Origin of the sequence: Niallia circulans NBRC 13626, assembly GCF_001591585.1 — a bacterium.
Classification (GTDB): domain Bacteria; phylum Bacillota; class Bacilli; order Bacillales; family Cytobacillaceae; genus Niallia; species Niallia circulans.
This window is the reverse complement of the sequence record NZ_BCVE01000006.1, coordinates 230,687-288,357: the sequence shown is the minus strand read 5'-3', so window position 1 is coordinate 288,357 and position 57,671 is coordinate 230,687. Positions and strand designations below refer to the sequence as shown.

The 57,671-nt window shown below is 35.1% G+C and carries 55 protein-coding genes and 1 pseudogene (1 of these 56 cut by a window edge); 50 read left to right on the top strand and 6 right to left on the bottom strand.

From position 1 onward, the window contains the following. A protein-coding gene (locus tag BCI01S_RS10565) for a M3 family oligoendopeptidase (RefSeq protein ID WP_047941330.1) crosses the window boundary here: on the top strand, positions 1–1,471 show its 3' portion. Its footprint begins 311 nt before the window's first position; the window shows 1,471 of its 1,782 coding nt (coding positions 312–1,782); the start codon falls outside the window, past its left edge; the stop codon is at positions 1,469–1,471. A 156-nt stretch (positions 1,472–1,627) separates the two neighbouring features. On the opposite strand, the gene pssA is transcribed toward BCI01S_RS10565, so the two are convergent. Next, complete coding sequence (gene pssA, locus BCI01S_RS10560) at positions 1,628–2,167, bottom strand: CDP-diacylglycerol--serine O-phosphatidyltransferase (RefSeq protein ID WP_047941329.1); 540 nt, start codon at positions 2,165–2,167, stop codon at positions 1,628–1,630. Positions 2,168–2,294: 127 nt separating this feature from the next. Between pssA and BCI01S_RS10555 the strand changes: the two genes are divergently transcribed. Beyond that, the gene (locus BCI01S_RS10555) at positions 2,295–3,083 is read left to right on the top strand and encodes a phosphatidylserine decarboxylase (protein ID WP_047941328.1); all 789 of its coding nucleotides are present in this window, start codon (positions 2,295–2,297) and stop codon (positions 3,081–3,083) included. Between the two features lie 81 nt (positions 3,084–3,164). Here the strand turns inward: BCI01S_RS10555 and BCI01S_RS10550 are convergent, their stop codons facing one another. Continuing rightward, positions 3,165–3,305, bottom strand: a complete 141-nt coding sequence (locus tag BCI01S_RS10550; protein ID WP_016202937.1) for a sporulation histidine kinase inhibitor Sda — start codon at positions 3,303–3,305, stop codon at positions 3,165–3,167. Between the two features lie 555 nt (positions 3,306–3,860). Here BCI01S_RS10550 and BCI01S_RS10545 point away from each other — a divergent pair. The 8 genes and pseudogenes from BCI01S_RS10545 to BCI01S_RS10510 form a co-directional block, all read left to right on the top strand. Beyond that, positions 3,861–4,400, top strand: a pseudogene (locus BCI01S_RS10545) (YqeG family HAD IIIA-type phosphatase); the annotation flags it as partial. Between the two features lie 3 nt (positions 4,401–4,403). Beyond that, positions 4,404–5,507: a ribosome biogenesis GTPase YqeH gene (gene yqeH / locus BCI01S_RS10540; protein ID WP_061798630.1), complete on the top strand. Its 1,104-nt coding sequence runs from the start codon at positions 4,404–4,406 to the stop codon at positions 5,505–5,507. 43 nt (positions 5,508–5,550) lie between these two features. Beyond that, positions 5,551–6,387 (top strand): shikimate dehydrogenase, encoded by an 837-nt coding sequence (gene aroE, locus BCI01S_RS10535; RefSeq protein ID WP_047941325.1) that lies wholly within the window; start codon positions 5,551–5,553, stop codon positions 6,385–6,387. After that, positions 6,381–6,674 carry a ribosome assembly RNA-binding protein YhbY gene (gene yhbY / locus BCI01S_RS10530; RefSeq protein WP_016202941.1) on the top strand — a complete coding sequence of 98 codons (294 nt, stop codon included), beginning with the start codon at positions 6,381–6,383 and terminating at the stop codon, positions 6,672–6,674. The genes aroE and yhbY overlap by 7 nt, the downstream gene beginning before the upstream one ends. A gap of 22 nt (positions 6,675–6,696) precedes the next feature. Beyond that, positions 6,697–7,266 (top strand): nicotinate-nucleotide adenylyltransferase, encoded by a 570-nt coding sequence (locus tag BCI01S_RS10525; protein ID WP_047941324.1) that lies wholly within the window; start codon positions 6,697–6,699, stop codon positions 7,264–7,266. Then, positions 7,256–7,825, top strand: coding sequence for a bis(5'-nucleosyl)-tetraphosphatase (symmetrical) YqeK (yqeK, locus tag BCI01S_RS10520; RefSeq protein WP_047941323.1), 570 nt, complete (start codon positions 7,256–7,258; stop codon positions 7,823–7,825). Before BCI01S_RS10525 ends, yqeK begins: the two co-directional genes overlap by 11 nt. Further along, positions 7,826–8,182 carry a ribosome silencing factor gene (rsfS, locus tag BCI01S_RS10515; protein ID WP_047941322.1) on the top strand — a complete coding sequence of 119 codons (357 nt, stop codon included), beginning with the start codon at positions 7,826–7,828 and terminating at the stop codon, positions 8,180–8,182. It begins immediately after the preceding gene. After that, entirely contained in the window at positions 8,179–8,925 is a 747-nt protein-coding gene (locus BCI01S_RS10510) for a class I SAM-dependent DNA methyltransferase (RefSeq protein WP_047941321.1), read from the top strand. The genes rsfS and BCI01S_RS10510 overlap by 4 nt, the downstream gene beginning before the upstream one ends. A 225-nt stretch (positions 8,926–9,150) precedes the next feature. Here the strand turns inward: BCI01S_RS10510 and comER are convergent, their stop codons facing one another. After that, positions 9,151–9,984, bottom strand: coding sequence for a late competence protein ComER (comER, locus tag BCI01S_RS10500; protein WP_047941319.1), 834 nt, complete (start codon positions 9,982–9,984; stop codon positions 9,151–9,153). 89 nt (positions 9,985–10,073) lie between these two features. Between comER and BCI01S_RS10495 the strand changes: the two genes are divergently transcribed. From BCI01S_RS10495 to holA, 4 genes are all read left to right on the top strand, one after another. Beyond that, entirely contained in the window at positions 10,074–10,709 is a 636-nt protein-coding gene (locus BCI01S_RS10495) for a helix-hairpin-helix domain-containing protein (RefSeq protein ID WP_047941318.1), read from the top strand. A 166-nt stretch (positions 10,710–10,875) separates the two neighbouring features. Continuing rightward, positions 10,876–11,454, top strand: a complete 579-nt coding sequence (locus BCI01S_RS10490; RefSeq protein ID WP_047941317.1) for a ComE operon protein 2 — start codon at positions 10,876–10,878, stop codon at positions 11,452–11,454. A gap of 48 nt (positions 11,455–11,502) precedes the next feature. Next, positions 11,503–13,833 carry a DNA internalization-related competence protein ComEC/Rec2 gene (locus tag BCI01S_RS10485; protein ID WP_061798627.1) on the top strand — a complete coding sequence of 777 codons (2,331 nt, stop codon included), beginning with the start codon at positions 11,503–11,505 and terminating at the stop codon, positions 13,831–13,833. 464 nt (positions 13,834–14,297) lie between these two features. Further along, positions 14,298–15,320, top strand: a complete 1,023-nt coding sequence (gene holA / locus BCI01S_RS10480; RefSeq protein ID WP_061798625.1) for a DNA polymerase III subunit delta — start codon at positions 14,298–14,300, stop codon at positions 15,318–15,320. 186 nt (positions 15,321–15,506) lie between these two features. Here the strand turns inward: holA and rpsT are convergent, their stop codons facing one another. Next, positions 15,507–15,773, bottom strand: a complete 267-nt coding sequence (gene rpsT, locus BCI01S_RS10475; protein ID WP_016202952.1) for a 30S ribosomal protein S20 — start codon at positions 15,771–15,773, stop codon at positions 15,507–15,509. Between the two features lie 208 nt (positions 15,774–15,981). Between rpsT and gpr the strand changes: the two genes are divergently transcribed. The 12 genes from gpr (at position 15,982) to deoC (ending at position 29,894) form a co-directional block, all read left to right on the top strand. Continuing rightward, on the top strand, positions 15,982–17,103 hold the full coding sequence (gene gpr, locus BCI01S_RS10470; protein ID WP_061798623.1) for a GPR endopeptidase: 1,122 nt from the start codon (positions 15,982–15,984) through the stop codon (positions 17,101–17,103). Positions 17,104–17,214: 111 nt separating this feature from the next. After that, positions 17,215–17,562 carry a DUF3679 domain-containing protein gene (locus BCI01S_RS10465; protein ID WP_047941314.1) on the top strand — a complete coding sequence of 116 codons (348 nt, stop codon included), beginning with the start codon at positions 17,215–17,217 and terminating at the stop codon, positions 17,560–17,562. A gap of 102 nt (positions 17,563–17,664) precedes the next feature. Then, positions 17,665–19,500 (top strand): translation elongation factor 4, encoded by a 1,836-nt coding sequence (lepA, locus tag BCI01S_RS10460; RefSeq protein ID WP_061798621.1) that lies wholly within the window; start codon positions 17,665–17,667, stop codon positions 19,498–19,500. 180 nt (positions 19,501–19,680) lie between these two features. Continuing rightward, positions 19,681–20,823, top strand: coding sequence for a radical SAM family heme chaperone HemW (gene hemW, locus BCI01S_RS10455; RefSeq protein WP_061798619.1), 1,143 nt, complete (start codon positions 19,681–19,683; stop codon positions 20,821–20,823). Between the two features lie 153 nt (positions 20,824–20,976). Further along, on the top strand, positions 20,977–22,005 hold the full coding sequence (gene hrcA / locus BCI01S_RS10450; protein ID WP_061798617.1) for a heat-inducible transcriptional repressor HrcA: 1,029 nt from the start codon (positions 20,977–20,979) through the stop codon (positions 22,003–22,005). A gap of 123 nt (positions 22,006–22,128) precedes the next feature. Next, a complete protein-coding gene (grpE, locus tag BCI01S_RS10445) occupies positions 22,129–22,731 on the top strand; it encodes a nucleotide exchange factor GrpE (RefSeq protein WP_172885240.1) in 603 nt (200 codons plus the stop codon). A 34-nt stretch (positions 22,732–22,765) separates the two neighbouring features. Further along, positions 22,766–24,595, top strand: coding sequence for a molecular chaperone DnaK (gene dnaK / locus BCI01S_RS10440; protein ID WP_047941310.1), 1,830 nt, complete (start codon positions 22,766–22,768; stop codon positions 24,593–24,595). 192 nt (positions 24,596–24,787) lie between these two features. After that, the gene (gene dnaJ / locus BCI01S_RS10435; protein WP_047941309.1) at positions 24,788–25,912 is read left to right on the top strand and encodes a molecular chaperone DnaJ; all 1,125 of its coding nucleotides are present in this window, start codon (positions 24,788–24,790) and stop codon (positions 25,910–25,912) included. Between the two features lie 20 nt (positions 25,913–25,932). Beyond that, complete coding sequence (gene prmA / locus BCI01S_RS10430) at positions 25,933–26,874, top strand: 50S ribosomal protein L11 methyltransferase (protein WP_047941308.1); 942 nt, start codon at positions 25,933–25,935, stop codon at positions 26,872–26,874. Between the two features lie 119 nt (positions 26,875–26,993). After that, positions 26,994–27,737 (top strand): 16S rRNA (uracil(1498)-N(3))-methyltransferase, encoded by a 744-nt coding sequence (locus BCI01S_RS10425; protein ID WP_047941307.1) that lies wholly within the window; start codon positions 26,994–26,996, stop codon positions 27,735–27,737. Between the two features lie 5 nt (positions 27,738–27,742). Further along, complete coding sequence (gene mtaB / locus BCI01S_RS10420) at positions 27,743–29,095, top strand: tRNA (N(6)-L-threonylcarbamoyladenosine(37)-C(2))-methylthiotransferase MtaB (RefSeq protein ID WP_061798615.1); 1,353 nt, start codon at positions 27,743–27,745, stop codon at positions 29,093–29,095. Between the two features lie 133 nt (positions 29,096–29,228). Next, positions 29,229–29,894, top strand: a complete 666-nt coding sequence (gene deoC / locus BCI01S_RS10415) for a deoxyribose-phosphate aldolase (protein WP_061798613.1) — start codon at positions 29,229–29,231, stop codon at positions 29,892–29,894. Between the two features lie 75 nt (positions 29,895–29,969). Here the strand turns inward: deoC and BCI01S_RS10410 are convergent, their stop codons facing one another. Next, positions 29,970–30,755, bottom strand: a complete 786-nt coding sequence (locus BCI01S_RS10410) for an AraC family transcriptional regulator (RefSeq protein WP_047941304.1) — start codon at positions 30,753–30,755, stop codon at positions 29,970–29,972. A 487-nt stretch (positions 30,756–31,242) separates the two neighbouring features. Here BCI01S_RS10410 and BCI01S_RS10405 point away from each other — a divergent pair, with 487 nt between their 5' ends. Next, positions 31,243–33,003, top strand: a complete 1,761-nt coding sequence (locus BCI01S_RS10405; RefSeq protein ID WP_061798611.1) for an ABC transporter ATP-binding protein — start codon at positions 31,243–31,245, stop codon at positions 33,001–33,003. Continuing rightward, entirely contained in the window at positions 32,993–34,774 is a 1,782-nt protein-coding gene (locus tag BCI01S_RS10400) for an ABC transporter ATP-binding protein (protein WP_061798609.1), read from the top strand. The genes BCI01S_RS10405 and BCI01S_RS10400 overlap by 11 nt, the downstream gene beginning before the upstream one ends. A 60-nt stretch (positions 34,775–34,834) precedes the next feature. Here BCI01S_RS10400 and BCI01S_RS10395 read toward each other — a convergent pair whose 3' ends face one another. Beyond that, positions 34,835–35,752, bottom strand: coding sequence for a Na/Pi symporter (locus BCI01S_RS10395; protein WP_047941301.1), 918 nt, complete (start codon positions 35,750–35,752; stop codon positions 34,835–34,837). A gap of 330 nt (positions 35,753–36,082) precedes the next feature. Between BCI01S_RS10395 and rpsU the strand changes: the two genes are divergently transcribed. The 22 genes from rpsU (at position 36,083) to rpoD (ending at position 57,608) form a co-directional block, all read left to right on the top strand. Then, a complete protein-coding gene (rpsU, locus tag BCI01S_RS10390; protein ID WP_003152957.1) occupies positions 36,083–36,256 on the top strand; it encodes a 30S ribosomal protein S21 in 174 nt (57 codons plus the stop codon). Positions 36,257–36,273: 17 nt separating this feature from the next. Further along, a complete protein-coding gene (locus BCI01S_RS10385) occupies positions 36,274–36,717 on the top strand; it encodes a GatB/YqeY domain-containing protein (RefSeq protein WP_047941300.1) in 444 nt (147 codons plus the stop codon). A gap of 294 nt (positions 36,718–37,011) precedes the next feature. Then, the gene (locus BCI01S_RS10380; RefSeq protein WP_061798607.1) at positions 37,012–38,352 is read left to right on the top strand and encodes an NfeD family protein; all 1,341 of its coding nucleotides are present in this window, start codon (positions 37,012–37,014) and stop codon (positions 38,350–38,352) included. Beyond that, positions 38,352–39,353: a flotillin-like protein FloA gene (floA, locus tag BCI01S_RS10375; RefSeq protein ID WP_047941299.1), complete on the top strand. Its 1,002-nt coding sequence runs from the start codon at positions 38,352–38,354 to the stop codon at positions 39,351–39,353. Before BCI01S_RS10380 ends, floA begins: the two co-directional genes overlap by 1 nt. Positions 39,354–39,378: 25 nt before the next feature. After that, positions 39,379–39,825 carry a YqfB family membrane protein gene (locus BCI01S_RS10370; protein ID WP_061798605.1) on the top strand — a complete coding sequence of 149 codons (447 nt, stop codon included), beginning with the start codon at positions 39,379–39,381 and terminating at the stop codon, positions 39,823–39,825. 230 nt (positions 39,826–40,055) lie between these two features. After that, positions 40,056–40,340 carry a sporulation protein YqfC gene (gene yqfC, locus BCI01S_RS10365; protein ID WP_016202973.1) on the top strand — a complete coding sequence of 95 codons (285 nt, stop codon included), beginning with the start codon at positions 40,056–40,058 and terminating at the stop codon, positions 40,338–40,340. A gap of 14 nt (positions 40,341–40,354) precedes the next feature. Further along, a complete protein-coding gene (yqfD, locus tag BCI01S_RS10360) occupies positions 40,355–41,548 on the top strand; it encodes a sporulation protein YqfD (RefSeq protein WP_061798603.1) in 1,194 nt (397 codons plus the stop codon). After that, a complete protein-coding gene (locus tag BCI01S_RS10355) occupies positions 41,545–42,510 on the top strand; it encodes a PhoH family protein (RefSeq protein WP_047941296.1) in 966 nt (321 codons plus the stop codon). Before yqfD ends, BCI01S_RS10355 begins: the two co-directional genes overlap by 4 nt. Before the next feature lie 322 nt (positions 42,511–42,832). After that, complete coding sequence (locus tag BCI01S_RS10345; protein WP_047941294.1) at positions 42,833–45,004, top strand: HD family phosphohydrolase; 2,172 nt, start codon at positions 42,833–42,835, stop codon at positions 45,002–45,004. Between the two features lie 12 nt (positions 45,005–45,016). After that, the gene (gene ybeY, locus BCI01S_RS10340) at positions 45,017–45,487 is read left to right on the top strand and encodes an rRNA maturation RNase YbeY (RefSeq protein WP_061798598.1); all 471 of its coding nucleotides are present in this window, start codon (positions 45,017–45,019) and stop codon (positions 45,485–45,487) included. Then, positions 45,465–45,860, top strand: a complete 396-nt coding sequence (locus BCI01S_RS10335; protein ID WP_047941292.1) for a diacylglycerol kinase family protein — start codon at positions 45,465–45,467, stop codon at positions 45,858–45,860. The genes ybeY and BCI01S_RS10335 overlap by 23 nt, the downstream gene beginning before the upstream one ends. A 415-nt stretch (positions 45,861–46,275) precedes the next feature. Next, positions 46,276–46,677 (top strand): cytidine deaminase, encoded by a 402-nt coding sequence (locus BCI01S_RS10330; protein WP_047941291.1) that lies wholly within the window; start codon positions 46,276–46,278, stop codon positions 46,675–46,677. Then, complete coding sequence (gene era / locus BCI01S_RS10325; protein ID WP_217279781.1) at positions 46,667–47,581, top strand: GTPase Era; 915 nt, start codon at positions 46,667–46,669, stop codon at positions 47,579–47,581. Before BCI01S_RS10330 ends, era begins: the two co-directional genes overlap by 11 nt. A 227-nt stretch (positions 47,582–47,808) precedes the next feature. Then, positions 47,809–47,952: a YqzL family protein gene (locus tag BCI01S_RS24735; RefSeq protein WP_082138270.1), complete on the top strand. Its 144-nt coding sequence runs from the start codon at positions 47,809–47,811 to the stop codon at positions 47,950–47,952. 34 nt (positions 47,953–47,986) lie between these two features. Further along, complete coding sequence (recO, locus tag BCI01S_RS10320; RefSeq protein ID WP_047941379.1) at positions 47,987–48,742, top strand: DNA repair protein RecO; 756 nt, start codon at positions 47,987–47,989, stop codon at positions 48,740–48,742. 378 nt (positions 48,743–49,120) lie between these two features. Beyond that, positions 49,121–50,011, top strand: a complete 891-nt coding sequence (glyQ, locus tag BCI01S_RS10310; RefSeq protein ID WP_047941289.1) for a glycine--tRNA ligase subunit alpha — start codon at positions 49,121–49,123, stop codon at positions 50,009–50,011. Next, complete coding sequence (glyS, locus tag BCI01S_RS10305) at positions 50,004–52,070, top strand: glycine--tRNA ligase subunit beta (protein ID WP_061798596.1); 2,067 nt, start codon at positions 50,004–50,006, stop codon at positions 52,068–52,070. Before glyQ ends, glyS begins: the two co-directional genes overlap by 8 nt. Before the next feature lie 207 nt (positions 52,071–52,277). Next, positions 52,278–52,928 (top strand): transcriptional regulator CcpN, encoded by a 651-nt coding sequence (gene ccpN, locus BCI01S_RS10300; protein WP_047941287.1) that lies wholly within the window; start codon positions 52,278–52,280, stop codon positions 52,926–52,928. Further along, positions 52,921–53,751 carry a pyruvate, water dikinase regulatory protein gene (locus tag BCI01S_RS10295; RefSeq protein ID WP_047941286.1) on the top strand — a complete coding sequence of 277 codons (831 nt, stop codon included), beginning with the start codon at positions 52,921–52,923 and terminating at the stop codon, positions 53,749–53,751. The genes ccpN and BCI01S_RS10295 overlap by 8 nt, the downstream gene beginning before the upstream one ends. 376 nt (positions 53,752–54,127) lie before the next feature. Continuing rightward, positions 54,128–54,589 carry a YaiI/YqxD family protein gene (locus BCI01S_RS10290; protein WP_082810046.1) on the top strand — a complete coding sequence of 154 codons (462 nt, stop codon included), beginning with the start codon at positions 54,128–54,130 and terminating at the stop codon, positions 54,587–54,589. A gap of 40 nt (positions 54,590–54,629) precedes the next feature. Next, a complete protein-coding gene (gene dnaG / locus BCI01S_RS10285; RefSeq protein ID WP_061798593.1) occupies positions 54,630–56,444 on the top strand; it encodes a DNA primase in 1,815 nt (604 codons plus the stop codon). A gap of 39 nt (positions 56,445–56,483) precedes the next feature. After that, a complete protein-coding gene (gene rpoD, locus BCI01S_RS10280; protein WP_047941284.1) occupies positions 56,484–57,608 on the top strand; it encodes an RNA polymerase sigma factor RpoD in 1,125 nt (374 codons plus the stop codon). Positions 57,609–57,671 lie beyond the last annotated feature (63 nt).

The window sequence follows — 57,671 nt, the reverse complement described above, 5'->3', positions numbered from 1 at the left end:
GTTTCAAAATGTGTTAACGGTTCTTGATGGGAAATTATCCTTATATAGTGATATGGAATGGGATTCCTTATTTAAAGGAAATAATCTAGAAGAACTTTATTTTGTGCTGTCAGAAAGAAGAGCGGCTGCTAAAGAAAAATTATCTGAAGAAGAAGAAACATTGATAAATAAATTAAGTGTTGATGGCTATTATGGCTGGGGCCAAATGTATGATACCGTCGTTGGGAAAATTCAGATTCCTTTTGATGAAGAAAATCTCTCCGTTGGACAAGCTGCCAATAAATTTTCAAATCCTGAACGCGCAGTTAGAAAAAAGGTGTTTAGAGAATGGGAAAAAGCATGGGACGCAAATGGGGAAATTCTTGCCAAAACATTAAACCATTTAGCTGGTTTCCGATTAAATGTTTATGGGATGAGAGGCTGGACTAATTTCTTAAAAGAACCGTTAGCGATTAATCGGATGCAAGAAGAAACATTGCAGGCAATGTGGAATGCAATTTCAAAGAAAAAACAGCCATTTGTACAATTTTTAAATAGAAAAGCTAAATTGTTAGGATTAGAAAAATTAAGCTGGTATGATCTGGATGCTCCTCTTGGTAAAATAGAAACAAAAATGTCTTACCAAGAAGGTGCCGAATTTATTATTAAACATTTCGAGCAATTTGGTACGGAAATGTCAGGATTCGCAAAGAAAGCGTTCGAAGAGAGATGGATTGAAGCAGAAGATAGAAAAGGGAAAAGGCCAGGGGGCTTTCACACCTATTTCCCTGAAAGTGCTCAGTCACGCATTTTTATGACGTATTCTGGTACGCCGTCAAATGTTTCAACTTTAGCCCATGAATTGGGCCACGGTTTTCATACATACGCTATGCGGGATATGCACACATTAAATAGAAATTATGCAATGAATGTGGCAGAAACAGCGTCTACATTTGCGGAAATGATAGTATCAGATGCAGCATTAAAGGCTGCATCATCAGAGGATGAAAAGCTGGTCTTATTAGAAGATAAAATTCAGCGATCTATAGCATTGTTAATGAATATTCATGCTCGTTTTCTTTTTGAAACAAGATTTTATGAAGAACGTCAAAATGGATTAATTTCAAAAGAGCAATTAAATATGTTAATGCTTAACGCACAAAAAGAAGCATATGGGGACGCTTTAGATGAATATCATCCTTCTTTCTGGGGCTCAAAATTGCATTTTTATATTACAGGTGTACCTTTTTATAATTTCCCTTATACATTTGGTTTTCTATTTTCACTTGGAATCTATGCAAAAGCATTGGATGAAGGAAAAGGCTATGAAGAGAAATACATTGCCCTATTAAGAGATACAGCAAGCATGACAGTAGAAGAATTGGCATTTAAGCACCTTCAAATTGATTTAACAAAAGAGGATTTCTGGAATAGTGCCATAGATCTTTGTATTAAGGATGTAGAAGAATTTTTAGCGTTAACGAATGAATGAAAGAGCTTTTAATCTGATTTTTCAAAGGATACAGTAAGGAATAGAATTACAGGCATTCGTTTAAAAGGAAAAATGTAGATAAAAGACCTCCTACATACCAAAAGCTGCTGGTGTGTAGGAGGTCTTAATTTTTTGATGAATAGCTTTAGTAAATGCTTAGATTTTTCTCCATTTGAAACTTCCAATCATCAGAATGGAAAGAATAAGCATAAGAAATAAATAAATATGGCTCGGTATAAAAGTGAAAAATAGACAGCTAAAGGTTAAAATACAGCCAGCTGCAGTTATCGGCAGGCCTGTAAAAAAACCATGACTTTCCGTAATGTTAAATCGAGCTAATCGAAAAGCGCCACACACAATATAAAGGACTGTAAAGAAAGATCCTGGTGCTCCCAACTCAAATAAAATACCTTGGTACACTAATAATGCCGGTGCTACCCCAAATGAAATGATATCACTCATAGAATCAAGCTGTTTGCCAAGCTCTGATTCGATATTGAATTTTCTGGCAGTCATTCCATCCAGTCTATCTGCTAATGCAGCGATAAAAATAAGCAGTAGACTTAATTGGAGATGTCCCTTTAAACTATAGATAATTGCAAAAGCACCTAATGAAATATTTGTTAAAGTTAACACATTAGCGAGTTGAGTTTTAATTTTCTTGATGGTTTGTTCTAAAACTCCATGTAAAAACATTAGATTCACTCCTAGTATGAAATGAATTGCATTTCATACAACTATTTTTTTATATAATCATATATAATTCTAATTAGTATATGATTATTCGTAAAGAAAAATTTTTATTTATTGGAGGATTGCTTCATTGAAAGAAACAATTTATCGATTTTGTATTGAACTGACAAATGGAAGATGGAGTTCCTATTTGATTAAGAAATTTGCTTATTCTAGATGGAGCCGATATATAATTCCTTCCTTTGCAAAAGTTTATAAAATAAATATAGAGGAAATGGACAAACAACTAAAGGAATACGGATCCTTGCATGAATTTTTTATTAGAAAATTAAAAGCTAACTGCCGAAATATTCATGCTGATCATGGAGAAATAATTAGTCCTGTTGATGCTGTGATTGAGGATATTGGAGAAGTAAGAGAAGATTGCTCTATTTTAGTTAAAGGAAAAACGTATTCTATTCATGAAATGCTTGGGGATGAAAAAACAGTGGATAAGTATATTGGTGGAACTTATTTAATATTTTATTTAAGCCCAAGTCATTATCATCGTATTCATTGTCCTGCCACAGGTACCGTAACAAATCGTTGGACACTTGGAAATAAATCGTATCCTGTTAATAAATATGGTTTAAAGTGGGGCAAATCTACCCTCTCCAAAAATTATCGTTCTATAACGGAATTAAAGACAGAGGAAGGAAACGGGATTTGTATTGTGAAGGTTGGTGCCATGTTTATTAACTCTATCGTCCTAAATCATAAGAAAGACCGCGTAGTTCAAGGAGAGGAAATTGCCTATTTTTCATTTGGCTCAACTGTTGTGTTGCTATTTGAAAAAAATACATTTAAACAGAAAGGCTTTCATTCCATTCCATATCCGGTTAAAATAGGAGAGGTTATTGGAGAGCTTCGCAAAGCGTAATGATACAAATTTAATAGTTTAAAAGAAAAACAGCCTTTTTAAGGCTGTTTTCAAATGGAATGTATAATTATTACTATTGGTTTAAGAGGAGACTTTTATCTTGTTGCTTAAAGAACGTCGGTGAATCTCTGTTTCGATGAGACGAATAAATTCAGGGCTTAAATTTAATTCCCTTGCTTTATGATAGGACTCAATCAATAATTCATCTGACAGTTTTCGCATGCCAGAAACACCTCCATTCGAATATAATGAGAAGATTTTCATAGAAAACATATATAAATGTAGTTGTTTTCAGTGTTGAAATAAGGTTTTAAAAAAATTTGCTGATTAAAAAGTGCATACAAGATGGATCAATCGACAATGTTTATCAGAAAACGAGCTTGTCTATGTAAAAAATTTGCTATGTAGAAAACACTTTTAATCTTCTTTTTTAGTAAATTAATCTTGGAAGTTTTTTGGATATTATATTGTATCCTTACTTTAACAAAAATAAACATAGAGAACAACTGTTCGTTTATCCACAGCGCTCAGTGGATAACCTGTGATTATTTTGTTGAGAACTATGTGGACTATATGTAAATCAATGGGTATTATGTGTATAATGTTATCCACATATGTTGAAAAATGCGTATTTTGTCGAAAATTATTTTGCTATTATTAAAAAAAGCAAGAATATGGTATCTTCTTTAAGAAGAAAAACGGTATAATATTATTTTCTTCTATCGCAAAAATGGTTACCATAACAATAGGAAGACATACTGGTTAAACTATAGAAATGAAAGAGTTAAGAGGTGTTTTTTAGTGTTAAATCAATTTTTGCCAAATCAGTTTGTTAAAAATATATTTGAAATTTCCCCAGATGATTTAAAGAAAAAAGGAATAAAAGGCATCATAACAGACTTAGATAATACGTTAGTAGAATGGGATCGCCCGCTTGCGACTCCACAAATAATTGAATGGTTTGCAGAAATGAAGAGAAATGACATTAAAGTCACAATTGTTTCCAATAATAAAGAAGCAAGAGTAAAGTCATTTTCTGACCCGTTGCATATTCCTTTTATTTTTGCTGCTAGAAAGCCGCTTGGCCGTGCTTTTAAAAAAGCTATCATGCAAATGAATATAAAAAAAGAAGAAGCAGTTGTAATTGGGGACCAATTATTAACAGATGTTCTAGGTGGGAATCGTAGTGGGTTTCATACCATTTTAGTCGTGCCTGTTGCGCAAACAGATGGGTTTATGACCAGAATTAATCGTAGAATCGAAAGAAGAATTTTAAATTGGTTTCGTAGAAACGGAAAATTAACTTGGGAGGATTAATACGTGACAGAAAGAATACATTGTATCGGCTGTGGAGTAGTTATTCAGACAGAGAACAAGAATGAATTAGGCTATGCACCTTCTTCTTCATTAGAAAAAGATGAGGTTATTTGTCAAAGATGTTTCCGTTTAAAGCATTATAACGAAGTACAAGATGTTTCTTTAACAGATGATGATTTTTTAAAGATTCTAAATGAAATAGGGAAAAGTGACAGCTTAATTGTAAAAATAGTAGATATTTTTGATTTCAATGGAAGCTGGCTACCTGGCCTTCATCGTTTTACTGGGAACAATAAAGTTATACTAATAGGAAATAAAGTAGATCTTTTACCAAAATCAGTGAAACATCAGAAGGTTATCAATTGGATGAAAAAAGAAGCGAAGGATTTAGGATTAAGACCAGAGGATGTATACCTTGTCAGTGCAGAAAAAGGAAAGAATATTAAAGAAGTACTGGATGCTATTGAATATCATCGCAACGGAAAAGATGTTTATGTAGTGGGCTGCACAAACGTAGGAAAATCTACTTTTATTAACCGAATTCTAAAAGATGTATCTGGAGAAGAAAATGTAATTACTACATCACATTTTCCTGGTACAACGCTAGACATTATTGAAATTCCATTGTCGGATGGTAAATATCTAGTGGATACCCCTGGAATTATTAATCACCATCAAATGGCTCATTTTGTAGATAAAAAGGATTTAAAAATTATTACGCCAAAAAAAGAAATAAAATCAAGAATTTTTCAATTAAACGATCAACAAACGTTATTCTTTGGCGGCCTGGCTCGATTTGATTTTGTAAAAGGCGAGCGCAGTAGCTTTGTATGCTATTTCTCTAATGAAATAACAATCCATCGGACGAAGTTGGAAAAAGCAGACGAGCTGTATAAAAAACATGCGGGTGAATTATTGACACCTCCTAAAAGAGAGCATTTGGATGCTTTTCCTGAGTTGGTAAGGCATGATTTTTCTATAAAAGAACCAAAAACAGATATTGTGTTTTCCGGATTAGGCTGGATAACGATGAATGAACCGAATATTCAAGTTTCTGTTTATGTGCCTAAAGGGGTACATGCCTTGTTGCGTAAATCATTAATATAATCTGTTTTGCAATAAAGCAAGGGGAAAAGGAGAGCGGCTATTTATGAAGAACTATGCAGTAATTGGTGATCCAATTCAACATTCGATGTCACCTGTTATGCATAATGACCTTTTTCATTTCTATGGTTTCGATGCTGAAATGAAAAAAATGCATATTAAAACAGAGATGCTCGAAATGGGACTAAAAAGTTTGAGGGATAGTAATATAGATGGCTTTAATGTGACCGTCCCCCATAAACAAGCAATCATTCCCTTTTTGGACGAACTAGACCCATTGAGTGAAGCAATTGGCGCTGTTAATACGGTGGTTTGTAAAAATGGAAAGTGGGTTGGGTATAATACGGATGGAGATGGGTATTTAAGAAGTCTATTAGACCAGCTTACCGACTTGAAGCAGAAAAAAACATTGATTATTGGTAGTGGTGGTGCCGCAAGAGCGATCTATTTTTCATTAGCTAATTATGGAGTACACCAAATAGATATTTGTAATCGTACGCTTTCAAATGCAGAAAGGCTGAAAGAAGCCTGTCCTTTTCCAGTCGTAACTAATATACTGGAAGTTGCTTCAGTGGAAAAAAATCTTGAGGAATATGAACTTATCATCCAAACAACTTCCATTGGAATGTCACCAAAGATAGATGCTTCGCCTATTCAAGTAAGCAATTTGAAGAAGGGCACATTCGTTAGTGATATTATCTATAATCCATTAGAAACAAAAATATTAAAAGATGCAAAAGCCAAGGGCGCTATAACCCAAAATGGGATTGATATGTTTGTATATCAAGGAGCTTTAGCATTTGAGAAATGGCAAGGAATTTTCCCAGATACAGCTAGAATGAGACAAAATGTTTTAACACAATTAGGAGGATCATCATGTTAAGAGGTAAACAAAAAAGGTTTTTACGAGCAAAGGCACACCATTTAAGCCCTATATTCCAAGTAGGAAAAGGTGGCGTTAATGACAATATGATTAAACAAATAAGTGAAGCTTTAGAGGTAAGAGAGCTATTAAAGATAAGTATTTTGCAAAACTGTGATGAAGATAAAGATACGGTAGCAAGTGAGTTAGTAAACGGAACAAAAAGTGAGCTAGTTCAAATTATAGGAAATACAATTGTATTATATAAAGAATCAAAAGAAAATAAAACGATAAATTTACCATCATAAGTCGGTAGAAGAGGCGATTTTTTTGAAAAAAGTTGGAATATTAGGAGGGACGTTTGATCCTCCTCATATAGGGCATCTAATTATAGCAAATGAAGTACTGCACGCAAAAAAATTAGATGAAATATGGTTTATGCCAAATCAAGAACCTCCACATAAAATAAAAACAGGGACAGTAACAAATACTCAACGAGTAGAAATGTTACAATTATCGATAGAATCTACTTCCTCTTTTCGCATCGAAACGATGGAATTAGACAGAGAGGGAAAATCGTATACGTATGATACAATGAAGCTTTTAAATGAGGCTTACCCAAACAATGATTTTTATTTTATAATTGGAGCCGATATGGTAGAATATTTGCCAAAATGGTATAAAATTCAAGAACTTATGGAAATCGTACAATTCATAAGTGTAAACCGCCCAAAATATCAACTAGAAACGGAATACCCAGTGCAGTATGTAAAGGTTCCTGATATAAATATTTCTTCGAGCTTAATTCGTGAAAGAGTTAAGGAAGGGGAAACCATTTCCTTTTTAGTCAGAGATGAAGTAAAGAGATATATTGAGGAGAATCGTCTATATGAATCGTGAAGAAGCATTACAAATAGTAAAAGAACAAATAACGGAAAAGCGTTATATTCATACAATCGGTGTAATGGAAACAGCAATTAAGTTAGCGAATAAGTATGGTGGAGATGCTAAAAAGGCTGAAATAGCAGCGATTTTTCACGATTACGCAAAATTCCGCCCAAAGGAGGAAATGAAAAAGATTATCATACAGCAAAATATGGATCCTAATCTTTTGTTATTTCATTTTGAACTTTGGCATGCTCCAGTCGGTGCCTTTTTAGTTGAGAAAGAAGTCGGAATAAAAGATAGAGAAATATTAGATGCTATTAGATACCATACATCAGGAAGACCTGAAATGAGTATGCTAGAAAAAATAGTCTATTTAGCCGATTATATTGAACCTGGCCGAGCTTTTCCAGGAGTAGATGAAGTAAGAGAATTGGCCGAAGTGAGTTTGGAGAGAGCCTTTTTGCAAGCGGTGAAAAACACGATTATGTTTCTTATTCGGAATAATCGAGCTGTATTTCCTTTAAGCTTTGAAACATATAACAGTTATTGTATAAAAATGGAGGTTGATTGAATGGATGAACGTACTTTATTATGGACTGCTGTAAAGGCAGCTGATGACAAAAGAGCAGAGAATATTGTTGCCCTAAATATGAAAGGTATATCTCTTGTTGCTGATTATTTCGTAATCTGTCATGGTAATTCTGACAAGCAAGTACAGGCTATTGCGAATGAAATTAAAGAAAAGTCTGGTGAACTTGGAGTTACGGTTAAACGTTTTGAAGGTTATAATGAGGCAAAATGGATTTTAGTTGATTTAGGAGATATTATTGTCCATGTCTTTCACCGGGATGAAAGAACCTATTACAATTTAGAACGTCTTTGGGGAGATGCACCAGTGGAAAATGTGGAAAGTGTGATCAGTCAATGAGTTATGAGCAGTTTGCCTATCTTTATGATCGATTAATGAATGATGTACCTTATGAAAAGTGGATACAGCTTATCAAAAAGGCAGCAGATGATTATAAAGTTAATGGAGCAAACCTTTTAGACCTAGCCTGTGGAACAGGAGAGTTATCGATTAGGCTGGCCCAGACTGGTTATAATGTAACTGGGGTTGATTTATCGGAGGATATGCTGAGTGTTGCTCAAGCGAAGACGATGGAAGCAGGAGAATCAGTATTTTATATAGAACAAGATATGTCTCAGCTAGAGGGCTTACCTGTTTTCGATCTTATTTGTATTTGCTGTGATTCCATCAATTATTTAAGAACGGAAGAAGAAGTCATAAACACTTTTAAAAGTGTTTATGCCCATTTAGATGAAAAAGGCTTATTTATATTTGATGTACATTCCTTATATAAAATGAATCAATTATTTATCAATCAAACCTATACAGTCAATGATGAGGATTTAAGCCTTATATGGCAATGCTATGAAGGAGAATATCCTAATAGCGTCGAACATGATTTAAGTTTCTTTGAATTGGATGAAGCCTCAGGTTTGTATCGTCGTTATGATGAACTCCATTTTCAACGAACTTATTCTGTTGAACAGTATTCGAAATGGCTCGAACAAACAGGGTTTACTTTATTGAAAGTTACAGCAGATTTTTCTCAAGATACACTAGATGAAAAGGCAGAGAGAATTTTCTTTTATTGTAAGAAAAAATGAGATGTTTCCTCATTGTGAAGCAGGTTAGTATTTTGCAAGTAAATGCTTGGAAACATCCTTCCTACATATTGTCTTTTTATGGCGATAACGTAAAAAAGGGAAATGGTCCTTGGGTGGATCATTTCCCTTTTTCCTATTCTGATAGCAGCCTTTTGAAATTTCTTTTGAAAAAATTGAAATGGGAGAAGGAATTCGAATGGATAGAGTCGAAAGTAAGGAGGAGCATTATATATTTTTATGTCCTGTGACAAGATTTTTAAGGGATTGTTTATCATCCTCATATTTTGCCTGTGTTGCTTGAAATAATTGATTAAAAGTATCTCCTAATTGACGTTCCAAAACATTTATTCCTTCGCCTGTAATCCCGCCCTTTACACATACCTTTTCCTGTAATGTAGGTAAAGTGTAATAGCCCTTCTTTAATAATTCTCCTAAGCCAATAAGCATTTCACTAGCTAATTTTGTTGCCGTTTCTGTATCAATTTCTGTTTCATCCACTGCGCCTTCTATAAATCTTTGGGTAAGATAGCTGAAAAAAGCTGGTCCGCAACTTACTATATCAGAGGCAGCCCTCGTAATGTCATCTTCAATTTCTAATGGTGTCGAAAATTTTTCATACAAACTTTCTAAGTGTTTTTTCCACTCTTCCGTACAATTGCTTCCAAAGGAAAACAAAGAAACGCCTGCCAATGCTCTATTTGTAATGCTTGGGATAATGCGAGCAACAGAGCACCTAAATAAAGAATCAAGCTGGTCAGGGCTTATTGGACTAGTAATCGAAATAACGCATTTTTCTTCTGTTAAAACGGGAGAAATAGTATGGGCTACCTCATACATATCATGTGGCTTTACACATAAAAAGATAAGCTCTGCTTTTTTTGCTATTTCCATGTCACTATCGCATATATTTATGGTAGGATACTCTTCCTTAATTTCTAAAGCTTTGTTTCTTGTTCGATTGAAAATAAATAAGTCTTCGGGGGAAACAGCTTTTCCGTCAATCATTGATTCTATTAGTATTTTCCCCATATTTCCTGTACCAATCATTCCAATTTTCAATCTTCCATCCCCCCCTTATATTGAGCGTTTTCTCATATAACGATATGTCGCAGCATTTCAAAATATACCTGAAAGGATGATTAGTTATCATGGACTGGCTTCGTAAAAATAAGAAAATGATTTTCTTTTGTATAGGTGGTATCGTACTTTTATTGCTATATCGGTTTTACCCTATTTTTATCTCGAGTAATGAAGAAGAACAAATTCCCCAAGAAAACTTGTTTGCTGAAAGAAACATAGAGGAGAAGCCAGAAGAAGCATCGGAGGAAGACCCTCCTGTTACGGTAATGCTGGTAGATGTAAAAGGTGCGGTTAAGAATCCAGGTGTGTATGAAGCGAATGACGGAGAACGAGTGAATGATATGATTGAAAAGGCAGGCGGAATTTTGAAAGATGGTGAAAAAAACGCAGTGAATTTTGCAATGAAAGTGACAGATGAAATGATTATCTATGTTCCTTATATAGGAGAAGAAGGGGAAGCAGCTAATGGGAATGCAGTTGGTAACGAGACTGCCGTCCCTTCGAATGAAGGAACAGTAAATATTAATAAAGCAAGTGAAACAGAATTGCTTGAGTTACCAGGAGTGGGTCCATCTAAAGCAGCTGCCATTGTGGAGTATCGTGAACAGAATGGAGGGTTTTCTACAAAAGAGGATTTAAAAAACATAAGTGGAATTGGAGAGAAAACATATGAAAAATTAGAATCCTTTATTTCGATAAAATAAATCTCTTGTAGATTAGGGATACATATTCAAAGCAATATATTGATTTAAGCGCCATGAGCAGCCTTTTCGTAATTGACTGGTGACATAGTTCTCGATAAACTTAATGAGGAATGAAAAGTATTAGTGTTTTTCTCAATTCGGTTTATTTATGGGAGTGAAAGTGAAAGTGGAAAGAATTTCATGGAATGAGTATTTTATGGCACAAAGCGAATTACTGGCTTTAAGAAGTACATGTACAAGATTGGCAGTAGGGGCAACGATAGTTCGAGATAAACGGATAATTGCCGGGGGGTACAATGGCAGTATAGCTGGTGGTGTTCATTGTATAGATGAAGGCTGCTATGTAATTGACAACCATTGTGTGAGAACAATCCATGCGGAAATGAATGCTATCTTACAATGTGCTAAATTTGGCGTTCCAACTGCTGGGGCGGATATATATGTTACTCATTTTCCTTGTCTTCAATGCTGTAAGGCAATTGTACAAGCAGGTATTAAAACAGTTTATTACGAATTGGATTATAAAAATCATCCATATGCGCTAGAGTTGTTTGAACAGGCTAATATTGAAACAGTACAGGTGGAAAGAAAAGAGCTTGAGAACAAAGAGGAGAAAAAGGCATTGGTAGAAGCGCTTGTAAAACAATTAAAAGAAAATAATGCAGATTCTGTAGAGATAGAGGCTTTGGAAAAAAGAGCGGCAGAATTATTCTCCATTATACCAACCACAAAGACGTCTATTTAATAAAACCTCTCTACTGCCGGTCTACAGCTGTCTCGTGAGGAGCGATTTATGATTCAAACAAAGTTATTGTACTTCGCAGTATCAGCTTTATTCGGCTTATTATGTGCCTATACACAACAGTTAATGGTCTATATCCTCTATTTTCTATTTATAGGATGGCTACTTCTAATGAAGAAAGGAAGTTGGAAATTAGCTGCTTTTCTGCTGTGTATATTTTTTTTGTTCGTTGTTCGAGGAAGTTATGATTATCATGGGAATAGCTCGAAAATAAAGGAGGATACTTCCTCTTTTTTCGTTACTTTTATAGAACCAGCTGAGATAGATGGAGATAGGTGGCGGGTAGTAGGTAGGGAAAAACGAACAGAGGAAAAACTGCTGCTTTCCTATAAAATAGAAACGAAAGCAGAAAAAGCTTTTTTAAAAACGAAGAGGGTGATAGGAAAGACGTGCGCTATTAGGGGATCTTTATCACTTCCCTCTTCTCAGCGAAATGAAAATGGCTTTAATTATCAGCAATACCTGGAAAATACTTCGATTTATTGGCTAGTATCAGTGGAAAATTTGGATTTAAGCAGCTGTGTGACAGAAAGAAATATTATTCTATCATTAAAGCAGCTAAGAGAAAAAGGGACCATTTGGATTGAAAATCATTTTTCAGAAACAACTATTCCAATTGCAGAAGCTTTAATTTTTGGTGATCGTAGTATGATGAAGGAAGATTTGCAAAATGCGTTTCAACGTATAGGTATTATTCATCTATTAGCTATTTCTGGTTCCCATGTCGTCGTTTTAATAGGTATCGTTTATTTTTTACTAATACGAGTTGGTTTAACGAGAGAAAGGGCTAGTACTATTCTTCTGCTGCTTTTACCAATATATGCAGTTTTAACCGGGCTCAGCCCATCCGTAATTAGAGCTGTATTTACTGCTTTTATCCTCTTAGCCATTAATAAATTTTATACTTCCTCTCCTTTGCCGATGATCGATATAATTAGTATAGTATTTACCGTATATTTATTGATTCAACCAAGAATGTTATTTAACGTTGGATTTTTATTATCTTTTATGGTCTGTTTTTTTCTCATTGTATCATCCTCGCTTATTAAAGAATATCATTCCTCAACCATTAAAATGTATTTCTTCCTGACATTTATTTCTGAATATGCTGTTATCCCTGTTATTCTATACTACTTTTTTGAAATTCCGACCTTATCCTTACTGGCAAATCTTATTTTTATCCCTTTTTATACGGTTATTATTTTGCCGTACTTACTTGTTCTCTATGTCCTATCCTTTATATTTCCACCATTTATTTCTTTTTTTTCTTTCCCATTAGATTTTATCATCCTGTTATCTGATAAGCTGGTGTTGAAATTATCGAGTTTTCCATTTAGTACCATTATATTGGGAAGGCCATCCTTATTTTTTTTATGCGCTTATAGTCTCAGCCTGCCCATATTCTTTTATTTATACGAGAATTTGGCGAAGCCCTTAAGAAGGTGGTTATATTGTCTTCCACTTTTGCTTATGAGTGTTCAATTTATAAACAATGTCTATCCGTCAAAAGGAGAAATCACTTTTATTGATGTTGGGCAAGGGGACAGCATTCTTATTCAGCTGCCATTTAATAAAGGAACTTATTTAATAGACACCGGTGGTACTGTCAATTTCCCGAAAGAAGACTGGCAAAAAAGGAAAAACCCATATGAAGTGGGAGCCAAGACAGTTGTCCCCTTTTTAAAAAGTAAAGGGATTCGTACAATTGATAAATTAATTTTAACCCATGGTGATTTAGACCATATAGGCGGAAGTACTGCTATTATCGAACAATTACATGTAAAAGAAATAATGTATCCCAATGTGAAAGGAGATTGGTCTATAGAAGAAGAACACTTATTAAAATTAGTGGAAAAGAAACAAATCCCCATTCGTTTTATACAAGCAGGACAGAAGTGGAGTACAGGGAAGGAGTCTTTTATGGTTTTGGCACCAATAGAGAAGGAGAATTTAACAAAAAATAATAGCTCGATTGTCCTTTTTGCTAAGATCGCTGGCATTACATGGCTATTTACCGGAGATTTAGAAAAAGAAGGAGAACTAGCACTTATGAACAAATATCCGGATTTAAGAGAAATAGACGTTTTAAAGGTGGGACATCATGGTAGTAAAACTTCTTCAACAAGTGAATTTATGGAGCGGCTTAAACCGAAAATTGCTGTTATATCAGTGGGGATAAATAATAGGTATCATCATCCCAGTCTGGATGTGCTCACTATTTTAGAGGATTATCAGGTGAAAGTATTCAGAACAGATGAAAATGGGGGGATTTCTTTTTATTTTTCGGAAAAAGGTGGCACATTTGAATTGCGAATTCCATAGAATATAGCAATAGTGAATGGCTATAATAATGGAAAAATGTCATCTAAATACCTATCCGATTGGAATAAAAAATACTTACCTATATGGACATGAATCGTACTGATTTTCCTTTGTTGTCAAGAGTTGACACAAATAGAATCTAGCCATTGGAGTACACTATTAATATAATTGCACCGTTACACATTAAGTATCCTAGGCCTTAATGTGTAACGTTCATTATAGATTGAAGGAAGGTCCTTAAGATAATCATTTCATTGCTGCTAGTAAATCTTCCTAGAGCTTATACCAAAGCTTTAGGAAAGAATTTCGTTAACAAGAGAGATGATGTCGAAAGGATCTTCTTTCTGTATGTAAATTTTCGAAATGAAGGACAACTGTTAGGAATTTCGTATATAATAATTGATTAGGGATTGTTTTGTTGGAAAATAAGGAGCAATGGTTTTTTTAGGGAATGGGGAGAAGAAATGATCGAAGAATTATGGAAAAAAATAAAAAATAGAGATTTTTCTTTTGTCTATCTATTATATGGGCTTGAGTCTTTTCTAATAAATGAAACAAAATATTTATTATTGCAATCATTATTAAACGAAGAAGATGAGGATTTTAATTTATCTACATATGATTTGGAGGAAACACCAATAGAAGTCGTGATAGAGGATGCGGAAACAATCCCCTTTTTTGGCGAAAGAAAGGTTGTTGTATTAAATAATCCTTTTTTCTTAACTGCTGAAAAATCTAAGTCCAAAGTGGAACATAATGTAAAAAAACTAGAGGAATATTTAAAAGAACCATCTCCGTTTACAATTATGATTTTTATAGGAAGTTACGAAAAATTAGATGAGAGAAAGAAGATAACCAAACAACTAAAAACAGCTGCATCTATTTTAGAAGCGAAAAAATTAAATGAACAAGAACTAAAGAAATGGTTAAAACAACGTGCCGCATATAATCATGTAGAGATAAATGAAGATGGACTTGACACTATTTTAAGTCTCGCTGGAACTAATTTGTCTCTTTTGACAACTGAAATTGATAAGATGGCTTTATACGTCCAAGATTCAAAGTTAATTACGAAAGAGATTGTGGAAGAATTAGTTGCCAAATCGCTTGAGCAAAATATTTTTTCCCTTGTCGATAAAGTGATCTCTAAAAAAATAGATGAAGCCTTGCGGATATATTATGATTTATTAAAACAAAATGAAGAACCATTAAAGATTCTTTCTATCATTACGAATCAATTTCGTTTAATTTATCAAGTAAAAGGACTTGCGCAAAAAGGATATGGACAACAGCAAATTGCTAGTGTTTTAAAAGTTCATCCATTCCGAGTTAAATTGGCAGCAGGACAAGCTAATCGATTTACAGAAGAGGAATTAACAAAGTGTATCCGTCTATTTGCAGAAGGTGATTATCAATTAAAAACGGGAGCAATGCCTAAAAGCATGGTCATAGAAATGATTCTCTTTCAAATAGGACGTGGAGTATAAAGGCGATCTAAAACAATCTAAATGAGGTCGGACTGCCTCTGCGTTCCTATAGGTGTCTTGAGTGTGGTGACGATAAACTTTTTAACCTGAACAATTGTATGGAATTGTTCAGGTTTTTCTCTGTATAATTCTGCCCAAGCTTTATAAATAAAAAAAGACTATCAGGAAGATAGTCTTTTTTACTCATTATGCGTTTAAAGCATTTTTTCTTTTAGCTAAACGAGATTTTTTACGAGCAGCAGCATTTTTATGAATAAGACCTTTAGCAGCAGCTTTGTCTAACTTACTAGCAGCTTCTACAAAACTTTCATTTGCAGCAGTTGTATCATTAAGAGCAATAGCAGCTTCAGTCTTTTTAACAGCAGTACGCATTGCAGATTTAACTGTAGTGTTTTGAGCGTTACGAGCTTCACTAGTTTTCACACGTTTAATAGCAGATTTAATATTTGGCATTTACGTTCACCTCCTAAAACGAAGCATCAAGTTCATTATTTAAACTCGATATATACATTCCTAAAAAACTTAAAGAACAAGTGATATTTTATCAAACGAGGACTAATAATGCAATACCTCCAGTCAAATTGCACAATATGAATTTTTTTTGAGAGAAAGGCAATGCTAGTAATAATAAAATGATTCTTTGGATTGGAAGGGGATAACAATGGAGGAAAAACTTGATTTAAGCATGTATTCAGTACGAACAGATTTGGCAATTGAAGCAAAAGATTTAGCTTTACATAATCAAGGACTTGTTCAAAATGAACAAGATAAGTCACATCTAGATGGGGTAATCATCAAGGAGAAAGAAGAGAATGGTATTAAGATGTCCTATGTGGAGGTCACCGAAAAGGGAGAAGAACTAATCGGGAAAAAACAAGGAAAATATTTAACGATAGAAGTGTTAGGTATTAGACAGCAAGATACGAAATTGCAAGAAAAAGTAGAGCAAGTATTTGCAAAAGAGTTTTCTCAATTTTTAAAGCAGAGCGATATAAAAGAGGATGCATCTTGTTTATTAGTTGGTCTAGGGAACTGGAATGTTACACCTGACGCATTGGGGCCACAGGTTTGTGAGAATATACTTGTAACGAGACATTTATATGAATTACAGCCAGAAAGTGTAGAAGAGGGCTATCGACCGGTATCAAGCTTAGCCCCAGGTGTAATGGGATTAACAGGAATTGAAACAAGTGACATTATAAAAGGGGTTGTCGAGAAAACAAATCCTGATTTTGTAATTGTTATTGATGCTCTTGCATCCCGTTCCATTGATCGTGTGAATTCGACGATTCAAGTTTCCGATACAGGTATCCATCCTGGTTCTGGTGTAGGAAATAAACGGAAGGAACTAAGTAAAGAAACGTTAGGAAGACCAGTGATTGCTATCGGTGTTCCAACTGTCGTAGATGCAGTGTCTATTACAAGTGACACAATTGATTATATATTAAAGCATTTTGGTAAGGAGTTAAAAGAAGGAAATAAACCATCGAGAGCATTGGCTCCAGCTGGGTTGACCTTTGGTGAAAAAAGAAAATTAACGGATGAAGATTTACCAGAAGAGCAGCATCGTAAGACATTTCTAGGTATTGTTGGAACATTGCCTGAAGAAGAAAAGAGAAAGTTAATCTATGAAGTGTTATCACCAATTGGTCATAACTTAATGGTCACACCTAAAGAGGTCGATGTTTTTATAGAAGATATGGCGAATTTGCTTGCAAATGGTTTAAATGCCGCACTTCATTCAGCGATAAATCAAGAGAATGTAGGGTATAATACCCACTAAATTTACTAAAAGGGTTCTACCATTCCTAGTTACTTCATATATTTTCAATAGAGTTACTAGGGATGGTAGATTTGGAAAATACAAACTTGATACTAAAGGAGATTGATCAAGTTGAAACTATATACATTAAGTGCTGTCGGAATTGTTTTGTTGATGTTTATTTGTGTATTATTTGGTATGCAGCAAGCAAATAGTGGAATTCACAAAATGAAAGGATATGAAGATGAGGGATTCCAAAGTGCTGTAGCTATAAATAAAGAGGATGGAAATTTAGAAGCGTCTGTCCTTGGACAAAATATCACTAGTCACGATCTGGATGAAAAGAAACAGCAATTAGAGGAAATGAAAGCTTTTAATTTATTGTCTAGCATCGGAAAAGGAGTAGCAGATACGATATCTTCTGTAGCAGAAAAAGGAGTCAATCTTGTTGCAGATATAATGGAAGAAAAAGAAAAATAAAAGACTGTTTAGTAAATCATTTTACTTTTCGTTGAATCTTATTCTTCACACTGCTATAATCAAAAATAGTGTACATGCGCGATTATTGTAGGAGTGAACTAAATGAACAGAGAAGAGATGTTAAAGAGACAATCAAAAATTAGAAATTTTTCTATTATTGCACATATAGATCATGGGAAATCAACTCTCGCTGATAGAATATTAGAAAAAACAAATGCACTTACAGCACGTGAGATGAAAGATCAGCTTTTAGATTCAATGGATTTAGAAAGAGAACGCGGAATTACGATTAAACTAAATTCCGTCCAATTAAAATATCAAGCAAAAGATGGCGAAATTTATACACTACATCTCATTGACACACCGGGACATGTGGATTTTACATATGAAGTATCTCGAAGCTTGGCTGCTTGTGAAGGAGCTGTATTAGTAGTGGATGCCGCTCAAGGAATTGAAGCACAAACATTGGCTAATGTTTATTTAGCGATTGATAATGATTTGGAAATTGTTCCGGTTATTAATAAAATTGACCTCCCAAGTGCTGATCCTGAAAGGGTTAGAAATGAAATTGAAGATGTTATAGGATTAGATGCTTCTGAAGCTGTGCTGGCTTCTGCGAAGGCTGGTATTGGGATAGAAGATATACTAGAACAAGTCGTAGAAAAGGTTCCTGCACCACAAGGGGATCCAGAAGCACCATTAAAGGCACTTATTTTTGATAGTTTATATGATGCTTATCGTGGCGTTGTCACTTATATACGTGTAGTGGATGGAACAGTTAAACCTGGTGATAAAATCAAAATGATGGCAACAGGAAAAGAATTTGAGGTTATTGAAGTAGGTGTATTTACACCAAAAGCAGTTAATACTGATCATTTATCTGTTGGAGACGTAGGTTTTTTAACTGCAGCAATTAAAAATGTTGGCGATACGCGAGTAGGTGATACCATCACTAATGCGAAGAACGGTGCAACAGAAGCGCTGCCTGGCTATCGTAAGCTAAATCCAATGGTTTATTGTGGTTTATATCCAATAGATAGTGCGAAATTTAATGATTTGCGTGAAGCATTGGAAAAATTAGAGCTTAATGATTCTGCATTACAATTTGAACCAGAGACATCTCAAGCATTAGGATTTGGTTTTCGTTGTGGTTTCCTTGGTTTGCTTCATATGGAAATTATTCAAGAGCGTATCGAGCGCGAATTTAAAATTGACCTAATTACTACTGCTCCAAGTGTTATTTATGATGTTATTTTGACAGATGGAACAGAAATAAAAGTAGATAATCCATCAGCAATGCCAGATCCTCAAAAAATCGACAGAATTGAAGAACCATATGTAAAAGCAACGATGATGGCACCAAATGAATATGTTGGAGCAATTATGGAATTATGCCAGCAGAAGAGAGGTGTCTTCATCGATATGCAATATATGGATGAGACTCGCGTTAAAATTACGTATGAAATTCCTTTATCGGAGATTGTTTATGATTTCTTTGACCAATTAAAATCAAATACAAGGGGATATGCGTCATTTGATTATGAACTTATTGGCTATAAAACATCGACGTTGGTGAAAATGGATATTCTGTTAAATGCAGAACAAGTAGATGCACTTAGCTTCATCGTTCATAAGGATTTTGCTTATGAAAGAGGAAAAGTTATTGTAGAGAAATTAAAAGAGCTTATTCCGCGTCAGCAATTTGAAGTGCCAATCCAAGCTGCGATAGGGCAAAAGATTGTTGCTCGTTCTACCATTAAGGCGATGCGCAAGAATGTATTGGCTAAATGTTATGGTGGGGATATTTCTCGTAAACGTAAATTGCTAGAGAAGCAAAAAGAAGGGAAAAAACGAATGAAACAAGTTGGTTCGGTTGAAGTGCCCCAAGAAGCGTTTATGGCTGTATTACGTATGGATGACAATAATACGAAAAAGTAAAATGACAATAAAAGCATTGCATGGACATTATGCAAGAAACTTGCTAATCGCAACATGGACTGCTATAAGTAAAGGGGTAGGTGCCAGGTAGGTATCGACCTCTTTTCTTATTTTAATTGAAACAAATAGGAAAAAACTTGTTAGTTAAGATAGTTTAATTAATTTAAAGGTTGTGAAAAATTGATACAAGCAGCATATATCCATATTCCATTTTGTGAACATATTTGTCACTATTGTGATTTTAATAAAGTATTTTTAAAAGGACAGCCAGTTGATGAATACTTAGACTCTCTAGAGAAAGAAATGAAGCTAACCATTGAAAAATATGGACAACAAGAACTGTCAACGATTTTTGTCGGAGGAGGTACACCAACAAGCTTATCTGCATCCCAATTAGAAAGACTTTGTGGAATGGTGAATAAAGAACTTAAGCTTCGCCCGCAGCAAGAATATACGTTTGAAGCCAATCCTGGTGATTTAACAGAAGATAAATTAAAAGCTTTGTATGAAGGAGGCGTGAACCGCCTTAGCTTTGGAGTACAATCTTTTAATAATGAGCTACTAAAGAGAATTGGCAGAACGCATAAAGCGGAAGATGTGTTTTCATCCATTGAAGCAGCTAAAAAAATTGGTTTTAATAATATCAGTGTTGACTTAATTTATAGTTTACCAGGTCAAACGTTAGAAGATTTTCAAGAAACATTAAAAACAGCATTTACATTAGATATTCAGCATTATTCAGGGTATTCTCTAATTATAGAGCCTAAAACGGTCTTTTATAACTTAATGAGAAAAGGGAAACTACCTACACCCGGAGAAGATGTGGAAGCAGGTATGTACAGCGTCTTAATGGAAGAGATGGCAAGACATGGTTTTCAGCAATATGAAATTAGTAATTTTGCGAAGCCTGGATTCGAAAGTCGGCATAATCTTACATACTGGAATAATGAAGAGTACTTTGGGTTTGGCGCTGGATCCCATGGTTATGTACATGGGAATCGCTATTCTAATTATGGACCTTTAAAGAAATACATGCAGCCTTTAGAACAAGGTGAGTTTCCGATCATGCATGAACATAAGGTAACCGCTATAGAACAAATGGAAGAGGAATTATTCCTTGGCTTAAGGGAAAATAAAGGAGTAAGTTTATCTTCATTTGAACAAAAATATAATAAAAATGTATTAGAGCTATTTGACAAGGAAATAAACGAACTAATAAGCAGAGAGCTTATTGAAATGGAAAGTGATTATTTAAAATTAACACATAAAGGCAGATTTTTAGGGAATGAAGTGTTTCAATCCTTTATTGGAGTTCTTGAATAATCATAATCTTGGTTTGTCAGGAAGTAGTATCCGAGAAGGGAAAAATTTCTTATAGAAATAAGGTTCAAATTATTGACACAGCCCCTTTGTTTTTGCTACTTTATATATAGATTTAGCACTCGTTAATAAAGAGTGCTAACAGAGGTGATTAATGTGTTAACTGATCGTCAATTATTAATATTACAGGTGATTATTGATGATTTTATTTCAACAGCACAACCAGTAGGCTCAAGGAGCTTATCAAAGAAAGAAAACATTACATTTAGCTCCGCCACCATTCGCAATGAGATGGCAGATTTAGAGGAATCTGGTTTTATCGAAAAAACCCACTCTTCTTCTGGGCGCGTTCCTTCAGAGAAGGGTTATCGTTTTTATGTTGATCATCTTTTATCGCCACAGAAATTAAAGCGTTCAGAAATATTGAGAATTAACTCACTGTTTGCAGAAAAAATATACGAATTAGAAAATATTGTGCAAAAATCTGCTAAAATATTGTCTGATTTAACAAATTATACTACTATTGTCCTTGGGCCTGCCGTTAAAGAAAATAAATTGAAGAAAATTCAAATTGTTCCTTTAAACAACCATACGGCCATTGCTATTATTGTGACAGACTCAGGACATGTGGAAAACAGAATGTTTCACTTGCCAGATTCTATTCACGCAGGGGAAATAGAAAAACTAGTAAATATCTTAAATGACCGGTTAACGGGTGTGTCGATTGATAAGCTTCATAATAAAATCTATAAGGAAGTTGCTACCTTATTGAAACAGCATATTAGCAATTATGAGTATTTTATCAACTCTCTTTCCGAAACCGTGAAAATCGATACCCATGAAAAGTTATTTTTTGGTGGCAAGACAAATATTTTGAGACAGCCTGAATTTCATGATATTACGAAAATAAGAAATTTGTTGAATATGATTGAAAAAGAGGATGGAATACCTGAGCTCATTCGTAATAACTCATCCGATATTAGTATTAAAATCGGAAGAGAAAATAATAATACAGCAATGGAAAATTGCAGCATTATTTCTGCTTCTTATCGGATTGGGAATGAGCAAATTGGATCGATTGCCATTCTTGGCCCAACAAGAATGGAATATTCACGAGTTGTGAGCTTATTAAATATATTATCGAATGACCTGACAAAAGTACTCACTAATTTGTATCAAAAGTAACTTATGTGGAATAGTTAAAAGTGTGTAATGAAGGACTAAAGTTAGTAAATTTAAGATTGGTGAATTTCTATTTGCCAATCTGCACCGTTTTATGTAATTAATCCTTTAAGGGAGGTGAACAAGTTGGCAGAAGAAAAAGCAACGAACAATGCAGAGATGGAACAACAAGCAGCACAAAAAGACGTTAAAGTCGAAGAAACAGTTGAAGAAGTTTTCGAAGAGGTAGAAGCGTCTCCTTCCAATGAGGAAAATGTAGCTGAAGAATTAAAGGCTGCTAATGAAAAAATTGCAGAGCTAGAAGCTAAATTAGAAGAAGAATCTAATCGCTATCTTCGCCTGCAGGCTGATTTTGATAATTCACGCCGCAGATCAAGGCTCGATATGGAAGCGGCTCAAACATACAGAGCGCAAAGTCTTGTCATGGACTTATTACCAAGCATCGATAATTTGGAAAGAGCATTAAAAATTGAGGCAGTAGATGAACAAACACAAAGTTTATACACAGGTGTTGAAATGGTTTATCGCGGAATCCTTGAAGCTCTCAAAAAAGAAGGTGTAGAGGCTATCGAAGCAGTTGGAAAAGAATTTGATCCACATCTTCATCAAGCAGTAATGCAAGAAGAAGTAGAAGGAACGGATTCAAACATTGTGGTGGATGAGTTCCAAAAAGGGTATAAGCTTAAAGACAGAGTCATTAGACCTGCAATGGTGAAAGTAAGCCAATAAGCGTTACATATTAAAAAATAGGAGGGAAATTTCCATGAGTAAAATTATTGGAATTGATTTAGGTACAACAAACTCTTGTGTTGCTGTACTTGAAGGTGGAGAACCAAAAGTTATCCCAAATCCAGAAGGTAATAGAACATCTCCATCTGTAGTAGCATTCAAAAATGGAGAACGCCAAGTAGGGGAAGTTGCAAAACGTCAATCTATTACAAACCCAAACACTATTATGTCTATTAAACGTCATATGGGTACGGATTATAAAGTAGAAGTAGAAGGCAAAAACTACTCTCCACAAGAAGTTTCTGCGATTATTCTTCAATACCTAAAAGGTTATGCAGAAGAATACTTAGGAGAAAAAGTAACGAAAGCAGTTATAACAGTGCCTGCATACTTTAATGATGCAGAACGCCAAGCTACGAAAGATGCTGGTAAAATTGCTGGTTTAGAAGTTGAACGTATTATTAACGAACCAACAGCTGCAGCATTAGCATATGGTTTAGATAAAACAGACGAAGATCAAACTATCTTAGTATATGACCTAGGTGGAGGTACTTTTGACGTATCTATCCTTGAACTAGGAGACGGCGTATTTGAAGTAAAATCTACTGCTGGTGATAACCGTCTTGGTGGAGATGATTTTGACCAAGTAATTATCGATTATTTAGTAGACCAATTTAAAAAAGAAAATGGCATCGATTTAAGCAAAGATAAAATGGCTCTACAACGTTTAAAAGATGCTGCAGAGAAGGCTAAAAAAGATCTTTCTGGTGTAGCTTCTACACAAATTTCTTTACCATTTATCACAGCTGGAGAAGCTGGACCACTTCACTTAGAAGTAACTTTATCTCGTGCTAAATTCGAAGAAATTTCTGCTTCATTAGTAGAACGTACAATGGGACCAACTCGTCAAGCACTTAAAGATGCTGGTCTAAATGCATCTGAAATTGACAAAGTTATCCTTGTAGGTGGATCAACTCGTATCCCTGCTGTTCAAGAAGCAATTAAAAAAGAAATCGGTAAAGAGCCGCATAGAGGAGTAAATCCTGATGAAGTTGTTGCAATGGGTGCAGCTATCCAAGGTGGCGTTATTACTGGTGATGTAAAAGACGTTGTGCTTTTAGACGTAACACCACTATCATTAGGAATTGAAACAATGGGTGGAGTATTTACAAAGTTAATCGAACGTAATACAACCATCCCTACTTCTAAATCACAAGTATTCTCAACTGCTGCTGATAACCAAACAGCTGTAGATATTCATGTGCTTCAAGGGGAACGTCCAATGGCTGCGGATAACAAAACATTAGGCCGCTTCCAATTAGCTGATATTCCACCAGCACCACGTGGAATTCCGCAAATCGAAGTTTCATTTGATATCGATAAAAATGGTATCGTAAATGTTCGTGCGAAGGATCTTGGTACAAATAAAGAACAAACAATTACAATTAAATCTTCTACAGGCTTATCAGATGAAGAAATCGATAAAATGGTAAGAGAAGCAGAAGAAAATGCTGAAGCTGATAAAAAGCGTAAAGAAGAAGTGGAACTAAGAAATGAAGCAGATCAATTAGTTTTCACTACTGAAAAAACATTAAAAGACTTAGAAGGTAAAGTGGACGAAAGTGAAGTTGCAAAAGCAAATGAAGCAAAAGATGCTTTAAAAGCGGCTATCGAGAAAAACGAATTAGAAGAAATTCGTGCGAAAAAAGACGCTCTTCAAGAAATCGTTCAAGCTCTTTCTATGAAATTATATGAAGAAGCAGCACAAGCAGCACAAGCGGCTCAAGGTGCAGACGGCGGTGCATCCGATAAAGATGACAACGTAGTAGATGCAGAGTTTGAAGAAGTAAAAGACGATAAATAAAAGAAATAAAACCAATAAAATCAATTACGTTTAGCGAAAGTCAAAGTCAGGTTATCTTGACTTTGACTTTTCTTTTCAATCAGAAGTTTTTTAGCGATAATTAGGAAAGATAGCAATAAACTATTGTACTTTAGAAAAGCAAAATGATACAATAGCATCTATGTGAAAAGAATCGGGGAGTGGTAATCAATTATGGATAAACGGGATTACTATGAAGTCCTTGGAGTCAGTAAAGGGGCTTCTAAGGATGAAATAAAAAAAGCGTATCGTAAGCTTTCAAAAAAGTATCATCCAGATATCAATAAAGAAGCTGATGCGAATGAAAAGTTTAAAGAAGTGAAAGAGGCCTATGAAGTACTGAGTGACGATCAAAAAAGAGCGCACTATGATCAGTTTGGCCATACAGATCCTAATCAAGGCTTCGGCGGTGGCGGAGACTTCGGTGGTTTCGGTGGTTTTGAAGATATTTTCAGCACTTTCTTTGGTGGTGGAGGATCAAGAAGAAGAGATCCGAATGCTCCGCGTCAAGGGGCTGATTTACAATATACGATGACACTATCATTTGAAGAAGCAGCATTTGGGAAAGAAACGGAAATTGAAATACCAAGAGAAGAAAATTGTGAAACATGTAATGGCACGGGAGCAAAACCAGGGACTAAGCCAGTTACATGTAAGCATTGTAGTGGTACTGGACAATTGAATGTGGAGCAAAATACACCATTTGGTCGTATTGTGAATAGAAGAACATGTAATTACTGTAATGGAACTGGTAAAGAGATTAAGCATAAATGTTCAACTTGTGGCGGAACTGGAAAAGTAAAAAAACGTCGTAAAATTAGTGTTAAAATTCCAGCAGGTATCGATGATGGTCAACAATTAAGAGTCTCTGGGCAAGGAGAACCTGGTATAAACGGCGGGCCAGCAGGTGATTTATATGTTGTGTTCCACATAAGAAGACATGACTTCTTCGAGCGTGATGGAGAAGATGTATACTGTGAAATGCCGATTACTTTTGTTCAGGCTGCACTAGGTGATGAAGTGGAAGTACCTACTATTCATGGCAAAGTGAAATTGAAAGTACCTGCGGGAACACAGACTGGAACAAAATTCCGCCTTAAAGGCAAAGGGATTCCAAATGTACGTGGATATGGCCAAGGTGACCAGCATGTAATCATTCGTTTAATTACACCTACAAAATTATCTGATAAACAAAAACAACTATTACAGGAATTTGCTGAAGTATCTGGAGATACTCCTCGTGGAGAAGAAGAGGACAGTTTTTTCTCTAAGGTAAAAAAAGCATTTAAAGGTGAATAATCAAAAAGGAGTTGGTAGAAATGAAATGGTCAGAAATCACAATTCATACGACAAATGAAGCGATTGAACCTATTTCAAATATTTTGCATGAAGCAGGTGCTAGTGGGGTAGTTATTGAAGATCCCTTTGAATTAATTAAAGAAAGAGAAGACCAATTCGGCGAAATCTACCAACTAAATCCTGATGATTATCCAGAAGAAGGCGTTCTAGTTAAAGCGTATTTACCAATCAATAGTTTTCTTGGTGAAACAGTAGAGGCAATTAAAGAAAATATCAATAATTTAGTACTGTTTAATATTGATATTGGATTAAATAAAGTTTCCATTATGGAAGTAAATGAAGAAGAATGGGCAACAGCTTGGAAGAAATACTATCATCCTGTTAAAATATCTGAGAAATTTACGATTGTACCTACCTGGGAGGATTATACACCAGTCCATACGGATGAATTAATCATCGAATTGGATCCAGGGATGGCTTTCGGAACAGGAACACATCCGACAACTGTATTATGTATACAGGCTTTGGAAAGAATAGTAAAAAAAGACGATGTGGTTATCGATGTTGGTACAGGATCTGGTGTGCTAAGTATTGCAGCAGCCATGCTGGGAGCTAAATCTGTGCTTGCTTTAGATCTGGATGAAGTGGCTGTCCGTTCTGCTAAATTAAATATTAAATTAAACAAAGTTCATGAGAAAACATCTGTCCGTCAAAATAATCTTTTAAGTGGTATAGAGGAACAGGCAGAGGTAATTGTTGCAAATATTTTGGCAGAGGTAATTGTTCGTTTTACAGATGATGTTTATCGTTTACTTCAAAAAGATGGTTTCTTTATTGCTTCTGGCATCATTCTTCAGAAAAAAGAAGAAGTAAAGGATGCTATTATCGCATCAGGCCTAGAAATAATAGAAACAGTACAAATGGAAGATTGGGTAAGCATTACCGCTCAGAAAAAGAGTTAATAGAAGAAAAACTTTCACAGCAACAAGCTAAAAGAGTAAGCGTATATTCAAAAGGAAAAAAGGAAGTTTCGTCTTACGATTCTTCCTTCTCTATTGCTTAAAAGAAAGTAGGAATTCGATTGCAGCGTTATTTTGCTAAAAACGAAGAGGATACATTTTTTATTCAAGAGGACGATTATCATCATATTGTACGTGTGATGCGAATGGATATTGACGATGAAATATATTGTGTCAACAGTCTTCAGCAGGCAGCACGGTGCAGAATAGAAAAAATTTCCGAAAACGAAGTCATTGCAAAAGTGGTACAATGGTTAGAAGGAGAAATAGAATTACCTATTTCGGTTTCTATTGTGAGCGGACTGCCAAAAGGGGATAAGCTGGAATGGATTATCCAAAAAGGAACAGAATTAGGCGCTTTTAAGTTTATCCCTTTCATCGCAGCTCGCTCTGTCGTTAAATGGGATGAGAAAAAGGGTGGAAAAAAACTAGTTCGCTGGAATAAAATTGCAAAAGAAGCAGCAGAACAATCCCACCGAACCATGATACCAGAAGTAAGTTCTCCAATTAGTATAAAAGAGTTGATAAAACTTTCAGAAGGTTATAATGTAAAATTAATAGCCTATGAAGAAGAGGCAAGAGAAGGCGAATCGTCTGTGTTAACGAAAAGCTTGGAATCGATGACAAAAGGACAATCTATCCTTGCGGTATTCGGCCCAGAAGGTGGCCTGACTGAATCAGAAGTAGCATTATTAAAAGAGCATGGTTTTGTGACATGCGGACTTGGTCCAAGAATATTAAGAACAGAGACTGCACCATTATACCTATTGTCTGCTGTATCTTATCATTTTGAATTGATGGAGTGATAAAAATGCCAACAGTTGCTTTTCATACTTTAGGATGTAAAGTAAACCATTATGAAACCGAAGCGATCTGGCAGTTGTTTAAACAACAAGGCTATGAACGTGTAGAATATGAAAATATATCTGATGTATATGTTATTAATACATGTACCGTTACAAATACAGGAGATAAAAAGAGCCGCCAAGTAATTCGTCGTGCAGTTCGTAAAAATCCAGATGCAGTTATTTGTGTTACAGGGTGTTATGCCCAAACTTCTCCAGCAGAAATTATGGCTATTCCTGGAGTTGATATTGTAGTTGGTACACAGGATCGCGTGAAAATGCTAGAGTATATTACGCAGTATAAAGAAGAAAGACAACCAATAAATGCTGTTGGAAACATTATGAAAAATCGTGTGTACGAAGAAATGGATGTCCCTGCTTTTACGGATAGAACAAGAGCTTCCTTAAAAATCCAAGAAGGATGCAATAATTTTTGTACATTCTGTATTATTCCATGGGCACGGGGATTGATGCGCTCAAGAGATCCGCAAGAGGTTATTAAGCAAGCACAGCAATTAGTGAATGCTGGTTATAAAGAAATTGTATTAACAGGAATTCACACAGGTGGATATGGCTCAGATATGAAGGATTATAACTTAGCTAATTTACTGCGTGATTTAGAATCCCAGGTAAAGGGTCTAAAGCGCCTTCGTATTTCTTCTATCGAAGCAAGCCAAATAACAGATGAAGTGATTGAAGTCTTAGATAAATCAAAAATAATTGTAAATCATCTTCACATCCCGATTCAATCTGGATCGGATACTGTTTTAAAAAGAATGAGAAGAAAATATACAATGGAATTCTTTGCCGAAAGAATTACAAGATTAAAAGAAGCCTTGCCAGGATTGGCCATTACCTCTGATGTAATCGTTGGTTTCCCAGGAGAGACAGAAGAAGAGTTTATGGAAACTTATGATTTTATTAAAGAACATAAATTCTCTGAATTGCATGTGTTCCCATATTCAAAACGGACAGGAACACCTGCTGCGCGAATGGATAACCAAATTGAGGAAGATGTAAAGAACGAACGAGTACATCGTTTAATTTCGCTTTCTGATCAATTAGCAAAGGAATATGCGTCTAACTATGAAGGCGAGGTAGTAGAAGTTATTCCAGAGGAAGTCTACAAAGAAGATGGCAATGGAAAGCTTTATGTTGGATATACAGACAATTATTTAAAAGTAGTTTTCCCAGCAACAGAAGAAATGGTTGGGAAAATTGTGAAAGTCAAACTAACGAAAGCAGGCTACCCTGTAAATGAAGGACAATTTGTCCGTGTTTTAGAGGAAGTAGAAGATCAAGCTGCGATTGTTTCTTAAGTTTAGCCAGCTACAATTGTTTCCTTTTTGTTTTATAAAATTAATTTTAATAACTTTAATATGGAAGCTCTTTGTTCGTTCAAAGAGCTTGGCATATATTTTTAATTAGTACATATATCAAAGGAGAATCTTAATGAACATTGCTAAAATGATTGATCACACTTTATTAAAAGCTGATGCGACGAAAGAACAAATTGTGACTCTTTGTGAAGAAGCTAAGCAATACACATTTGCTTCTGTCTGCGTAAATCCAACATGGGTCAAAGCTGCAAGTGAATTGCTTAATGGAACAGAGGTAAAGGTATGTACAGTGATCGGTTTCCCTTTAGGAGCATCTACTTCAGCAACAAAAGCATTTGAAACAGAAGATGCCATTAAAAATGGGGCAACAGAAGTAGATATGGTTATTAATATTGGTGCTTTAAAGGATAAAAATTATGATTTAGTTAAAGAAGATATTAAAGCGGTAGTGGATGCGGCAAAAGGTAAAGCATTATCGAAAGTAATTATTGAAACTAGTCTCCTAACAAATGAGGAAAAAGAAATTGCTTGTAAATTAGCAGTAGAAGCAGGAGCTGACTATGTAAAAACATCAACAGGTTTCTCAACAGGCGGAGCAACTGTTGAGGACATTACATTAATGAGAAAAACGGTTGGACCAGATATAGGTGTGAAAGCTTCTGGAGGTGTACGCAGCAGTGAAGACACGGAGAAAATGATTGCTGCTGGAGCTACTAGAATCGGAGCAAGTTCTGGAGTTGCAATCGTGAATGGTTTGACAAGCAATAGTGATTATTAATATATCCTTTAAAAAAACCTTAGAAAACAAATAGGTGTTTTCTAAGGTTTTTTTGTCAATTTATCGCTGCGTTTATTAATAACTTTCCATATAAATTTTTCGATAATTACTCGGGGTAGTGTTCATGATTTTTTCGAAGTTTCGATTAAAGCTGCGAATGTTTCGATAGCCAACCATATCGGCAATTTCGGTAATTTTACTATCCGTTGTTTTTAATAATTGAGAGGCTAACGTTACACGATGCCCATTTACAAAATCAACAAATGGTATATGCAGTATTTTTGTGAAAAATCTTGATAGGTAGGAATAATCGTATCCAAATTTTTGTGATAAATCTTTTAAGGAAAGTTCCTCGGTAAAATGATTTTGGATATAGTTGAGTAAATCATGTAATAAATAATCATCTCTCCGCGTTTCCTCTTTGAAAGAAGTTTGATTTAGCAATTCCGCACAAATTAAGTACAGAACCCCTTTTTTGGCAAACAGCGAACTATTATTGTTGAAGAATATCTCCTTTATCATCTCTCTTGTGGCAGCCTGTAACTGGAATATTGGATGAATTAAGTCTTTGTTTTTACTAAGCTGATAAAATTGATTAACCAATTCTGGAGAAAAGACATAAATCCAGGAGTGATTTTTCTGATTACTTTGTAAACTATGTATTTGATTCGAAAGAATGAGAGCGTTTTCTCCTTCGTGAAGAGTATAAGATTTATCTTGTATGGTAAGCTCCAGTGTGCCTTCATCAACCATCACCAGTTCCAAGCTGCGATGAAAATGAGGAAGGTTGGTAGGATTGAATGCTGATATACGATCAAAATCTCCATTTTGTCCAAAATAATTTGATTGATAGTATAACATTCAATGTACTCCTTTCAAGTCAAATTTTGTCCATAATTATACAATTTAAGTACTAGTTACGTCAAACCTTCGTGACTAAAATTAATCTGTGATAAGAAAAGGTTTTCTCTTTTCTTATTATAGTATGTTGCATAACAATATAAAATGGTAACCGTTCACATTTATTGCGTTCATTCATGGCTAAAAAGGAGGATTAAGATTAAGTCATTTGCAGCCTGGTTGTAATAATTGGAGAACAATGCCAAGGATGGGAGAGAAAGTGAAAATGAATATAAACCTTGTATACACGCCCTTACATGTTTTAAGAGATATTATTGATTTTACTTAGTGAAAAAATTTTACCAAGCCAGTTAAAGGTAAATATCCATCATTAAGGAGGAATAAAAATCTCCTCCTCTGAAAGTTTATTTAAAAGTATATTTAGCTATCTTTTGAAATATTATTTTGGAAGTAAACAAATTAAAAAAAGAAAGAGTGTAGATTCCTATTGAATAATTACCAATGGATTTGGAGTTACGTAAAGAAGAATAAGAAAAAAGTAATTGTTGCATCCTTGATTTTATTAGCAAATTCTTTCTTTGTAGTGATTATTCCTATTTTAAGCGGAAGATTGATTGATGAAGTCATTGAGAATAATCAAGTCCAACTCTTAGTACCCATTTTACTAGCGATGATAGGAGCGACACTGATCAGAACCGTTACTCGATACATCTACCAAATGTTATACGAACATGTTGGTCAAGATGCACAGTTTGATATAAGACAAGATATGTATAAAAAGCTTCAAGAGCTTGATTTTGACTTTTTTAATCATAATAGAGTAGGAGATATTATGGCGAGAATGACAGGTGATATGGACGCTATACGCCATTTCGTTTCATGGGTCTGCTATAATATCGCTGAATGTGTTATCTGGTTTGTCGTTGCCATTATCGTAATGATGAACATTGATTGGAAATTAACGTTAGCATTACTCGCTGTTACACCGTTTATCTTTATTTTTACACAAAAAATGTCCAAAGCAGCTCATCCAGTATTTCTAGAAATCCGTGAAAGTTTTTCCAGACTGAATTCCATGGTGGAAGAAAATATTAGCGGCAACCGAGTAGTTAAGGCATTTTCCCGGGAAGAGTATGAAATCGAAAAGTTTAATCATTTTAATGATGATTATCGAAAACGTAACCTTATTTCTGCTAATGTTTCTAAAAAATATTTACCATGGCTGGACGGATTTGCCGGAGTATTAGCTGTTATTACTTTATTATTAGGTGGCTTATTTGTGATTCAGGGGAATATGTCCATAGGTGACTTGGTTGCATTTAACGGGTTTATGTGGCTCTTAAATATGCCAATGCGCATGAGTGGATGGTTGATAAATGATGTACAGCGATTTAATGCATCTTGTGTAAAAATTAGAAATTTATTAATAACGGAACCACAAATTATGGTAGAAGACAAAAAGAAAGGCAAGAAAATTGCTGGATATGTAACGTTTAAAGATGTCTCTTTTGCGTTTTCCGATGACCCTGAAACCCCTATCTTAAAAAATGTATCCTTTACCGTCCGACCGGGGCAAACTGTTGGGATTTTAGGGGAAACTGGATCTGGTAAATCAACGCTTGTTAATTTAATTGCAAGATTCTATGATCCAACAGAAGGAGAAGTATTAATTGATCAAATAAATGCAAAAGTATGGCCAGTGAGGAAGCTTCGCGATCAAATTTCGATGGTTATGCAAGACATTTTTTTATTTTCAAATACTATTGAGGAAAATATCTCCTTTGGAAAACCATATTTAAACATGGAGCAAATTCAACGCGTGGCAGCAATTGCCGACGCCCATAACTTTATCGTTAAAATGCCGGAGGGATACGATACAATCGTAGGAGAGCGCGGAGTGGGATTATCTGGTGGTCAAAAGCAAAGGATCTCCTTAGCAAGAGCATTAGCGAAGGATCCATCTATCTTGATATTGGATGATACAACATCAGCTGTAGATATGGAAACAGAAAGTAAAATCCAAAAGGAATTAAATCAGTTGACACAAGATAAAACAACCTTCATAATTGCACACCGTATTTCATCTGTAAGGGATGCAGACTTTATTTTAGTTCTTGATAAAGGGGAAGTGAAAGAACAAGGGACGCATACAGAACTTGTTGCGAAAAAAGGGATGTATTACGATGTGTATAGAAGACAATTAGGATTAGTAGAGCAGGAAGAAGGAGGAGCAGCCATTGGCCCGTAATAAATTTAATGTCGACGAAGAATTAGAGACCGAATTTAACTGGAGTCACTATAAACGAATCGGTGCTTATATTAAACCTTATAAGAAGGCATTGTTTATTACATTGCTAATCATCTTAACAGCCAACGTGGCAGGAATGCTCGGTCCGTTTTTTACAAAAATAGCAATTGATGAAATTATCCCAGATAAAAATATTCCATTATTAATCGGGATTAGTATTTTATTTGTTCTTTCTCTATTTGTAATTGGTATATGTATGCGGTATCGCATTCAATGGATTACTCAGATTGGTCAAAATATTCTAAAGGATATGCGTTTAGATATTTTTCAGCACTTACAGAAGCTGCCCTTTTCCTATTTTGATAATCGCCCTCATGGGAAAATCTTAATCAGAGTTGTTAATTATATTAATACATTAAGTGATCTATTAAGTAATGGGCTGATAAACCTGATCTCTGATATCATCAGTGTAATTATAACGTTAATGTTTATGTTTGCCATCAACGCAAAACTAACATTATATAGTTTAGCACTTCTGCCGATTTTAGGAGTATTAGTATGGGTAATCAAAAATATGCAGAGAAAAGCGTATCAAGTGTTAAGCAATAAACAATCTAATATGAATGCCTATATTCATGAAAGTATTGCCGGCATAAAAATTACGCAATCCTTTGCAAGGGAAGAAGAGAATTTTGAAATTTTTGATGAAGTAAGCAATGAAACCCGAACATCTTGGCTTAAGGCAGTTTCAATCCAGTTTCTTCTATGGCCAGGTGTTCAAAATATCTCTGTTTTAACAACAAGTTTAATTTACTTCGTAGGAATACGGCAAATTGGGGTAGATGTTAGTACAGGTACACTTGTAGCGTTTATTGGCTATGTCAATAATTTCTGGAACCCAGTTATTAATATGGGGAACTTCTATAATGCGCTTATCACTGCTTCTGCTTATTTGGAACGTATTTTTGAAACTCTGGATGTTGAACCAGATATTAAGGATCAGCCAAAAGCAATCCCAATGCCAACGATTAAAGGGAATGTCACCTTTGAACGAGTTACCTTCCGTTATGAAGAAGGGAAAAACATACTTAGTGATGTCAGTTTTCATATTAATGCAGGTCAGAGTATCGCTTTAGTCGGCCCCACAGGTGCAGGTAAATCTACTATTATAAATTTGTTAAGTAGGTTTTATGATGTAAATGAAGGCAGTGTCAAAATTGATGGGATTGATGTAAGAGATGTAACATTAAAATCTTTACGGTCGCAAATGGGTGTGATGCTTCAAGATACCTTTGTATTTTCTGGAACCATTCTAGATAATATTCGCTATGGGAAGCTAGATGCAACGGAAGAAGAAGTGATTACCGCAGCTAAAATTGTTAGAGCACATGACTTTATAAAAGACTTAAAGGATGGATATCATACTGTTGTAGAAGAAAGAGGTAGTACTTTATCAGCGGGACAAAGGCAGTTAATATCTTTCGCAAGAGCCCTCTTGGCTAATCCTAAAATATTGATATTAGACGAGGCAACCAGCAGCATTGATACAAAGACGGAAGAACTTCTCCAAGAAGGAATTACTGAATTGTTAAAAGGAAGGACATCCTTCATCATTGCCCATCGTCTATCAACAATTAAAAATAGTAGTCAAATATTTTATGTGGATGGTGGGAGAGTTGCAGAAAAAGGCACACATGATGAGTTAATGGCACAAAAAGGATTGTATTATCATTTATATCAATCACAATATGATTTATTGAAGGTTATGTAAAAAAGGGCTGCAGACATATATCCATGTTTGCAGCCTTTTATAGCATTTCACCCCAATCCATCAGCTGTGTAATCGCATAATCAATTTGCCAAAGCGCTCCGCAAAGGGGAGAACTAGGAGCGAAGATAGAACATTAAATAACAGGCTTGCATGAGCTAATTGAACATCCATTTCTGCTGTCATATTTTTGACAATAGCAGCTAAATCATTGATAAACGGATAAAACAAAATGACCCCTCCAATATTTAACCAAATATGGGCATAAGCACAAAGTTTTGCACTTTTTTCTGTTCCTATTGATGCTAAAAAAGAAGTTATACAGGAACCAATATTAGATCCCAACATAATGGCTATAGCAATTTCAATCGGAAGCAATCCTGCTGATAAAAAGCCCATTATAATACCAATTGTCGCTGTACTTGATTGGATTAGGGCAGTTATAATAATGCCGACTACAAGGGCGATGAAAGGACGGTCTGCTAATGAAAGGAAAAACGAATTTAGAGCAGGATGATGTTCCATCATCCCAGCAAAATATTTAAAACCTCGCATTGTTGTAAAGACAATCGACATACCGAATAAAATGAAGCCGATACTTCTTAATTGATATTTGTTAATGATGATCAAGAGCACACCTAGGATGGCAAGCGGAAGTAGATAATTATTCATGTTAAACGTAATAAATTCAGTTGTGAAGGTGGTTCCGATATTTGTTCCTAAAATAATCCCGATAGATTGAGGAAAGGTTAAGACTCTTGCTGAAATTAGTCCAATCGTTAAAACCATAACGGCAGCGCTGCTTTGAAGAAGTGCTGTAATAATGATGGAAACAATTAACCCCTTCCATGGCTTATCTGTTAATTTTTCGAGCGAGTTTTTTAATGATTGAGAAGATAAATTAAATAAACCTGTCCGTAAGAGAGTCATCCCATAAATAAATAAAAGGATAAGGATAATAAAAAGTATAAGATAAATCATTCTAGGCTTCCTCCTTATTAGAACTATATGAAATAAAGAAGGTGGACATGTCATTTTTAGCTAATTAATGATGACAAAACTAGCTTCTTATACTAGATTTGACAGGGTGTTTAAAAACATGACTAGAGGGAAAAATACAAAAAGAGAAGGGATCGGAGGGAGAAAAAGGCTAATTCCTTGTATAAAACACCTTTTTTTTACGTTTTTTTAAAACAATTTGTCTAACAAGGTCAAATACAGTTGACCTTGTAACTTTGATATATTATAATGTCAAGGTACATGGAAACCATGTTGATGTTAGTGTGTTGTGTTCGGAGGGAGGGAAAGAGAATGTCTAAAACCGTCGTTCGTAAAAACGAATCGCTTGAAGATGCTCTTCGTCGCTTCAAACGTTCAGTATCAAAAACTGGTACTTTGCAGGAAGCTAGAAAGCGCGAATTCTACGAGAAACCAAGTGTGAAACGTAAGAAAAAATCAGAAGCAGCAAGAAAACGTAAGTTCTAAGAGAGGGTGTAGCAAAATTGAGTCTTCTCGAACGCTTAAATAATGATATGAAGCAAGCGATGAAAAACAAAGAAAAAGATAAACTAGTTGTAATTCGAATGATTAAGGCTGCCATTCAGAATGAAAGTATTAAGCTTGGTAGAGATCTTTCTGAAGAAGACGAGTTATCTGTCCTTTCTCGCGAAGTAAAACAACGCAAAGACTCCCTCCATGAGTTTGAGAAAGCAGGTCGTGAAGATCTTGTTGACAAAATACGTGCGGAGTTAAAACATGTTGAAATATATATGCCAGAACAACTTTCAGAAGAGGAGCTAGCAGAGATTGTGAAACAAGCAATCGCTGATACTGGAGCTTCTTCAAAGAAAGAAATGGGAAAAGTGATGGCTGCTTTAATGCCTAAAGTAAAAGGAAAAGCAGACGGTTCACTAGTAAATAAACTTGTACAACAACACCTTTCATAAATAAGTTTATGTTTTAAAGGCTGCAGATTATATCTGCAGCCTTTTTACATAGTTAAAAGATTTTCTGTTTTATCCATTTCTAATATAACATATAATAAAATTAGATGATTTTTATTAAATATAGTTAGATCTGTTAATTTCCTTTGCAGGACCATATTTTGTCCTTTGTTTTTTTCGATTTAAACGATAGAAATTATTAATTAAATAAAAATTAAAAAAATGAAACTTTTTATTTAGTTAAACGTATACATAGCCATAACATTTTTCTATTACCATTTGGAAAGGAGGGAAAATTTGAGAAGACAAAAGAAAATATTGTTGATCCCTCTTCTTTTTATTTTTTTTCTATCCTTCATACCTAGTATCATTTACGCTAATAATGAAGAAAAAGTATATGTAGTGCCAATAAAGGATACGGTTGAAAAAGGTTTAAGTCAGTTTGTAGATCGGGCAATTACCGAAGCAGAAGAAAATCAGGCTAGTGCGATAGTCTTTGATATGCATACACCTGGTGGAGATATATCTGCTGCTATTGAAATAGGAAAGAGAATTGCAGAAACTGACATAAAAACGGTTACTTTTATTAACCAAGATGCCATTTCTGCTGGTTCCTATATTGCATTAAATACCGATGAAATCTATATGGTGGAGGGAGGCAGAATAGGATCCTCTGGGGTGATAGACGGACAAGGGAATGCAGCAGATGAAAAGGCTCAGTCTTACTGGATTTCTGCCATGAAAGGGGCAGCAGAAAAAACAGGAAGAGATCCACTTTATGCAATGGCGATGGCAGATAAATCTATTTCCATTCCAGGTATGAAGGAAGCTGGCAAGTTTTTAACTTTAACTTCATCTGAAGCAGAAGAAATAAACTATTCCAATGGTACGGTAAATAGTTTAGAGGATGTGCTAGATCATTTAGGGATACAGAACGCAAAGATAGAAAAGGTTGATGAAAGCTTTGCAGTGAAAATTGCAAGGTTTGTAACAAATCCTATTATCATTCCTATATTATTATCAATTGGAAGTTTGGGATTAATCATCGAATTATATTCACCTGGGTTTGGACTGCCGGGAATAGCGGGAATTTCTGCTTTATTGCTCTTTTTCTATGGGCATCTAGTTGCAGGACTTGCGGGATACGAAAGTCTCATTCTCTTTGTGATTGGAATCCTTTTGATTATACTGGAGTTCTTTGTCGTCGGTGGAATAGCTGGAGCAATTGGGATTGTTTCTGTCATTGCTAGCATGTTTCTTGCAAGTGGAGATATTGCGGTCATCGGGATAAGTCTAGCAATCGCAATAGGGGTTTCCATTATAGCATCTATCTTATTAGTAAAGGTGTTTGGTAGAAAAATGAAATTCTTTAAAAAAATAATTTTAACAGACTCAACCAATACAGAAAGTGGGTATGTTTCTAATCAGAACCGCAATGATTTGATGGAGAAAACAGGCGTTACCTTAACTGCCTTACGTCCTGCCGGAGTCATACTTATTGAGGATGAAAGAATCGATGTGGTGAGTGATGGAAGTTTTATTGATAAGGGCAAGAAAGTAAAAGTAGTAAAAGCAGAAGGTTCAAGAATTGTTGTAAGGGAAATACTAACGATAGATATACAAAAGGAGGATGAGTAATGCTAGTAGGCGGATTTGAAATATTTTGGATTATTGTTGTAGTATTGGCAATTATTTTATTAGGGGTGCTATTAACATTTGTGCCAGTAATGCTCTGGATTTCTGCTTTAGCAGCAGGAGTGAGAATTAGCATTTTCACATTAGTAGGGATGCGTTTAAGAAGGGTTATACCAAGTCGTGTTGTAAATCCGTTGATTAAAGCCCATAAAGCGGGATTAAATGTAACAATCAATCAATTAGAAAGTCATTATCTTGCTGGTGGTAATGTTGATAGGGTAGTAAATGCGCTGATTGCTGCCCATCGTGCCAATATTGAGCTATCATTTGAAAGATGTGCTGCAATTGATTTAGCAGGACGTGATGTATTAGAAGCAGTGCAAATGAGTGTAAATCCTAAAGTAATTGAGACACCTTTTATTGCTGGTGTAGCGATGGATGGCATTGAAGTAAAAGCAAAAGCAAGAATTACAGTGCGTGCCAATATTGAGAGACTAGTAGGGGGAGCTGGAGAAGAAACAGTTGTAGCCAGAGTTGGGGAAGGGATTGTTTCGACAATTGGTTCTTCTGATAATCATAAAAAAGTATTAGAAAATCCAGATATGATTTCTCAAACAGTTTTAGCTAAAGGGTTAGATGCTGGTACAGCTTTTGAAATTCTATCGATTGATATTGCGGATGTAGATATCGGTAAAAACATTGGCGCTGAATTACAAACAGAGCAAGCAGAAGCAGATAAGAAAATCGCTCAAGCAAAAGCGGAAGAGCGTAGAGCGATGGCTGTTGCCCAAGAACAAGAGATGAAAGCAAAAGTTCAAGAAATGCGTGCGAAGGTTGTCGAAGCAGAAGCGGAAGTTCCTATGGCTATGTCTGATGCGTTGCGTTCAGGCAATATTGGAGTAATGGACTATATGAATTTACAAAATATCACGGCTGATACAGAAATGAGAGGCTCGATCGGTAAATTAACAGATGACCAGAAAAATAAAGATGATAATGAGTAAACTTTAAGAAAGGGAGGGAAAAGATTTGGAAATTGTTCCAATTATAATTGCGGTTGTAGTTTTTCTCTTCTCTTCTGTTTTTGATAATAGTAAAAAAAAGCCGGCGCCCAAACCAAAGAGACCACAGGTGCCAAAACAAGTAAATGCAGAAGTGGAGAGAGAAAGACAAGTTATGACTGTCCCTGTAAAGTCTAAAAAAGTGGTGCAGGTTGAAAAACCACTTTCTGAGCTGGAAAGGCTGCAAAGGGAAAATGCAAGTTTACAAAAGAAGATTAATATGATGGAAAAACAACGAAATCGAGTCGTTCAAGGACCAATTATAAATAAGAATCAACCTCTGGAAGAATCTGAAGGCTTATTTACAAAGGATAATATTGTTCAGGCGGTAGTGTTTTCGGAAGTATTAGCTTCGCCTCGTTCAAGAAATCCCCATCGAGCTTCTATGCAACACAGCGTAACAAGCAGAAAATAAAAACATAGAGAGTTATTATCAAGCGTTATTTCTCTTTGGAGAAGTGATTTGCTAGATAATAGCTCTTTTTTGTATAAAAGGATATTTAAAGAAAATCTCCACGAATGCGTGTCGTAAAAGTTTTTCTTAGCATAATGTAGGACTCCGTGAATATGATGATAGTAAGTGTAAGAAAGCGTACTGTCTATACAGAGAATCTCATAAAAGAGAGGAAAGGGGGTTCTTTTTTTATGGCTAAAAAATGGGGACACAACTTGCGGAACTGGATGATAAAAAACTTAGAACTTCCTCAAGATGTCATGATGGACTTACCTAGAATTACAATGATTGGACAAATACATATTTATGTAGAGAACCACCGAGGGTTAATAACCTTTTCAGATAAAGAATTACGATTGCTTTTAAAACAAGGGCAGCTGTTGATTAAAGGAAAAGGGTTTGTTATTAAGACAATTTTACCAGAGGAAATATTATTAGAAGGGAAAATAGATCAAGTTTTATACATAAATGAATGATTTGGGAGGAAATTATGAAAAATCATTGGATAGAATATTTAACAGGGATTATTACAGTGAAAGCAACAGGCAAAGGTTTAGAAAGGTTTTTAAATAAGTTATTAAAAAATGGTATGTCTGTTTGGAACGTAAAGAAGCACGGACCGCAAGCTGTAACCTTTCAGATTAGTCTAAAGAATATCCATTCTCTTCGTCATTTAGTTAGAGGAAGCGGTATAAAAATAGAGTTTCAGCGCCGAGCTGGAGCTCCGTTTCTATATAAAAGAATGTGGAAAAATAGCGGTTTTGTACTCGGATTATTCCTTTTTTTAGGACTAGTTCTCACTTTATCTAATATGGTCTGGGGAATAGAAATCAAGGGAGCAAATCCTGCGACTGAATATCAAATTCGTAAGCAGCTGGATAAGATGGACATAAAAATTGGTAAATCGCAGTTTTTTGCGAAGGAATTAGATGAAATTCAGGCAGAATTAACAAATAATATTGATGCGATTACATGGATTGGTGTGGAGTTAAAAGGGACAACTTATCATTTCCAGGTAGTTGAAAAAAACGAGCCGAAGAAAAAGAAAGAAGCGGGCCCGCAAAATTTAATAGCAACGAAGAAAGCGACAATTGTAACAGATTTTGTGGAATCTGGTACAAAACGCTATGCCATCAATGAAGTTGTGAGAAAAGGACAATTGTTAGTTGCAGGCAAAATAGGGAATGAAGATCGTGCGAAGAGTGTATCTGCTAAAGGGAAAGTATGGGGAGAAGTGTGGTATACGACAAAAGTGACTGTTCCTTTGGAAACAACTTTCCAAGTATTTAATGGAGCGGAAAAGCAAAAAATTTATATGAAGCTTGGTAAGTGGAGTATTCCTGTATGGGGATTTGGCAAAATAGAGTATAAGGAATATGAGGAAGAGGAGAATGAGTCAAACGTTAAGTTCTTTAAATGGGAATTGCCAATTAAGATTGTAAATAAAACATATCGGGAAAAAGAGATTGTAATAAGAGGATATAGTGAGAAGGAAGCTATCGAGAAAGGGAAGGAGGATGCGAGAAAGGATATTATGAAACGAATTGGTGAAGATGGGAAAATTAAGGAGGAAAAAATTTTACAACAAGATATAAAGAATGGTAAAGTTAAATTAAATATAGCTTTTACAACAATAGAAAACATTGCGAAAGCACAACCTCTAACTCAAGGAGATACAGAATGACAGAAGATTTAAAAACGATGAATGTAAAGTTGAAAGATCCAAACGAAGCAATTGCTTTACTTGGTAATGGAGATAGCAATCTGCAAGTGCTTGAAAAAGAATTAGATTGTAACATCGTAACGAGAGGAGAAACGCTGCTTGTTTCTTCTGAGAATCCTGATTCAATAGAGCTCGTTGGGGATATTGTTGATAAACTTTTACAAGTAATCCGAAAGGGTGTTTCCATCAGTCAACGTGATGTGGTATATGCGATCTCACTGGCAAAGAAAGGAACGCTTGAATATTTTGGGTCACTATACGATGAAGAAATTGCGAAAACGATTAAAGGAAAATCAATTAGAGTAAAAACGATCGGCCAAAGTGAGTATATACGCACTATTAGAAGAAATGATCTAGTTTTTGGGATTGGGCCTGCAGGAACAGGTAAGACTTATTTAGCCGTTGTGATGGCGGTAAATGCTTTAAAGAGCGGGAAAGTAAATAGAATTATTTTAACAAGACCTGCAGTGGAAGCGGGGGAAAGTTTAGGTTTTTTGCCAGGGGATTTGAAAGAAAAAGTAGATCCATATTTACGCCCGTTATATGATGCATTGCATGATGTGCTTGGTATGGAGCATACTGCTCGTTTGATTGAAAGAAATACGATTGAAGTAGCTCCACTTGCCTATATGCGCGGGAGAACACTGGATGATGCTTTTGTAATATTAGACGAAGCACAGAATACAACTCATGCCCAGATGAAAATGTTTTTAACAAGACTTGGTTTTGGATCCAAGATGGTGGTTACAGGGGATAAAACACAAATAGATCTGCCAAAGGGCGTGAAATCAGGATTAGTAGTTGCAGAACAAATTCTGCAAAACGTAAATGGGATCGGCTTTGTTCATTTAGAAGAAAGCGATGTAGTGAGACATCCATTAGTCGGAAAAATTATTCATGCATATGGAAAGCAAGTTATGTAAAAGAAAGAAGGACAATATCTTAAGTTTATTTGAGCTTAAGGATATTGTCCTTCTTTCTATATTGGATTGGATACGTTCCGGATACATGAAATATTCGAAAAAGGATGAAAACGATCGAAAAAACTGTTATCATTTTACATATCATCAGATTTTTTTGTTTTTAATTATTGGTGGTTTTACTGATCTATTGAGGAAAGTGACAAGTGCTTGAAAATCAGCTTTCAGAAGGAGAATTTACATCTAGATAGGTTAAGGATTAAAAAATAGGTTTAAGATGATAGAATAAGCAACTGAACCTATTTTTTTGAAATAGGAGGTAAATATGAACGTTTGGCAGAGAATGCGTAATAATTTAATAAAACTAATGAATATTACCTTTTTTAAAATAATTCTCTTTATTTTACTTGGTGTCATTTTATTCTTTACACTCTATGGAAACGTAAAGCCGGAAAAATTAAATGTACAGTTATTTTCTGTAGCGGATCAGACTATTAGGTCACCCATAACAGTGGAAGATAAAGAGAGTACAGAGAAAAAGAAGGAAGAAGCAAAAAATCAAGTACAGGATGTCTATGTTGTTAATAAAGAAATTGCTCAGAATCGTGTAGATTTAATATCTTCTATATTTGATTCTGTAACAGAAGTAAATAACGAAGTAGAGAAACAAATGGAAGAAAAAAGAAAGAAAGCAGAAGAGGAAGATAAGAATAAACAATCAATAAAAGAGCCATCCGTTGACGAGAAGCTTGAATTACTAAAAGGCAAGCTGACAAATGAAGTAACGAATGAAATTATGGACCGCTCTTTAAAATCGCTTATTCCTTATTCGGAAGATCAGTTAGAAATCGCAAAAGATATTACGGTAACAGCTATACATACAGTAATGAATGGTAAGATTCCTTCAGATGAGGTGGAGAATGCCAAAAAAAGAGTGGAGGATATCTTAAAGGTAAACGATGGTTTAACTTCTGATTTAAAGAGTGCAAGTATCGATTTAGGAAGATTTGCAATCATTCAAAATGAGTTCTACGATCCTACTGCGACAGAAGAAATGCGTCAGCAAGCTGTTGATGGTGTGGAGCCAATAAGAGTACTTCAAGGCCAAGTTCTTGTGGAAGAAGGCCAACTGATAAGTAGAGAGATACATAGACAACTTGAACTTGTTGGATTATTAGATAGCGATAATTCCATTCAGCCATTTATCGGTTTAGGTTTAATCATATTGACGATGCTAGCGGCACTTTATTTTTATACACTTAAAAGAACATCGAAAGAGAAGGAGAATAATATCCAGTTCTATTTAATGTTCTTTCTTATAATTAGTGTAACGATTGTATTAATGAAAACAATAAGCGCCTTCCAACAGTTTGAATACACAGAGATTGGCTATATATTTCCAGCTGCTATGGCGGTTATGTTAATTAAGATATTAATGGAAGAAAAATCTGCTTTATTAGTAACGATTATTCTTGCGGTTTGTGGAATGATTATGTTTAATGAAGGAGTTGCTGGAACTTTTAATGTAGGAATGGGTATATATATTATTGCAAGTGGTTTAGCCAGTATTTTATTTTTATATAAAAGAAATCAGCGGACCAATATTCTTTATGCAGGATTCTTTATTTCTTTTATAAATATTGTTACGATATTAGCGATTTTATATTTACAAAACGGACATTATGGTGCAAAAGAATATGGTGTATTCCTTTTACTGGCCGTTATTTCCGGAATAAGTTCAGCTGTTTTAACAATCGGTTTCTTGCCTTTCCTTGAAACCGGGTTTGGGGTGCTTTCTACCATTAAGTTAATTGAGCTCTCTAATCCTAACCATCCATTATTACGTAAAATCTTAACTGAGGCACCTGGTACGTATCATCATAGTGTGATGGTTGCTAATTTAGCGGAATCAGCATGTGAAGCGATTGGCGCCAATGGGTTATTGGCAAGAGTTGGTTGTTATTATCATGATATCGGGAAAACAAAAAGGCCGCATTTTTTTATTGAAAATCAAATGAATATGGGAAATCCACACGACCGTATTCCTCCCCAGGCCAGTAAAAATATCATTATTGCCCACGCAACAGATGGAGCTGAGTTATTAAGAAAATATAAATTACCGAAAGAAATCGTCGATATTGCTGAACAGCATCATGGAACCTCCCTCTTAAAATATTTTTATTTTAAGGCAAAGGAAAAAGGGGGAGAGGTAAAAGAAAGTGATTACCGCTACCCAGGCCCAAAAGCCCAAACGCGTGAGGTAGCAATTATAGGAATTGCGGATAGTGTAGAAGCTGCTGTAAGAAGTTTAAATGCACCAACCACCGAGCAAATTGACTCTTTAATTAAGAATATTATTTCTGACCGTTTGCAAGATGGACAATTGGATGAATGTGATTTAACATTAAAGGAATTAGATATTGTTCGAAATACATTAAGTGAAACGTTAAAAGGAATTTTTCATTCACGAATCGAATATCCAGAAATGAAAAAGTAAAGGAAGTCGAATATGAATTTAGAAATTGATTTTATTGATGAAACAGAAAAAGTGAAGGAAAGTGAGATTGCGAAAATCGAGAAACTTTTACAATTTGCGGCCGGTAAACTAAATCTCCAAGGAGAAATTGAGCTTTCCATTACCTTCGTTCATAATGAACAAATTAAACAAATAAATAAAGAATATAGAGAAAAGGATCAACCGACAGATGTTATTTCTTTTGCGCTGGAGGAATTAGGAGAAGGCGAATTGGAATTGGTTGGAGAGGGACTTCCTAGAATGTTAGGAGATATTGTCATTTCTATCGATAAAGCGGAGGAACAGGCTAATGATTATGGTCATTCTTATATGAGAGAACTTGGATTTTTATCTGTTCATGGCTTTTTGCACTTACTAGGATATGACCATATGACAGAAGAAGATGAAAAAGTGATGTTTACTCTTCAAAAGGATATTTTAGATGAGTTCGGATTACAAAGATAAAAGAATTCGAAAGAACAGTCAATTATCCTCCTTCCGTTTAGCGATATTGGGAATACTAACTGCTATTAAACAAGAAAGAAATGTAAAAATTCATTTGGTTATTACCATTCTTGTTATTGTATTGGGCCTTTTAAATGATTTGTCTAAACAGGAATGGATGTTAATTGCTTTTTGTATTGGATTAGTAATTAGCCTAGAACTGATAAATACGGCAATAGAACGTGTGGTGGATCTTGTTACTAGTGAATATCATCCATTGGCAAAAGAGGCAAAGGACATAGCTGCTGGTGCTGTTTTTGTCGCAGCAATTCTTTCGATTGTGATTGGCGGAATCATCTTTATCCCGAAAATCTGGAGCGCTATAATAGGTTAGAGAATAAAAGCTATCTGATAAAAATTAAATCTTCAACAAATAGTTATTTGTTGAAGATTTAATTTTTAAAAGGTAGTTTTTTATTTTTGGGTTTTCTACGTTCATTAATAACTCCCTACTTCTTTCTCTTTATTGTGCTTCCAAATTAGTATATAATTTTAAGACAGTACATTTAACATCATATTAAGTGTTACTGAAGTTTGAAAACGTTCCATTTATTCTTTAAAATAATGTGTAAGGCGAGAATAGGGCTTACTAAAAAGAGATACTCACTAAAATGAAAAATTATTTTAAAATAAATCTTAGCGCTAAAGGGGAAAGTATTTGGCTAAACAAGAACCTTTTCGGCTTGTGATATAGCCAAAAGTGAACTTGAAATAGCATGAAAAGCTGCTTAAAGAAAAGAGGGATTTGTATGAAAAAGGAACTTCTAATGGAAGAAGCAAAACTTGCACGTGATAAAGCGTATGTACCTTATTCAAAATTTAAGGTAGGAGCAGCTCTGCTTTCGGAAAAGGGTATCGTTTATCACGGTTGTAACATTGAAAACGCAGCGTACAGTATGACGAATTGTGCAGAACGAACGGCATTATTTAAAGCTGTGTCAGAAGGTGATACTACTTTCAAGAAGCTTGTTGTTGTGGCAGATACAGAGGGACCAGTTTCTCCATGTGGTGCTTGCAGACAAGTAATTTCTGAACTTTGTCCAAAAGACATGGAAGTAATATTAACGAATTTAAAAGGCGACGTACAAACATTAACTGTGGCAGAGTTATTGCCAGGAGCATTTTCACCGGAGGATTTAAATGAACATTAATAATCAAACAGAACACAAATCAGGATTTATCTCCATTATAGGAAGACCTAATGTTGGAAAATCAACCTTTTTGAACCGTGTAATAGGCCAAAAGATTGCGATTATGAGCGACAAGCCACAGACTACAAGAAATAAAGTTCAAGGTGTACTTACAACAGATGATGCACAGCTTATTTTCATTGATACACCTGGAATTCATAAACCGAAACATAGACTTGGCGATTTTATGATGAAGGTAGCGCAAAATACACTGAAAGAAGTGGATCTAATCCTTTTTATGGTTAACGCTGAAGAAGGCTTTGGTAAAGGGGAAGAATTCATTCTTGAGAAATTTCAGTCTGTAAAAACACCAATATTTTTAGTGATTAATAAAATTGATACGATTCACCCAGATCAATTATTTGCCATTATTGAATCATATAAAGAGAAGTATCCATTTAAAGAAATTGTCCCAATCTCTGCTCTAGAAGGAAATAATGTCGAAACATTATTAACACAAATCAAAAAGTATTTACCAGAAGGACCGCAATTTTATCCAGCTGATCAAGTGACAGACCATCCTGAACGCTTTATTGTTTCTGAGTTAATAAGGGAAAAAGCACTGCACCTAACAAGAGAGGAAATTCCTCACTCCCTTGCAGTAGTAATTGAAAAGATGGAGAGAAAATCAAACGATGTCATTAACGTAATGGCCACTATTATCGTTGAACGAGATTCTCAAAAAGGGATAATTATCGGTAAACAAGGTAGTATGCTGAAAGAAATCGGAAAAAGAGCAAGAACGGATATTGAAAATCTTCTAGGAAATAAAGTCTATTTGGAATTATGGGTGAAAGTACAAAAAGATTGGCGCAATAAAATGACACAATTGCGTGATTTTGGGTTTAGAGAAGACGAATATTAATAATTAGAACGGAACAGCTTTAAAGGCTGCCATAAGAAAAAATGGAATCCTGTTGTTCCCTTTATTGCAGCAATAGGAAAACGGATTAAACTAGAAGGCATTCGGTTATTTGAAAATTATACATGCAATCAATTAGCAATATTTTCGTCTCATGATTTTATAAAGACAGGCTATGATAAGATTAAGGTTGTAAACAGCTAGTTAAAAATCGAAAGGTGGGGTTTTACATGTTAGACTTTACCTGGAAAGTTTTTTCCCAAACAGGTAACATTGATACTTATCTACTCTTTAAAGAATTAGAAAAGCATAATCATGAAATACCAGGAATGCAAGAAGAGGAACTAGCGGAACTTGATTATCCCATTTCATAGTTACTGTCCTTATAGTAGGGGATGGTGAATGGTGATGCTCGAAAAGTGTGAAGGGATTGTAATTAGATCCATCGATTACGGTGAATCCAATAAAATAGTAACGTTGTATACAAGAGAATGGGGAAAGGTTGGGGTAATGGCTAGAGGTGCAAAAAAGCCAAACAGCAGGCTTTCTGCTGTAACCCAGCCTTTTGTCTATGGATATTTTCTCGTCCAGCGAAGTAGTGGATTAGGGCTTTTACAGCAAGGGGATATTATATCGAGTATGCGTTCATTGAAAGAAGATATTTTTCTTACTGCATACGCTAGCTATATAGTAGAGCTTACAGATAAATGTACGGATGAAAAAAAGCCAAATCCTTTTCATTTTGAATTATTATATCAAACGTTAAATTACATGAATGAAGAATACGATCCGGAAATATTAGTAAATATCTATGAACTAAAAATGTTAAACAGCTTAGGATTATATCCAATACTAGATCGCTGTGTTTTTTGCGGAGCGACAGAGGGGCATTTTTCTTTTTCTATCCGAGAAGGTGGATTAATCTGTCATCAATGCTTGGACAAGGACCCGTATCATTATAAAATCTCGCAGGCTACAGTAAAGCTGCTTCGGATTTTTTATTATATGGATATTTCCCGTCTAGGTAGTATCTCTGTCAAAGATTCAACTAAGAAAGAGCTAAGTATGATTATTGATGCTTATTATGAAGAGTATTCTGGGTTGTATTTGAAATCTAAAAAATTTATTCAATCAATGAAAAACTTAGGGGATTCCTTTACATAAAAGTAATTGAATGAAGAGTGAATCTTCTTCGAGAATAAATCAAAGCAAGGTTGACAACTAATATTTTTTTCGTTATTATTCATGTAAATAAGAGTGTTGCATTGAAAAGAAAGTAGTACTTAATTCACCTCATGAAAAGCGAGCTTGGGATAGTGGAAGCCAAGTTCATGAGCGTTAAGGAAGGCGTTCTTGGAGCAACTGCGTTTGAAAGTGGCTGTATCTTACAGCAAATAGGGTGGAACCGCGGGTTAACTCTCGTCCCTATGTCAAGAAATATTTGGCATAGGGACGAGAGTTTTTTGTGTTCCTTACGAGTACATACTCTACATAAATCTATGCTGAATATACGTTTTATAAATTCGGAGGTGTAGGAAAGCAATGAATATTCAAAACATGATTTTAACATTGCAAAAACATTGGTCTGACTATGGTTGTATCCTAATGCAGGCATATGATGTAGAAAAAGGTGCGGGGACGATGAGTCCTTATACTTTTTTAAGAGCGATTGGTCCTGAGCCGTGGAATGTGGCTTATGTAGAGCCATCTAGAAGACCGGCAGATGGAAGATATGGAGAAAATCCAAACCGTTTATATCAGCATCATCAATTTCAAGTAATCATGAAGCCTTCTCCTGACAATATTCAAGAATTATATTTAGATTCTCTAAGAGCACTAGGGATTAATCCGTTAGAGCATGATATTCGCTTTGTAGAGGATAACTGGGAAAATCCTTCTCTAGGCTGCGCAGGTCTTGGATGGGAAGTATGGCTTGATGGAATGGAAATTACTCAATTTACGTATTTTCAACAAGTTGGCGGTATTGAATGTAAGCCAGTATCGGTTGAAATAACATATGGAATTGAGCGATTGGCTTCCTATATTCAAGATAAAGAAAATGTTTTTGATTTAGAGTGGACAGATGGGTTCACAATCAAAGATATTTTTTATCAACCAGAATTTGAACATAGTAAATATACATTTGAAACGTCTGATACCGATATGCTGTTTAACCTATTCTCTATCTATGAAAAAGAGGCGCATAGACAAATGGACGAAGGGCTAGTACACCCTGCCTATGACTATGTATTAAAATGCTCTCACGTTTTCAACCTATTGGATGCTAAAGGGGCTATTTCTGTTACAGAAAGAACTGGATATATTGGAAGATGCAGAAATTTAGCACGTAAAGTGGCAAAAACTTTCTACGAAGAAAGAGAAAAATTAGGATTCCCAATTTTAAAAAGTAAGGAGGGAAAAAGTCATGAATAAAAGAGACTTATTATTGGAAATTGGTTTAGAAGAAATGCCAGCTCGTTTTATCTCTGCTAGTATCCAATCATTAAAAGAGAAAATGGAGGCTTGGCTTGCGGAGAAACAATTGGGTTATGCTTCTGTTCAGGCTTTTTCTTCCCCGCGCAGATTGGCCCTTCTTGTTACTGATTTAGATGAATCGCAGCAAGATATGGAAGAAGAAGCAAAAGGCCCTGCTAAACGTATTGCATTAAACGAAGCTGGTGAATGGTCTAAAGCAGCTGCGGGATTCACAAGAGGGCAAGGCTTAACAGTAGAAGACATCTATTTTAAAGAGATAAATGGTGTGGAATACGCTCATGTAAAAAAATTTATTAAAGGGAAACAGACAAGTGAATTATTATCAGAATTAAAAGAGTTAATTCTAAGCTTAACATTCCCGAAAAATATGCGTTGGGCCAATAATGAATTACGATATATTCGTCCAATTAAATGGCTTATTGCCTTATTTGGAGAAGAAATTATTCCATTCTCTATTACTAATGTAGAAACGTCTAATCAGTCACGTGGTCATCGTTTTTTAGGTGGGGAAATCGTCTTTCAAAACCCTTCTGATTATGAGAAGAAAATGTTGGCTCAATATGTGATGGTTAATGCAGCAGAACGAAAAGAAGCTATCGTTTCGCAAATAAAAAAATTAGAAGAAGAAAACAATTGGATTATTCCAATTGATGAAGATTTATTAGAGGAAGTTACTAATTTAGTTGAATACCCAACTGCTTTGTATGGTACTTTTGATGAGTCATATTTAGAGTTACCAACCGAAGTATTAATTACAAGCATGAAAGAACATCAACGCTATTTCCCAGTTAAGTCTAAGGAAGGAAAGTTGTTGCCTTATTTTGTAACTGTTCGGAACGGGGACCATCAACATCTTGACAAAGTTGCAAGGGGAAATGAGAAAGTATTAAGAGCTAGACTTGCTGATGCAGCCTTCTTCTACAAAGAAGATCAAAAGTTAGCGATAGACGATCTTCTAAAAAAACTAGAAGCAATCGTATATCATGAAGAAATTGGTACTTTAGCAGAAAAAGTAGCTCGTGTTCGCTTACTTGCTTCTAAGTTAGCCGACGAATTACAGTTAACTTCTGAAGAAAAACAAGATGTCGACAGAGCTGCGCAAATTGCTAAGTTTGACCTTGTAACAAATATGGTTTATGAATTCCCCGAGCTGCAAGGATTAATGGGAGAACGATATGCTATTCAAAAGGGAGAAAAGGCATCAGTAGCGAACGCTATTAATGAGCATTATATGCCGCGTCATGCAGATGACGAAACAGCAACAAGTAATGTGGGGGCAGTACTTGCGCTAGCAGAGAAACTGGATACAATTGTTTCGTTCTTTAGTATTGGATTAGTACCAACTGGTTCACAAGATCCTTACGCATTAAGAAGACAGGCAACTGGAATTGTTCAGACCCTAATAGATAAAAACTGGAATATTCCAATTGAGCAATTGGTTGAACTGGCGATACAGGCTATAGAGAATGTGTCAAAAGTTTCCGGGCAAGAATTAGTTGATTCAGTGCTGTCATTCTTCAAATTACGTGTGAAATATATTTTACAAGAACAGGGCATCCGCTATGATATGATTGATGCAGTGTTGGCAGAAAAAATTGGTGGGGCTGCAAGTGTTTTAAGAAAGGCAAAAGTTCTTGAACTTCACAAAGATGATGCTAATTTCAAGGAAGGGATAGAAGCATTAAGTCGAATTATCAATATTTCTAATAAGGCAGTAACCGTTTCAGCGGTTGATTCTAGCTTGTTTGAAAATGAATATGAAAGTGATCTATATAATCGTTTTACAGCGGTTAAAGAAAAAATTAATACCAAAGTGGAAGAAAAAGAGTATTTTGAGTTATTGTTCTCTTTACAAGAAGCAATCTCTGCATATTTTGACCACACCATGGTAATGGCTGATAATGAGAAGATTAAAGAAAATCGCCTAAATCTAATGGTGGAAATTGCTGCATATATTAAAGGTTTCGCAAGTGTAAATGAAATAATTGTGAAGTAGTAACTAGATAGTTTAACAAAAAGCTAGGCAGGGGATTCCCCTACCTAGTTTCCTTTTGTTATGATTAGGCATAATGAATATGTACTTGAATGTTAAATATGGTTGTAGCAAAAGAGTTATCTTTAGATTCTTTTTCTTTTGATTCTGGCTATTTCGTATATAATAGTTAGTAGATATCGTTACCTAAATGAAGGTGGTGAATAGGAAATCGAACTGAATAAACGTCAAGAAAAAATTATTGAAATTGTAAAAGAAAATGGGCCGATAACGGGCGAGCATATTGCGGATAAATTAAACTTAACAAGAGCTACACTTCGACCAGATTTAGCGATATTAACAATGGCTGGATTTTTAGATGCAAGACCACGTGTAGGCTACTTCTATACAGGCAAGAACTCAGAGCGGCTAGTAATTGATAATATCCGTAATATCCTTGTGAAAGATTATTATTCACATCCAGTAGTTGTTCACGAGAATTCCTCTGTCTATGATGCCATTGTCATTATGTTCACAGAAGATGTTGGAACTATATTTGTTATTGATGAAGCTTCCACATTAACTGGAGTTGTTTCCCGCAAAGATCTATTACGAGCAAGCATTGGTAAACAAGAGTTAAACTCTTTGCCTGTCGCGATTATTATGACAAGAATGCCGAATGTCACATATTGTTTTAAAGAAGAGATTTTAGTAGATGTTGGCTGCAAGTTAATGGATCACGAAATAGATGCACTTCCAGTTGTAGAAAAAAATGAAAATGGTCTTCTTGTAATAGGAAGAGTTTCGAAAACAAATATTACTAGGGCGTTTGTAGACTTGTCTAACAATCGTAAAGGAATTGTGGAGGAACATAATGACTGAAAGACAAATTATCTATGTTGTATCTGATTCAGTTGGTGAAACAGCTGAACTAGTAACAAAAGCAGCAATTAGCCAATTTTCTGGACATAACGTAAATGTATTAATTAAAAGATTCCCGTTTGTGGAAGATAAATCGAATATACATGAAGTAGTTATGCAAGCTAAAATGGAACATGGGATGATTGCTTATACGCTTGTTAAACCAGAAGTTCGCAATTATATGAGTGAATTGGCTCGCCAAGAAGGCGTATACGCCTGTGATATAATTGGTCCGATTATCGATCAATTCCAAGTTTTATGGGGAAAGACGCCTTTATATGAACCAGGGCTTGTCCGCAAACTTGATGAAGATTATTTTAAAAAAGTAGAAGCAATAGAATTTGCTGTGAAATATGATGATGGCAGGGATCCAAGAGGGTTAGAAAAGGCAGATATTATCTTAATTGGTGTATCACGAACATCCAAAACACCTTTATCGCAATTTTTGGCACATAAAAGAGTGAAAGTGGCAAATGTTCCAATCGTGCCAGAGGTTGATCCGCCAAAAGAACTTTTTCAAGTTCCAGCAAGTAAATGCTTTGGCTTAAAAATAAGCCCGACGAAATTAAACAATATTAGAAAAGAGCGCCTTATTTCTCTGGGTTTAAGTGATCAAGCAAGCTATGCGCAAATTGAAAGAATAAAAGAAGAATTAACCTATTTTGATGATATCGTAAATCGCATCGGCTGCCCGGTTATCGATGTTACGAATAAAGCAGTGGAAGAAACAGCAAATATTATACACAATTTATATTATCGCTCTAAGTATAATGCAGATAATTAGTTTTTTCTTATAAAAATAAGTGGTAAAGACTTGGTTCTCCAAAGTAGAATCAAGTTTTTCATTATGGCTGTTTTGTACTTATTATCCAACAGAAAAGTTCCTTATATTTTATTTTTTGTTCTAGTATGATCTAAAAGGAATAATTATAGATAAAAAAAGATGGAATTTCAAGCTGATTTATACTATAATAAAAAATTGTGATAAAAAAGTATCATGTTTTAGGTTTAGACTTGGCTTATTACGAATAAACTATTTATTGTGAGAAGTCAAGGGAAGGGATAAAAAAATTTTCGACATTACTTCTTTCGTGAAAAAATAATTTAGGAAGAAGGAATATGTGGAGTGATGTAGAATTAATAGTACATTAGGAAAACACATGATTTATGTTGATGCTGATTCCTGTCCTGTAAAAGAAGATATTGTCGAAATAGCTTCTTATTATCATTATGAATTACAGTTCGTTGCTTCCTACGCCCATATGAAGCGGGAGAATGACGGACGAAAATGGAAATATGTGGATAGTGATAAAGAAGCTGTTGATTTATTTATTATGAATGCTACCAAGAAACAGGATATTGTCGTGACTCAAGATATTGGCTTGGCCTCCACTTTATTGCTAAAGCAAGTTACTGTTCTTTCACCTAGAGGAGTAATCTATGAGGAAGAAACGATAAATACTGCATTAGATATGCGTTATTTATCTGCTAAAGCAAGGCGAAAAGGGGTATATGGAAAAGGGCCTAAACCATTTACAGAGGAGGATCGACAAAAATTTAGAAGAAATTTTATAAGGATTTTGTCGAAAAATGAAGGAGATTCGACTGGACACGTCGAATAATTCATTAAAGTAGGCAATAAGTAGGGAGATGTGTTAGAAAATGGTGGCGCGCATTCCTGAAGAAAAACTTAATGAAATTAAACAGGCAACTGATATTGTAGAGATCATTGGAGAACATGTATCCCTTACAAGACAAGGGCGCAATTTCATCGGTCTTTGTCCTTTTCACGGCGAAAAAACACCTTCTTTTACTGTATCGCCAGATAAGCAGATATTCCATTGCTTTGGCTGTCATGCAGGTGGAAATGTATTTACCTTTCTAATGGATTTAGAAGGCACTTCTTTTGTAGAAGTAGCTACAAGTCTTGCAGACAGAGCAAGCATTGATTTAGGAATTGAAATCAATGAATTGGAAAAAAAACTAGCTATCCCCAATGATTTACAGCAAATGATTGATGCACATGAATTATTATCTAAATTCTACCATCATTTGCTCGTAAATACAAAGGATGGTCAGCACGCATTGGAATATTTAACTAATAGGGGCTTTACATTACCTATTATTGAAAAGTTCCAAATAGGCTATACATTAAACTCTTGGGATTTAGCTGTGAAGTTTTTAGGGAAACGTAAATTCGATGTTTCACTACTAGAAAAAGCTGGTTTGATTGTAAAAAGTGAGAGGGATGAAAAATATTATGATCGTTTCCGCGATCGGATCATCTTCCCAATCAGTGATCGAAATGGTAACACAATTGCGTTTTCGGGACGTGCATTAGGGGATAATAATCCCAAATATCTTAACAGTCCCGAAACACCAATTTTTAATAAAAGCAATACACTTTACAATTTTCATAAAGCAAGGCCGATTATAAGGAAGCTACAACAAGCTGTTTTATTTGAAGGGTTTGCAGATGTTATAGCTGCTAATAGAGCGGGAGTGGAAAATAGTGTTGCGACAATGGGTACGTCCTTAACGGAAGAGCATATCGCAATTCTAAAAAGAAACGCGCGAAATATAACGATTTGTTATGATTCTGATTCAGCAGGGATAGAAGCGGCCTTTCGTGCAGGACAGCTTCTTACTAAGGCTAATTGTGTTGTTAAAGTAGTAATGTTACCAGATGGAATGGACCCTGATGATTATGTGAACAAATTTGGGGAAGATAAACTACAGCAGGAAATTCTTCATGGAAGTATTCCTTTTATGGGATTTAAAATGCTGTACTATCGAAGAGGGAAAAATCTTCAAAATGAAGGAGATAAACTCGCCTATATAGAAGAAGTAATAGGAGAAATTGCTAAACTGGATAAGGCGGTTGAAAAAGACCTCTATTTAAGACAATTGGCGGATGAATTTTCGCTATCTTTAGAGGCATTAAAGCAGCAGGAAATGCAGATGGAACAATCAAGTCCAAATGAATATGTTGATGAAAAAACGGTTGTTCCTGTAAAACAATATACAGTAAAAAAAAGAGCAGCCGGATTATTACCCGCATATCATACTGCAGAAAAAAGACTGCTTGCACATATGTTTAAAAGTGAGGATATTGCCTACAAAGTGCAAAGCTCATTACAGGGAAGAGCATTTAATATTGATGAACATCAAGCAATTTTTACTTATCTCCTTGCTTTTTATGAAAAGGGTCTAGGCACTGATACAAGTTCATTTATGAATTTTATTGATGATCCAGATTTGCAGCGGATTGTAGCCGAGATCGAAATGATGGAAGTGAATGAAGAGGTAAGTGAATTAGAAATTAGTGATTATATGAAACAAGTCACTAATTATGAAAAACTGCTTGAAATAAAGGAAAAAAAACAAATGCTTAAAGAAGCAGAACGTCAAAATGACTATATAAAAGCTGCACAAATTGGCATGGAAGTTCTATTATTAGAAAAAACGTTAAAATAGGTATATTATTGTCTTGATTTTTTGGAAGGAGGGGGACATATGGCTGAAAAGTCTGCCCGTTCAAAAGAGATTGAAACGGAACTAACCCTTGATCAGGTAAAGGAACAATTAACAGAAGTAGGTAAGAAAACAGGTGTGCTCGCATATGATGATATTGCGGAGAAATTATCTAGTTTTGAATTAGATTCACACCAGATGGATGAGTTTTATGAATTTTTAGGTGATCAGGGAGTCGAATTAATTGGTGATGGAGAAGAAGAAGCTCCAAATGTCCAAGAACTCGCTAAAGGGGAGGAAGAATTCGATTTAAATGACTTAAGTGTTCCCCCAGGTGTAAAAATAAATGATCCAGTTCGTATGTATTTGAAAGAAATCGGAAGAGTTGATTTGCTTTCAGCAGAAGAAGAAATAAACCTAGCAAAACGTATTTTACAAGGTGACGAAGAAGCAAAACGTCGTTTAGCAGAAGCTAATTTACGTTTAGTTGTAAGTATTGCCAAACGCTATGTTGGCCGTGGAATGCAATTCCTTGATTTAATCCAAGAAGGTAACATGGGCTTAATTAAAGCTGTTGAAAAATTTGATTATGAAAAAGGATTTAAATTTAGTACGTATGCAACATGGTGGATTCGTCAAGCAATTACGCGTGCAATTGCCGACCAGGCAAGAACAATCCGTATTCCTGTTCATATGGTGGAAACCATTAATAAATTGATACGTGTTCAACGTCAATTACTACAGGATCTTGGCCGCGAACCATCTCCAGAAGAAATTGGAGAAGATATGGATTTATCACCAGATAAGGTAAGAGAGATATTAAAAATTGCTCAAGAGCCAGTTTCCTTAGAAACACCGATTGGTGAAGAAGACGATTCCCATTTAGGCGATTTTATTGAGGACCAAGATGCTACTTCTCCTTCAGAGCATGCTGCATATGAATTGCTTAAAGAGCAATTAGAAGATGTATTAGATACACTAACAGATAGAGAAGAAAATGTGTTAAGATTGCGTTTTGGACTAGACGATGGTCGTACACGTACACTAGAAGAAGTTGGTAAAGTATTTGGTGTTACACGTGAGCGTATTCGTCAAATTGAAGCAAAAGCATTAAGAAAGTTAAGACACCCAAGCAGAAGCAAACGATTAAAAGATTTCTTAGAATAAGTTGCCAAAGGTTTAAGTGGTCTTCAAGTACGATCCTATAAAGAAATAGTTTACTTCCTGTAA

What these genes read in the sequence shown, in the direction of transcription:
- rpoD (WP_047941284.1), top strand. Translation starts at nt 56,484, where the DNA reads ATGGCTGAAAAGTCTGCCCGTTCAAAAGAGATTGAAACGGAACTAACC.
- dnaJ (WP_047941309.1), top strand. Translation starts at nt 24,788, where the DNA reads ATGGATAAACGGGATTACTATGAAGTCCTTGGAGTCAGTAAAGGGGCT.
- BCI01S_RS10345 (WP_047941294.1), top strand. Translation starts at nt 42,833, where the DNA reads ATGAACGTTTGGCAGAGAATGCGTAATAATTTAATAAAACTAATGAAT.
- yqeK (WP_047941323.1), top strand. Translation starts at nt 7,256, where the DNA reads ATGAATCGTGAAGAAGCATTACAAATAGTAAAAGAACAAATAACGGAA.
- BCI01S_RS10410 (WP_047941304.1), bottom strand. Translation starts at nt 30,755, where the DNA reads ATGTTATACTATCAATCAAATTATTTTGGACAAAATGGAGATTTTGAT.
- yhbY (WP_016202941.1), top strand. Translation starts at nt 6,381, where the DNA reads ATGTTAAGAGGTAAACAAAAAAGGTTTTTACGAGCAAAGGCACACCAT.
- mtaB (WP_061798615.1), top strand. Translation starts at nt 27,743, where the DNA reads ATGCCAACAGTTGCTTTTCATACTTTAGGATGTAAAGTAAACCATTAT.
- lepA (WP_061798621.1), top strand. Translation starts at nt 17,665, where the DNA reads ATGAACAGAGAAGAGATGTTAAAGAGACAATCAAAAATTAGAAATTTT.
- BCI01S_RS24735 (WP_082138270.1), top strand. Translation starts at nt 47,809, where the DNA reads ATGTTAGACTTTACCTGGAAAGTTTTTTCCCAAACAGGTAACATTGAT.
- BCI01S_RS10330 (WP_047941291.1), top strand. Translation starts at nt 46,276, where the DNA reads ATGAAAAAGGAACTTCTAATGGAAGAAGCAAAACTTGCACGTGATAAA.
- BCI01S_RS10510 (WP_047941321.1), top strand. Translation starts at nt 8,179, where the DNA reads ATGAGTTATGAGCAGTTTGCCTATCTTTATGATCGATTAATGAATGAT.
- rpsT (WP_016202952.1), bottom strand. Translation starts at nt 15,773, where the DNA reads ATGCCAAATATTAAATCTGCTATTAAACGTGTGAAAACTAGTGAAGCT.
- gpr (WP_061798623.1), top strand. Translation starts at nt 15,982, where the DNA reads ATGGAGGAAAAACTTGATTTAAGCATGTATTCAGTACGAACAGATTTG.
- glyQ (WP_047941289.1), top strand. Translation starts at nt 49,121, where the DNA reads ATGAATATTCAAAACATGATTTTAACATTGCAAAAACATTGGTCTGAC.
- dnaG (WP_061798593.1), top strand. Translation starts at nt 54,630, where the DNA reads ATGGTGGCGCGCATTCCTGAAGAAAAACTTAATGAAATTAAACAGGCA.
- BCI01S_RS10550 (WP_016202937.1), bottom strand. Translation starts at nt 3,305, where the DNA reads ATGCGAAAACTGTCAGATGAATTATTGATTGAGTCCTATCATAAAGCA.
- deoC (WP_061798613.1), top strand. Translation starts at nt 29,229, where the DNA reads ATGAACATTGCTAAAATGATTGATCACACTTTATTAAAAGCTGATGCG.
- BCI01S_RS10395 (WP_047941301.1), bottom strand. Translation starts at nt 35,752, where the DNA reads ATGATTTATCTTATACTTTTTATTATCCTTATCCTTTTATTTATTTAT.
- aroE (WP_047941325.1), top strand. Translation starts at nt 5,551, where the DNA reads ATGAAGAACTATGCAGTAATTGGTGATCCAATTCAACATTCGATGTCA.
- dnaK (WP_047941310.1), top strand. Translation starts at nt 22,766, where the DNA reads ATGAGTAAAATTATTGGAATTGATTTAGGTACAACAAACTCTTGTGTT.
- rpsU (WP_003152957.1), top strand. Translation starts at nt 36,083, where the DNA reads ATGTCTAAAACCGTCGTTCGTAAAAACGAATCGCTTGAAGATGCTCTT.
- era (WP_217279781.1), top strand. Translation starts at nt 46,667, where the DNA reads ATGAACATTAATAATCAAACAGAACACAAATCAGGATTTATCTCCATT.
- yqfC (WP_016202973.1), top strand. Translation starts at nt 40,056, where the DNA reads ATGGCTAAAAAATGGGGACACAACTTGCGGAACTGGATGATAAAAAAC.
- yqfD (WP_061798603.1), top strand. Translation starts at nt 40,355, where the DNA reads ATGAAAAATCATTGGATAGAATATTTAACAGGGATTATTACAGTGAAA.
- BCI01S_RS10295 (WP_047941286.1), top strand. Translation starts at nt 52,921, where the DNA reads ATGACTGAAAGACAAATTATCTATGTTGTATCTGATTCAGTTGGTGAA.
- glyS (WP_061798596.1), top strand. Translation starts at nt 50,004, where the DNA reads ATGAATAAAAGAGACTTATTATTGGAAATTGGTTTAGAAGAAATGCCA.
- BCI01S_RS10485 (WP_061798627.1), top strand. Translation starts at nt 11,503, where the DNA reads ATGATTCAAACAAAGTTATTGTACTTCGCAGTATCAGCTTTATTCGGC.
- holA (WP_061798625.1), top strand. Translation starts at nt 14,298, where the DNA reads ATGATCGAAGAATTATGGAAAAAAATAAAAAATAGAGATTTTTCTTTT.
- BCI01S_RS10355 (WP_047941296.1), top strand. Translation starts at nt 41,545, where the DNA reads ATGACAGAAGATTTAAAAACGATGAATGTAAAGTTGAAAGATCCAAAC.
- ybeY (WP_061798598.1), top strand. Translation starts at nt 45,017, where the DNA reads ATGAATTTAGAAATTGATTTTATTGATGAAACAGAAAAAGTGAAGGAA.
- BCI01S_RS10335 (WP_047941292.1), top strand. Translation starts at nt 45,465, where the DNA reads ATGAGTTCGGATTACAAAGATAAAAGAATTCGAAAGAACAGTCAATTA.
- floA (WP_047941299.1), top strand. Translation starts at nt 38,352, where the DNA reads ATGCTAGTAGGCGGATTTGAAATATTTTGGATTATTGTTGTAGTATTG.
- prmA (WP_047941308.1), top strand. Translation starts at nt 25,933, where the DNA reads ATGAAATGGTCAGAAATCACAATTCATACGACAAATGAAGCGATTGAA.
- BCI01S_RS10495 (WP_047941318.1), top strand. Translation starts at nt 10,074, where the DNA reads ATGGACTGGCTTCGTAAAAATAAGAAAATGATTTTCTTTTGTATAGGT.
- pssA (WP_047941329.1), bottom strand. Translation starts at nt 2,167, where the DNA reads ATGTTTTTACATGGAGTTTTAGAACAAACCATCAAGAAAATTAAAACT.
- BCI01S_RS10290 (WP_082810046.1), top strand. Translation starts at nt 54,128, where the DNA reads ATGATTTATGTTGATGCTGATTCCTGTCCTGTAAAAGAAGATATTGTC.
- recO (WP_047941379.1), top strand. Translation starts at nt 47,987, where the DNA reads ATGCTCGAAAAGTGTGAAGGGATTGTAATTAGATCCATCGATTACGGT.
- rsfS (WP_047941322.1), top strand. Translation starts at nt 7,826, where the DNA reads ATGGATGAACGTACTTTATTATGGACTGCTGTAAAGGCAGCTGATGAC.